The following is a 41035-nucleotide window of genomic DNA, read 5'->3' as shown; positions in this document are numbered from 1 at the left end:
CCCCCATCCCTAGCCCTTCCCCACCGCAAGCGGGGGGAAGGGGACAGGTCTGCGTTCCCGAAAGACCAGATCCTCAAGACCGCTTGATCCCCGCCAGCCGGATCATGCCGTCCGGATTGGTGACGAAGCCGCTGAGGTTGGAGCGCAGCGCGAAGAAGACGGTCTGGTTGTAGAGATAAACGATCGGCAGCTCGTCCTGCAGGAACTTCTGTGCGGCGTCGTAGCGCTTCTTGCGCTCGGCGACGTCATAGATTGTCCGCGCCTCGTCGAGCAGCTTGTCGACTTCGGCATTGGAATAGCGCCCGTCGTTCTGGTTGCCGCGGGTGGTGACGAACTGGTGCAGGTTGCCGTCCGGATCGATGCGGCCCGACCAGCCGATGCGGCTCATCTGGAACTTGCCCTGCTGTTGATCGCGAAGCTGGCTGGCGAATTCCGTCGAGCGGATCTGAATGTCGATGCCGGCTTCCGCCGCCATGGCCTGAATGACCTGGCCGAGCTGGGCGTCGACCGGGTTGTTGGTGACGAAGAGCTCGACCGAGACCTTGCTATGGCCGGCCTCCTTGAGCAGCGCCTTGGCCTTGGCGACATCGCGCGCCGGCACCGGGAAATCGGCGCTGACATAAGGATTGCCGGGGTTGAAGGGCTGGACGATGGGCTCATAGAGCCCTTCGAACACGACCTGGCTCAGCACCTTGCGGTCGATCGAGAGCGAGAGCGCCTGGCGGACCCGCTTGTCCTGCCCCATCGGCTGCTTGGCGGCGTCGCCATGGGCTGTGTTGATGGTGATGCCCTGATAGCCGAGATTGGCGATGCTGGTGACGGTGAGCGCCTTGTCGGACCGGGCTGACTTCACGTCGGTCGGCGCCAGACGCTCCAGCATGTCGAGCTCGCCCGAGCGCAGATTGGCGAGGCGCACCGTCGTGTCGGGAATCGCGCGGTAGATCACGCGGTCGAAATGGTAGTTCTGCGCTTCCCAATGCTCCTTGAAGCGCTCCAGAACGATCCGGTCGTTCTGCACCCGCTCGACGAATTTATAGGGTCCCGAACAGACCGGCTTCGAGCCGATGTCGCCTGCGAGGCTCTTGGGCGCCAGCATCATGCCGGCGCGGTCGGTGAGCTGTGCGAGCAGCGTCGCATCCGGGCGCTTCAGCTTGAGCACGAGCGTCGAGGCGTCGGGTGTCTCGACGCTGTCGACCGAAGCGAGTTCGGACTTGCGCAGCGAGTCGGGCAGGGTGCGTGCGCGCTCGATGTTGGCCTTGGCGGCCTCGGCATTGAAGGCGTCGCCGTCATGAAACTTCGCGTCGGTGCGCAGCTTCATCGTCAGTGTCAGGCCGTCAGGCGAAAACGACCATTCTGTCGCGAGGCGCGGCACCAGCTTGAGGTCGGGCGTGATGTCGAGCAGCTTGTCGCAGAGCCCCTTGAACACGATCCGGCCGACAAAGGTGCGCGCCTTGTGCGGGTCGAGCACGTCGGGATCTTCCTGCAGGCCGATGCGCAGGGTCGAGGGCGCCTGCGCGACGGCGGGCAGGGCCGCGAACGTCAGAGCGGTGGCGCAGGCCAGGGCGGTGAGCAGCTTCATCGGATGTCCCCTGTTGTCGTTTGCCGTCATGATCGCCGAAGATCGTTCCGGTTGGTACCAGCCTGATGCAAATTTGCAGCGGCGTCGATGCCGCACCGTCGCATGCGCGTCCGGATTGCATGCTGTTACGGCGGCGGCCTGCATGCAATTTGGCGGCCAGCTTCGGTCGTCAGAGCTCGCATGCGTGCTCCCCGCACGCTCCGGATCGCCTTGACGGCGGCGGGCCGCTACAAGACCACCCAACGAGACCGGCACGAAGCCGAACGGAGGAACGACGATGCTGCTGGGTGTGATCGCCGACGACATGACGGGCGCGACGGATGTGGCACTGATGCTCAATCGCAGCGGCATGCGCACGGTGCAGACGATCGGCGTTCCGCGGCCGGGCCAAGCCCTGCCGGAGGCGGATGCCGTCGTCGTCGCGCTGAAGTCGCGCACCAACCCCGTCGCCGAGGCTGTCGCGGACTCGCTCGCCGCCTGTGAGGCGCTGCTCGCTGCGGGGGCGAAGCAGATCCTGTTCAAATACTGCTCGACCTTCGATTCGACGCCCGCTGGCAACATCGGCCCTGTCGCCGACGCGCTGGCGCAGCGGCTCGGCGCCGGTCTCGCCATCGTCTGCCCCGCCTTTCCCGCCAATGGCCGCTCGATCTACCAAGGCTATCTCTTCGTCGGCGCGGTGCCGCTTCACGAAAGCTCGATGAAGGACCACCCGCTGACGCCGATGCGCGATTCGAGCCTGATCCGCTTGATGAGCGCACAGACCACGGGCGCCGTCGGGCTGGTCGACTATGCGACCGTGCTGGCCGGAGCCGGGGCGGTGAAGGCCCGCTTCACTGCGCTGGCCGACCAGGGTGTGCGCTATGTCGTGACCGATGCGCTCACCAACGCCGATCTGATGGTCCTCGGCGAGGCGGTTGCCGATCACAAGCTGCTCACCGGCGGCTCCGGCATCGCGATGGGCCTGCCGCAGAATTTCCGCCGCGCCGGCCTGTTGCCGGAGCGCGAGATCGCGGCGAGCCTGGCCGCGCCCAAGGGCCGCCCCGGCATCATCTCCGGCAGCTGCTCGACGGCGACGCGCGGCCAGATCGCCAAGGCGATCGAGGCCGGCTTTCCGGCCCTGAAGGTCGATCCGATGGCGCTGGTGTCGGGCGAGCAGGACGCCGGCAAGCTCGCCGCCTGGGCGCTGGCGCAGGCGCCGGAGACCCCCTTCCTGCTATATTCGAGCGACGATCCGGCCGAGGTCGCGGCGATCCAGGATAAGCTCGGGCGCGAGCGGGCTGGCGAGACCGTCGAGCACGCCTTCGCGCAGACGGCGGCGCTGCTGGCGGAGGGCGGTGTCTCGCGCCTGCTGGTCGCGGGTGGCGAAACCTCGGGCGCGGTCGTCCAAGGGCTCGGCATCGGCCTGCTCGAGATCGGCCCGGAGATCGACCCCGGCGTGCCCTGGACCCGCGTGGCGCAGGGCCGCGACATGGTGATCGCGCTGAAATCCGGCAATTTCGGCGCTCCCGACTTCTTCCTAAAAGCGTGGGCTCTGCTCCGCTGAACTGAAGGGGAGAGAGTGGGCTTGCACCCTCCGCCGGGCCGGGCATGATGGCGCCAGGAGGTCCACAGCGACATGGCGTTTCTCGGCGAATTGCTGACCAATGTGGCCGATCGCGGCCGGGCACTGATCGGCTTCGAGCGCTTCATGGCGCAGCGCAACCGCCCGATCGACCGCCTCTGCGAGGATCTGCTCTCGGGCCGGGGGGAGGCCTCGGGCATGGCTTTGGCGCAGGGTGTGCTCGATGCCTGGGAACGGCTCGACAAGCCTGGGCGGCGCGCCTTCTTCGCCATGCTGCAGGAACGCTTCGGGCCGGATCACGAGCGGCTCGACCGGGCGATCGAAGCTTACCGGAAAGCGCCCGGAGCGGGCACGATCTCGGCGCTCCATGTCGCCTCCGAGCCACGCCGCCAGGAGTTGCTGCGGCGGCTGAATCTCGCGCCCGGCGGCACCCATGTGCTGGTGCGGATGCGCGAGGCGCTGTTCGAGGCGATGGAGAGCGACCGCGACCTGATGACCGTCGATGCCGATTTCCGGCATCTCTTCGGCTCCTGGTTCAACCGCGGCTTCCTGGTGCTGCGTCGGATCGACTGGCGCTCGCCGGCCAATGTGCTGGAAAAGATCATCCGCTATGAGGCCGTCCACGAGATCCAGGGTTGGGACGATCTGCGTCGCCGGCTGGAGCCGGGGGACCGGCGCTGCTTTGCCTTCTTCCATCCGCAGCTCACCGACGAGCCGCTGATCTTCGTCGAAGTGGCGCTGACGCGCGCGATCCCGCGCAGCATCGGCGAGGTTTTGAGCGGCGAGCGCGAGGTGCTGCCGGCGGCCGAGGCGACGACGGCGGTGTTCTATTCGATTTCCAACTGTCAGGAGGGCTTGCGTGGCATCTCCTTCGGCAATTTCCTGATCAAGCAGGTTGCCGAAGATCTGAAGCGCGAACTGCCGGGTCTGGACACCTTCGTCACCCTGTCGCCGGTGCCAGGCTTCGCCCGCTGGCTCGAAGGCCTCGTCGCCGCGCCGGGCGACCTCGCCCTCACCAATGAGGAGCGCTCGGAACTCGCCCGCCCGGCCGGGGAGACGATCTCGCTCGACGAAGCGACACGTGCCCGCCGTGACAAGCTGCTCGGCCAGATGATGGCGCATTACATGCTGCGGGCACGGACGCCCGCCGGTCGCGTCATCGATCCCGTGGCTCGTTTCCATCTCGGCAACGGCGCGCGGCTGGAACGCATCAATGTCGGCGGCAATCTCTCCGCGCGCGGCCTGCGCGAGTCGCATGGCGTGATGGTGAACTACCGCTACGATCTCAACGACATCGAGACCAACCACGAAGCGTATGCCACCCGTGACACGGTGGTCGCCTCCTCCGCCGTGCGCAAGATGCTCCGGCCGGCCGCGAGTTGACCTGCGATCCGCCTGACGCCAATGGAAATGCGCTCCGCCCCGGCGGGGCGCCGCTCGCGCTGTCTATGCCTGAAAGGACCTGATCATGGGCAACCACCTGTTCGACCTGGTCAGGTCGCGCATTCCCGCGCCGGATGCTCCCTTTTCCCTCCTCGACGACGGTCGGCGCTATTCCTATGGCGACATGGTCGACGTCTCGGCCCGCTTCGCCAATGCGCTCGTCGCGCTCGGCGTCCAGCCGGGTGACCGGGTGGCGGTGCAGGTCGAAAAGAGCGTCGAGGCGCTGATGCTCTATCTCGGTGCCGTGCGGGCCGGGGCGATCTTCCTGCCGCTCAATACAGCCTATACCCCGGCTGAGATCGAGTACTTCCTCGGCGACGCGCAGCCCGCCGTCTTCGTCTGCGATCCCGCCAAGGCCGACCCCCTGAAGCCCTATGCCGACAAGGCCGGCGCGAAGCTCGAGACGCTGGGCGTCTGGCGCTCGGCCGACGTCTCCGCCGGCTCGCTCTCCGACAAGGCGCTCGCCGCTTCGACCGCGTTTGCCGACGTCGCGCGCGGGCCCGATGACTTGGCCGCGATCCTCTACACCTCGGGCACGACCGGGCGCTCCAAGGGCGCGATGCTCAGCCACGACAACCTCGCTTCGAATGCACTGGCGCTGGTCGACTACTGGCGCTTCACCAAGGACGACGTGCTGCTCCACGCGCTGCCGATCTTCCACACGCATGGCCTCTTCGTCGCGACCAACTGCGTGCTCTTCTCCGGCGCCTCGATGATCCTGCTGCCGAAATTCGATCCCGACCAGGTCTTCAAGCACCTGCCCCAGGCGACCTGCATGATGGGCGTGCCGACCTTCTATGTCCGGTTGCTGCAGGACGCCCGCCTGACGAAGGAGGCGACCAAACATATGCGCCTCTTCGTCTCCGGCTCGGCGCCGCTGCTGGCCGAGACGCATCGCGAATGGCGCGAGCGGACCGGCCACGCGATCCTCGAGCGCTACGGCATGACCGAGACCAACATGAACACCTCCAACCCCTACGAGGGCGAGCGGGTGGCCGGCACCGTCGGCTTTCCGCTGCCGGGCGTCTCCGCCCGCGTCGTCGATCCCGAGACGGGCAGGGGGCTGGCCGCTGACGAGATCGGCATGATCGAGGTCAAGGGCCCCAACGTCTTCAAGGGCTACTGGCGCAATCCGGAGAAGACCGCGGCCGAGTTCAAGCCGGACGGCTTCTTCATCACCGGCGACCTCGGCAAGATCGATGCGGCCGGCTATGTGCACATCGTCGGGCGCGGCAAGGACCTCATCATCACCGGCGGCTACAACGTCTACCCCAAGGAGGTCGAGACCGAGATCGACGAGATGCCGGGCGTGATCGAGAGTGCCGTGATCGGCTGCCCGCATCCGGATTTCGGCGAAGGCGTCACCGCCGTCGTGGTGGTGAAGCCCGGCGCGACCATCACCGCCGCCTCGATCGCGCAGACGCTCGAACAGCGCCTCGCCAAGTTCAAGCTGCCCAAGCAAGTCTTCATCGTCGACGACCTGCCGCGCAACACCATGGGCAAGGTCCAGAAGAACCTGCTGCGCGAGCAGTACAAGGACATCTACGCCCCGAAGGCCTAGGCGGGGGCTTAAAGCAATCCGCCCTCTGTGATTCCACTTGCTGCGAAATACGGCATTGCCGTAGTATCGGCAGATGCAGGCCGTGTTGCTGACCTCGGTTTTCGAACGGCAGGCCAAGGCGGCTGGTCTCGGCGACGACGAGATTCAGGACATCGCGGTCGCCGTTGCGAGCAATCCTCTCGGCGGTGACCTGATGGTGGGGACCGGCGGCGCGCGCAAGCTGCGTCATGCCGGCCGGGGTGAAGGAAAAAGCGGCGGCTACCGCACGATCCACTACTTCGGCGGCGACGATGTTCCGATCTTCCTTCTGGCTCTGATCGACAAAGGCAAGCGGGCCAATCTGAGCCAGGCCGAGCGCAATGACCTCGCCAGGACGCTGCCGAAAATCGCGGATGCCTACCGGCAGGCGACCAATTCAGGAGATCGTTGAGATGCCGACATTCGGGCAGGATCTGGTCGCGAGCGCGACCGAAGCGGTGGCGATCGCACGAGGCGAAAAGGAACCCGCCAAGACGATCGCCGTGGAGGTCGTCGATGTCGCGGCCATTCGCAAGAAATTGGGCCTTTCTCAGGAGGCCTTTGCCCGCAAGTTCGGCCTGAGCCCGGCGACCTTGCGCGACTGGGAGCAGGGACGCCGCAGCCTGGACAGGACGGCCCGGGCGCTGCTCAAAGTCATCGACCACGCTCCCGACACCGTCGAGCGAGCGCAGAAGGTCGCTTGATACCGGCCGGCCCTCGGCGGCCAAAGGCGAGTTCTCGGGGGCTAACCGGCCCCCTTGTGCAGCCGCTCCAGCGGAAACCGCGCCACATCGGCCAACAGCTCGACGAACCCCTTCGCCTGGAAGGCGGCCGTCGCCTTGCCCTTCTCGGCGGTGGCGAGCGAGGCGTCGCCCGCGGCGCCGGACGGGTGGACGTCCTGCGCCATCCAGGCCATCGCGTGCAGCCCGGTCGGCCGCAGCCAGCTATAGCCCTCGGCCGCCATCTCGACCGTCAGAGGGTTGAAGGCCGCGGCGTGGCTCATATCGACGAGATCAGGCCGGAAATGCAGCATCAGCGAGGTCTCGATGTCGCCGGCATGGATGCCGTGATTGGCGTCGAGATCGGCATAAAGGCCGGGCGGCAGGCCGAAGGCGCGCCAGGCGGTCGTCACCGCGAGCATGCCGTGGCGCACCCGCAGCTCCCGCGCGACCACCTTCATCGGGTCGATGTTGCCGCCATGCGAGGTCAGGATCACCAGCTTGCGCAGCCCTGCGCGCCGGACGCTCTCGCCGATCTCGATCCAGCTCTGCGTCGCGCTCTCCCAGGAGAGCGTCAGCGTGCCCGGCGAATGCAGGTGTTCGTTCGACTTGCAGATCGCCAGCGTCGGCAGCACGAGCACCTCGAGCCCGGCCGGCACCAGCGGCATCGCTTCCGCGAGCATCGCGTTCATGATCGTGGTGTCGACCGACACCGGCAGATGCGGGCCATGCTGCTCGATCGCCGCCAGCGGCAGCACGGCGACGGTGCCCTCCGCCTTAAGCCCGGCAAAGTCAGTGGTCTTCAGATCGCCCCAGAAGCGCGCGCCCATCCTGTTTCCGTCTCCCCTCGTGTGTCACCAAAGTCTAGCCTGCTCCGCCGGAAAAGGCAGGCGCGATCGCCTGTGGGCAAGCGCCAGCGGCGGCACCATGACGCGGTGTCGCGGTTCCTGCCGAGAGCTTGCCATGGCATACAGTTTGCTGGCGCGCAGCCGAGGCGTTCAGCCGAGGATTTTCAGGGGAGGTCACAGGGATGACGATGACGAAGTACCGCCTGACGCGCCGTGGTGCGCTCGGTCTCATCGGTGGATCGGCGCTGGTCGCCGTGCCCGGAGCGCGGGTGAGCGCGCAGACGCTCGACAAGGTGTCCTACCAGACCAACTGGCGCGCCCAGGCCGAGCATGGCGGCTTCTACCTCGCCGCCGCCAACGGCATCTACAAGAAGTACGGCATCGACGCCGAGATCCGCCCCGGCGGCCCGCAGCAGAACCCCTCGCAGCTCCTGCTCGGCGGCCGTGTCGACATGATCATGTCGAACTCCTTCGAGGCGATCCGCTATGCCCAGGAGAACATCCCCTTCCTCTGCATCGCCTCGATCTTCCAGAAGGATCCACAGGTCATCATCTCGCATCCGGGCGTCGGCAACGACTCGCTCGCCGCGCTGAAAGGCAAGCCGATCCTGGTCGGCGCCGCCGGCCGTACCAGCTACTGGCCCTTCCTGAAGGCGAAGTTCGGCTACACCGACGAGCAGATCCGGCCCTACACCTTCAACATGGCGCCGTTTCTGGCCGACAAGACCATCTCGCAGCAGGGCTTCCTGTCGTCGGAACCCTTCGCCATCCAGAAGCAGGGCGGCGTCACACCGATCGTGCATCTCATCGCCGATGCCGGCTTCGAGAATTACAACACGACGATCAACATCTCCCGCAAAATGGTCGACGAGAAGAAGGACCTGGTCCAGCGCTTCGTCACCGCCTCGCTGGAAGGCTGGGCCGCCTATATGAAGGGGCAGGATGTCGCCGCCGCGAACGCGCAGATCCTGAAGGACAACCCCGACATGGATCAGGAGAAGATCGACTACGCGGTCAAGGTGATGAACGAGAAGGGCATCGTGCTCTCGGGCGATGCGCTGACGCTCGGCATCGGCGCCATGACCGATGCGCGCTGGGCGAGCTTCTACAAGACCATGACCGATGCGGGTGTGTTTCCGGCCGGCATCGACCTGAAGAAGGCTTACAGCCTGGAGTTCATCAACAAGGGCGTCGGCAAGGCGTGATGACACGTCATGCTCGGGCTTGACCCGAGCATCTCCTGACCGAGATTCTCGGGTCTGCGCTTCGCTGGCCCGAGAATGACGGCTCACATTGCAGAAGCGGATCATCAGGCTTTGGACACGGCCTCTCTGAGCACTCCCCATGCCGTTCGCCCCGAGGGTCGCAAGCCCCTGGTCTGCGTGCGCCACGTTTCCAAGCAGTTCGGCAACGGCACGCTCGCCGTGCGCGACGTCAATCTGAGCCTGGGGGAGGGCGAGTTCGTCAGCCTGCTCGGCCCCTCCGGCTGCGGGAAATCGACGCTGCTGCGGATGATCGCCGGCCTCGGCGCGCCCTCCAGCGGGACGATCGAGTGGCCGACCACGGTGCATGACGCGTCGGGCGAGCCGCAGCGCGATCTCGGCTTCGTCTTCCAGGACCCGACGCTGATGCCCTGGGCGACGGCGCTAGCCAACGTCATGATGCCGCTGACCCTGAAGGGCGTGCGCACCAGCGAGGCGCGTGAGCGGGCAGCCGCGATGCTGGCGCTCGTCGGCCTCTCCGGCTTCGAGAAGTCCTACCCTCGCGAGCTCTCCGGCGGCATGAAGATGCGCGTCTCGATCGCGCGCGGGCTGGTGCTGCGGCCGAAGATCCTGCTGATGGATGAGCCTTTCGCCGCCCTCGACGAGATCACCCGCCACCGCCTCAACGACGATCTGCTCGAGCTGTGGTGGAAGGAGAAGTTCACCGCGGTCTTCGTCACCCATTCGGTGTTCGAATCGGTCTACCTCTCGAAGCGGATCGTGGTGATGGCGGCGCGGCCCGGCCGCGTCATGGCCGATCTCGACGTCGACGCGCCCTATCCGCGCGACGACCTCTTCCGCACCTCGCCGGAATACGCCCATCTCTGCCGAGTGGTCTCGGGCAAGCTCAAGGAGGCGATCGGCTCATGAGCATGCCATCGATCGACGCCCCGGCCCCCGCTCATGGCGGCACCGACGCCGAGGCGCGGCCGGTCTTCGTGACCGAACAGCGGATACTCGGCCTGCCGGCCAGCGCCTGGCCACGCATCCTCGCGCCGATCGCGATCGGCGTGTTCTCGCTGGCGCTTTGGGAATTCGCGGTCCGCTGGAACGGCATCCCGTCCTATATCCTGCCCGGGCCGCTCCTGATCGGCCAGACGCTGGTCGCCGACTGGGCGACGCTGTCGGGCTCGCTCTGGATCACGCTGAAGATCACCTTCATGGCGCTGGCCGCAGCGGTCATTGTCGGCGTCACGCTCGCCGTGCTGTTCACCCAGTCGAAATGGCTGGAGATGTCGCTCCTGCCCTACGCGGTGATCCTGCAGGTGACGCCGATCGTGGCGATCGCGCCGCTGATCATCATCTGGGCCGGGGACATCAATCTCGCGCTGCTGATCTGCGCCTGGATCGTCGCCTTCTTCCCGATCCTGTCGAACACCATCCTCGGACTGAATTCGGCCGACCACAACCTCGTCAACCTGTTCCAGCTCTATGGCGCGACGCGCTGGCAGACGATGCGCTATCTGAAGCTGCCGGCCGCCTTGCCCTATTTCCTGGCGGGGCTGAAGATTTCCGGCGGGCTCGCGCTGATCGGCGCGGTGGTGGCCGAGTTCGTCGCCGGCACCGGCGGCAACGCCTCGGGACTGGCCTATCGCATCCTCGAGGCCGGTTATCAGCTCAAGATCCCGCGTGTCTTTGCCGCCTTGCTGATGATCTCGCTGTCGGGCATCGCGATCTTCCTTTGCACCAGCTGGATTTCGCACATGCTGCTGCGGCGCTGGCACGAGAGCGCCCTGAAGCGGGAGAACTGAGATGAGCGCACTGCCCGAACGCCAACCGAGGTCCGAGCGGGTCTCGCGCTACGACATCGCCGCGCTGAAGGAGGATCTCGCCGGCATCGCGCTGATCGACGAGGCGCAGGTCGTCCGCAAGCGCTCGCGCGACTTCTTCTGGTATTCGCCGATCCTGAACCAGCAGCTGGCGGACAAGTCCGCCGACATCATCGCCATGCCCCGAGACGAGGCTGAGGTGGTGCGGATCGCGGCCGCTTGCGCGCGTCGACGCATTCCGCTGACCGTGCGCGCCGCCGGAACCGGCAATTACGGCCAGGCCGTGCCGCTCGAGGGCGGCGTGCTGCTCGACATTACTGGCCTCACCGGCATCGAATGGCAGAAGCCCGGCATCGCCCGCATCGCCGCCGGCGCCCGCATGCTGGATGTCGACATCGCGCTGCGCGAGACCGGCTTCGAGCAGCGCATGCACCCCTCGACCAAGCGCAGCGCGACCGTTGGCGGTTTCGTCGCGGGCGGTTCGGGCGGCGTCGGCTCGGTGACCTATGGCGGGCTGCGTGAACCCGGCAACATCCTTGCCGCGCGGGTCGTCACGGTGGAAGAAGAGCCGCGCATCCTGGAGTTGCGCGACGACGCGGCCCAGAAGGTCAACCGCGCCTACGGCACGACCGGCATCATCACGGCGCTGGAAATGCCGCTGGCACCGGCCTGGCCCTGGATCGACGTCATCGTCGCCTTCGACAGCTACATGGACGCCTTCGAAACGGGCTACGAGGTCGCGCTCGCGGACGGCATCGTCAAGAAGCTGGTGACGCCGATCTCGTCGGTGATCACGCCCTATTTCGGGGCGCTCAAGGCCCATTGCCCGGAGGGCAAGAGCATCCTGATCTGCATGATCGCTGAAGGCTCGCTCGGGCCGTTCAAGGCCATCGTCGGCAAGCGCGGTACCGTGACCTATGAGAGCCCCTCGGAAGAGGGGCCGGGCACCGTGCCGCTCTATGAATACACCTGGAACCACACGACGCTGCAGTGGCTGAAGAGCGACCGCTCCATCACCTATCTGCAGTGCCTCTTCCCGCATGACCGGCTGGTCGAGAGCGCGCGCGAAACGATCGCGGCCTTCGGCGACGAGCTGCTGCCGCATCACGAGTTCATCCGCTTCGGTGGAAAGGTGACGGCGAGCGCGCTGCCGATCCTGCGCTACTCGACACCGGAGCGGCTGAACGAGGTCATCGCCCAGCACGAGGCGGCGGGCGTCTTCATCGCCAACCCGCATGTCGTTTCTCTGGAGGACGGCAGCCGCCACAAGCGGGCGGAGGCCGACCAGTTGGGCTTCAAGCGCGAGGTCGATCCGCAGGGTCTGCTGAACCCGGGCAAGATGGCGAGTTTCGTCCCGGTCGGTCAGCCGAAATAGGCGAGCTTCCGCGAGGCGGGCATCGCGTCGATCTCCCGTAGCGCGGCCTCTGCCCCAAGCAACGGCAGTCCGGAGGCGGCGGCCATCGGCGCCGGGCCGGAAGCTCCGTCGCGCCAGGGCGAAACGTCGTCGCCGGCGCCGTGATCAGGCGTCAGGGCGGCCTCCGGCTCCTCGAAAACCACGTCGTCGTCCAGCATCATCATCGAGCCGATGGTCGGCTCGCTGCCGAGCAGGTTCGTGGCGTTCGCGCCACTGCTGACGGGAGCCGGCGGGAGATCGTCGATCTCGATAATCTCGATGTCGTCCGGCGCGGGGTAGGGGACGGTCTCGCGCAAGCCGAAATCGATGGGTGTCGGCATCGGCGCCACAAAGGGCTCGACCATCCCGGAAGTGGGCGCAGCTCCTGCGACGGCCCGCAGGCTGCTGTCCAGCATCGCAATCGTATCGGCGATCTTGTCGATCTGCTGCACCGTCCCGTCGACGATCCCCGTCGCGGCCGAGATTTCGGCGGCGCGATGGTCGAGCCGGTCGCAGAGTTCTTCGCTGGCGCCGGCTTCGCGCAAATGCCAGGCCACTTCCTGGATGCTCTCGGTCGCCTGAACGATCGTGCCGGCCGCGGCCTCGATCCGCGCCGCGAGGCCCGAAGCCCGCTCTTCGGCACGCCCGCTGATGCGCTCCAGATCGATCCGCAGATCCGCGATGAGAGCCGCCGCCTCGCCGATCTCCGGCTCCGTGGCTGGGGTGGCGGTTGAGGGCTCGGCGAGACCGGAGCCGACGACGCGCTCGATCCGCTGCAGGGCGCCGAGCAGTTGCAGCGTATCGGCCTGCCGGTTGCGCCGGGCGAATTCCGCCATGAACCAGCGGCCGCGGGCGGTTTCCATCACCGCAGCCTCGATCGCCTCGTAATCCGTTTCGCTCAACGGGGTCAGCGAACGTACTTCGCTCATGGCCGATCTGCTCTTGGAGGACTGCGCGAATCGGAAGGGCAGGTCCTGATGCACCGTCACGATTCCTGACATCCGAGGACTTAACGAATGGTTCCCATGCGGCAGGTGCGGGCGCCGGTCGGCGCGCGCGGCATCGCCCAGGCCACTGAAACAGGCGGTTCTCTGTATGGTTGTTGCATCCGCGCCATTGCCAAGCGTCACCGCCGCGGCGATACAGGCGCTGAGGGGTGGACCGGTGCCTGCAACAGGCGTCGCGGATTGATGACGGTATCGTCGATCGCGGGCCAGGACATCACGCGGAACATGGCAGTCCCCGATACGGCTGAACCTCAGGCGGTCTTCCGCGACGACTCCGGAACGCTCGCCGTAGCTCTGGCCGGGTCCTGGAGCGCCGACCGGGCGCCGCGCGTCGAAAGTCTCGCGGCCGAGATCGGCGAGCGCGTCGCCAAGGCGAACAGGGCGAGACTGGACCTCTCCTCGGTCGAGCGGCTGGATACGCTCGGTGCCTATGTCCTGAACCGGGTCAAGCATGAGCGCGAGAGCGGCGGCGCCTCCGTCGAGATCGTCAGCCGGCGGCCGGAACATGGTGTCCTGCTCTCCGAGGTCACAGTCCATGACCGGAAGGCAGACCATGCCGGCCCGCCGTTCCGCGTCGTCGACGTCCTCGTGCGCATCGGTGCCGCGGTCATCCGTTTCGGCCGCGACATGGTAGCCGGCTCGATGTTCCTCGGAGAGGTGGTCGTCGGCTCGGCGAGCGTGGTCGTCGGCCCGCGCAAGTTCCGCGGCCCCTCCATGGTCAACCAGATCGAGCTGATCGCCTTCAACGGCGCGCCGATCATCATGCTGATTTCGTTCCTGGTCGGCTGCATCGTCGCTCAGCAGGGCATTTTTCAGCTCCAGCAGTTCGGCGCCACCGCCTTCGTGGTGAACCTGACCGGCATCCTGATCCTGCGCGAACTGGCGGTGCTGCTGACCTCGATCATGATCGCCGGGCGTTCCGGCTCCGCGATCACGGCCGAGATCGGCTCGATGAAGATGCGCGAGGAGATCGATGCGCTGCGGGTGATGGGGCTCGATCCGATCGAGGTGCTCGTCGTGCCGCGCATCCTCGCGCTGATCGTGTCGCTGCCGATCCTGACCTTCATCTCGGCCATGTCCGGCCTGACCGGCGCCGCCCTGGTCTCCTGGCTCTACGGCGGCATCGGCATCGACACCTTCCTGGCGCGGCTGCAGTCGGTCATCACCTGGAAGCATTTCGCGGTCGGGCTGGTGAAGGCGCCCTTCATGGCCTTCGTCATCGGGCTGATCGCCTCGATGGAGGGGCTGGCCGTGAAGGGCTCGGCGGAGTCGCTCGGCCGTCAGGTCACGGCTTCGGTGGTCAAGGCGATCTTCATGGTCATCGTCGTGGACGCGCTTTTCGCCATGTTTTTTTCATCCATCGCGTTTTGAGGACCGTATCCCGGAAATGAGCGAACAGGGGATACAGGAGCCGCCGGTTGGCGGGCGCGAACGGTCCGAGCGGGGATCGGAGGGGACCGCGCCCGAGGACGAGGTCGTGATCCGCGTGCGCGACCTCAAGGTCGCCTTTGGCGAGAAGGTGATCATGGACGGGCTGGATCTCGACGTGATGCGCGGTGAGATCCTGGGATTCGTCGGCGGGTCGGGTCAGGGCAAATCGGTTCTGACGCGCACCATCCTCGGGCTCGTTCAGAAGGCGCGCGGCACGATCGAGGTCTTCGGCGAAGACGTCGACACGCTCAGCACCGTCCAGCGCCGCGCCCTGGAACGCCGCTTCGGTGTGATGTTCCAGCAGGGAGCCCTGTTCTCGGCCCTGACGGTCAAGCAGAACATCCAGGTGCCGATGCGCGAATATCTGCAGCTTTCGCCGGGTCTGCTCGACGACCTGGCGATGGTGAAGCTCGATCTCGTCGGATTGCCGCCGGACGCCGCCGACAAATCGCCCTCGGAACTCTCTGGCGGCATGATCAAACGCGCGGCTCTGGCGCGTGCCCTCGCGCTCGATCCCGACATCGTCTTCCTCGACGAGCCCACATCGGGCCTAGACCCGATCGGCGCCGCGGAATTCGACGATCTCATCGTCACGCTGAAGCAGACTTTGGGGCTGACCGTGTTCATGGTAACCCACGATCTGGACAGCCTTTATTCCGCCTGCGACCGCATCGGCGCCCTGGCGGACAAGCGCGTCATCGCCGTCGGCCCGCTGGCCACGATGCTGGCATCCGACCATCCATGGCTCAAAGCCTATTTCGGCGGCGAGCGGGCACGAGCCCGCATGCCGGCGAAGCACCGGGAAACGACAGTCTAGCTCATGGAATCGCGCGCCAATTACGCTCTTGTCGGATTGTTCACGCTGGCGGTCCTCGCCGCGTTGTTCGGCTTCGTCTACTGGTTCAACAGCGGCAACGCCGGGGGGCGGCAGGATGTTCGCGTCATCTTCAGCGGCACCGTGACGGGGCTGGGCCGCGGTTCCAGCGTGCTGTTCAACGGCCTGCGCGTCGGCGAGGTGACCAAGATCGAACTGCAGCCGGATGATCCCAGCCGCATCAATGCGGTGATTTCCGTCGATGCCACCACACCCCTGCGGGTCGATACGCGCGCCAGGCTCGAGACGGTCGGCCTCGCGACCGGCATCGTCGCGGTCCAGCTCGTCGGCGGCGATCCGAAATCGCTGCCGCTCAAGCCGCCGGAGGGGCAGACCCTGCCGGTGATCGTGGCCGAGCGCTCCGAGCTGCAGGACATCGTCGAAACGGTCCGCAACATCGCCGCCAAGGCGGATGCGACTCTGAGCGGCCTCAACAATCTCGTGAAGGACAATGCCGGCTCGATCGGCAACACGGTCCGCAATGTCGAGAAGTTCTCCGCGGCGCTCGGCGACAACGCCGATGGCGTCGACAAGCTGATGAAGAGCTTCGGCAGCATCGCCGAGACGATCGCGCCGCTGTCGGAGAAACTCGGCGTACTCAGCCAGGAACTGACGGACATCGTCCGCTCGGTCGACCAGAAGAAGGTCGCCTCCATCGTCGAGAACGTCGACAAATTCACGGCGGCGCTCGGCGGCTCCAGCGGCGATGTCGGCAAGGCTGTCAAGGACGTGGCCTCCATCACCGAGAAGCTGAACAAGGCGGCGGATCAGGTCGAGGGCGTGCTGGTGAGCGCGCAGGCTTTCCTCAACACCGCCGCCGGCAAGGACGGGCGCAGCGCCTTCACCGAGGTCAGCGACGCCGCCAAGTCGATCCGTGTGCTCGCCGACAACCTCGACAAGCGCACCGCCGAGATCACCAGCGGCATCAGCCGTTTCACCGGGCCGGGCCTGCGCGACATCGAGGCGCTGGCCAGCGACGGCCGGCGCACCCTGACGGACCTGAATCGCACCCTGCGGAGTTTGGAGCGTAACCCGCAGCAGTTCATCTTCGGCGGCAAGCCTCCGCTCCCTCAATATGGTGGATCCCGCTAAACCCATGTCGATCCCGATCTCGTTCTCGAATCTCCGCAGGCCGCGTGCGCTGGCGCTCTCCCTCGCGACCGCGCTGCTCCTGGCCGGCTGCGGCGGGGGCAGCGTTCCCACCACGTTCGACCTTTCAGCCCCGCAGAATGTCGGCCGCGTCGGCGGCTCGCGCGCCACACTGATGGTGCAGGAGCCGACGACCGTTCAGGCGCTCGATTCCGACCGGGTCATCGTGCGCGATTCCGCAGGAGCCCTGTCCTTCGTCGGCGGCGCGCAATGGGCCGACCGCGTGCCCAAGCTGGTGCAGGTGCGCCTGATCCAGACCTTTGAGAACGCCGGCCGCGTCGGCTCCGTCGCCCGCCCCGGCGACCGTGTCACGCCGGAGACCCAGCTTCTCACCGACATCCGCAGCTTCAACATCGACGCGGCCAGTGGCAGCGCGGTCGTCGAGATCACGGCGAAGCTCGTCGGAGATCGCACCGGCGACATCCGCCGGGCGAGGCTGTTCACGGCTCGCGTGCCGGCGGGAGCGGTCGACGGCCCCGGCGCCGCCCAGGCGCTCGACCGGGCACTGTCGCAGGTGCTCGTCGAGATCGTGCGCTGGGCGCGCTGACAAGCGCCCCAACCGCTCTCGCGAGCTGACGCTCGGCGAGCCTGCTGCCCGTAAAGCAGCGGCTTTTCGGCACCGTTCCCCCGACACTCATGCAAAAGGCCGCCCCGAGGGGGCGGCCTTTTCAATGTCCAGCCAGGAAGGCGCTCCTACTCGAAGCGGCCGCTCGCATGGGCGAGCATCGTGTAGACCTTGCCGGTCTCCGAGGTCAGATAGGTCTTGGCCACCATCGAGTCGCGGTCGTCCTTGGCGGCTTCCGCCAGCAAGCGCTCGAACTCGTCGATATAGCGGTCGACGGTCTCCTTGAACTCAGCATCGCGACGGTACTTGCGACGGATCTCGTCGAAGGTCTGCTGACCCTGCAGCGTGTAAAGGCGCCGCGTGAAGACGTTACGCTCGCCGCGCTTGTAGCGGTCCCAGAGCTCCACGGCCGCGTCGTGGTCGATCATGCGGGCGATGTCGACCGAAAGCGAGTCGAGCCGCTCGATCGAATGCGCCGTCGGCTTTGGCGTCTCTGGCGCCTTCTCCTCACGCGAGGCGCGGTTCAGCAGGTCCGAAAGCCAGCCGCCCTTAGCAGGCGCCGCCGGCTCTGCTGCGGCCGGGCGACGCGGCGCCTCTGCAGCGGGAGCAGGAGCCGGCGTCGGCGCCGCAGCCGGGCGCGGCGGCAGGCTCGGGCGCAGCTCGGCGCGCGGCGTCGCGGGCTCCTCTGGCTCGGGTGCGGCGTCGAGCGATGGCCGCAGCAGCGGCTCCGCGGCCGGCAGCCGGGCCTGCGTCGTCACCGTGGCATAGGCCGGCTCCTGGCGGGGCAGGGTGGCCGCGGGCGCGGACCGCCGGCTCTGGCCGGCATCGACCGGCAGGGCGACGTCGCTGCGGCGGCCGGAGCGGGTGACGATCTCGGTCAGCTCGTTGAGCGCCTTGATCTGCTCCGCCACGACGCGACGCATCGCGGAGGTCGATTCCTGCGTCTCGCGCGGCAGGTCGAGCACGCCACGCTTCAGCTCGGCGCGCGTCTCCTCCAGCTCGCGCTGGATCTCGGCCGCGACGCCGCGCATGTCCTGCGCCGCGCCCTGGAAGCGCTCGGTCACCTTGGCGAGTTCGCTGCCGACTTCGGCCGAAACCTGCTGGTAGGCCTGGCGCAGCGCTTGGGCAGTGCGCTCGCGCTCCTGGCTCGTCGTCGTCCGGATCAGGTCGAACTGCTCCGTGATGGCGGTCGTCGTCGCATCGGCCGAATCCGTCAGCACGGAACCGATCTGGCGGGCGCGCGCTTCGGCGGTGCTCAGCGATTCGTCCATCAGCGCCGCGAAGGAGCGCGTGATCGACTCGACGTCATCCGTGCGGGTGGTGATCAGCCCATGGATCTCCTCCAGCGCCTGCTTGCGTTCGGTGAGCGCCTTGCCGACGCGGGCTTCGACTTGCTCGAGGCGGCTCGCGACCGCGTTGAGCGCCGTGGTGCTGGCCTCGGTGACCTCGCCCAGGGCGTGCCCCTTGTCGTCGAGCTGGCCGACGAGAACGGCGGTCTCCCGCAGAGCGCCTTCCGAAAAGGCCTTCAGCTCGGCGATCTGCTGCGAGATCTGCTGCGAGGCCTTACCGGTCTCGTCCATCACGGTGGCGATGACGCTCTGCAGGTCGCCGACGCGGGCCGACAGGCCGCCTTCGACGGCAGCGAGGTTCTTGTTAGCCCCGTTGACGATCTGCTGCATCAGCTTGTTCGCCTCGCCGAGGCGGCCGAGCATGCCGCCGAGCTCGCCGCGAAGCTGCTCGTTGGTGGCGACAAGCGCCTCGACCGACTGGCGCGTGCCGTTCTCGAGCGTATCGCGCAATGCGCTCGACGAGCTGTCCAGCGCGGTCGTGATCGCGGCTCCGCGCTCGCGCAGACCCTCGATGATCGAGGAGCCGCGCGTCTCGATGGCGCGCACGACTGTCTCGCCGATATTGGCGACCTCGTTGGCAATCGACTCGCCGCGCTGCCCGAGCGCCGCGACCATGCCGCCCCCCTTGTCGTCGAACAGTTCGCGCAGTTCCTCCGCCCGTGCTCCGAGAGCCGAAGAGATGGCGTCGGACTTGTTCTGCAGCGTCTCGGCGATCTGCTGGCCCCGCGTGTCGAGCGTGCCCGAGACGGTGTCGAGCCGGTTGACGACGCGCTCCTCGAAGCGCGCGACGCTGCGGTCCAGCGTGTCGGCGATCTGGAGCGCGCGGCCGCCCAGCGTGGCGTTGATGGTGTCGGCCTTGTCGCTGAGCGTGCGGGTGAGCGACTCGCTCTTGGAGGTGACGACCTCGCCGATCTCGTCCGCCTTGGCGGCGAGCGCGCGGGTGACCTCGCGGCCGCCCTCGGCCAGCACCCGGGCAATGTCGACCGTGCGCTCGACCAGAGCCTCGTTGAGCGCCGTGGCGCGCGAGCCGAGATTGCCGTCGATGCGGGCGATCAGGCTGTCGAGCGACGAGGCGATCTCGGCGCTCTTGGCGCCGGAGCGCTCCTCGAAGAGCTTGATCTGGCTCTCCATCGCGTCGGTGGCCTCGCGCGTCCGCTCCGCCAGGATCGCGGCAGCCTCCGCCGCGCGCGTGCCGACACGGTCGGCCAGTGCCAGTCCGTCCTCGCCGATGAGCTTCTCGACGCTGGCGATCCCGGTCGTGACCGCGAGCGTCAGCGCCTGGGCGTCATGCGACAGACGGCCGCCCAGTTCGCCGCCCTTGTGGACGATGACGTCCTCGAAGGCCGCCAGACGCGAGCCCAACGCGGTCTCGACCTCCCGGCCCTGATTCTCGAAGAGCTGTGCGAACGCGCTGAGGCGCTGCCCCATCGTCGTCTCGATCGCGCGGCCCTGCTCGTCGAACAGACGCGTCAGCGCGTCATGGCGACCGGCCAGGGCCTCGGTGAGCGCCTGGGCGCGGCTCTCGACCGAGCGCAGCATCGACTCGGCATTGGCGGATAGCGCCTCGTTGACGCGGCCGCCCTGCTGGGTGAGCGCCAGCACGATTTCCCGGCCGGTGCCCGCGAGCAGCGTGCGCGCTTCCTCGGCATGAACCGTGAAGGTCTCGCGCAATCCGCGGGTGGCCTCGCTGACCCGCTCGGCCACGTCGCGACCGTCGACATTGATGGTGTCCGACAAGGAGCGTGTCGCATCGGAGAGGCGACGGGCCAGCTCCTCGCTCTGCTCGCCGAGCAGGGTGTGGACCTCGCGGCCGGCGCCGGCCAATTCGCGCAGCAAGGTCTCGCGCTGGTCGCCGAGCAGCGTGCCGACTTCCTGGCCCGTTTCGGAGAGACGCTGGATGAAGCCGCTCTGCTGCTGCTCCAGGGCGGCCTGGGCCGCCTCGGCGGCGCCGGCCAGGCGGGCGGCGAGGGCGTTGCCGCGCTCGTCCAGGCGCTTGTCGAGGCTGTCGCCGGTTTCGGCGAGGCGGGTGATCAGGGCGCTGCTGCGCTCGGCCAGGACGCTGTGGACCGAGCGGCCGACATCGGCGACCCGCGTGACCAGGGCCTGGCTCTCATTGCCGAGCAGGTCCTTCACCTCGAGCCCGGCCTGCGACAGCTTCACCGTTAGCGAGGCGGCCTGCTCGTCGAGCAGGGCGCCGACGCGGGCGCCTGTCTCCGTCAGGCTGGCGGCGAGGGCGTCGCTTTGGACGCCGATCAGGCCATGGACCTGTTCGCCGGCTTCGCCGAGACGCAGGACGAGCGACTCGCTCTGCCCGTCGAGGAGCTTGGCGACCTCTGTGCCGGCATCCGTGACGCGGCTGACCAGCGCCTCGCTCTGTCCGGCGAGAAGGCTGGAGACGTTGGCCCCCGTGCCCGAGACGCGGGCCACCAGGGCTTCGCTCTGCTCCTCCAGCAACTTGGCGACATCCGAGCCCGTGCCCGAAACGCGTGCGACGAGCGCCTCGCTCTGGTCCGCCAGCAGCCTCGTGACCTGCTCGCCCGTGCCTGACACCTTGGACGCTAGCGTCTCCGCCTGGCGGTCGAGCATCGACTGCACGGTCTCGCCCGTCTCCGAAAGACGCGACACGAGCAGGCTACCGCGCCCGTCGATCACGCCTTCGAGCCCCTCCGTGACGGAGGCGACGCGAGTCGCCAGTTCCTCGCCGTGACGGGCGACGACATTCCCCAGCGACTGGCCGGCTTCGTCCACACGCAGGATGATGGCGTCGCTGCGCTCGCGCAGGATGTCGTCCACGGTCCGCGCCGTGTCGTTGAGGCGGCTGACCAGCGTTTCGCTTCGTGTGCCGATCAGCGCGTTGACGTTCTCACCGACTTCGGTGAGGCGGGTGGCGATCAGCTCGTTCTGACGGGCGAGCAGACCGTTCACGCCGCGGCCGACTTCGGCCAAGCGGGTGGTGACGCTGTCGCCTTCCTCGGCCAGCGAGGCGCGCAGGGTCTCGCCGGTCTCGGCCAGGCGCTGACGCAGCGTCTCGCTCTGGCTGTCGATCAGCGCCACCATGGTGCGGCTGCTGGTCTCGAAGCGCTCCGCCGCCTCGGTGCCGCGGGCGGCAATGTCCTGCGCCAGGTTTTCGCCGGTGGCACGCAGGGTTTCATTCACGGTCTCGACGCGAGCCGTCAGCGTATCGACGACCTGCGAGCCGGTCTCGGTGATGGCGCGGGTGACGTCGCGGGCGCCCGTCGCGAGGCCCTCGGCCAGCACGGCGCCCGTGCGCTCGAGCGACGTCGCGATATCGCGGGCGCGGCCGTCCAGCAGCGTCGAGAGGCTGTCACTGGCGCCGGAGAGCCGCTCGCTGACCTCGCCGGAGGTCACCTGGAGGCGCTCGACCAGCTCGCTGCCGCGGCCGCTGATTTCGTCGATGACCCGTTCGCCGGCGCGTCCGAGAGCCAGGGTGATCTGGTCGCCCTTCTCGCCGAGCGAGCCGGTCACGCGGTCGCCCGCCTGGGTCACGGCCTCCGCGATGGCGCGGCTGGCGTTATCGAGATCCTTGGACAGGTTTTCATGGGCGCCGCTGATCGCGAACTTCACCCGCTCGGCATTGCCGACGACCGCCTCGCGCTGGGTGACGAGCTCGTCGATCAGGGCGCGCAGACGGATCTCGTTGTCGGCATAGGCGCGCTCGAGCGTGGCGATCTCGCCGCGCACGATCGTCTCCAGCTCGCCGGCCCGCGCCACGGCGCGTTCGATTCCGTCGCCCATCGCGGCGACCTCGCGCCGGATCGTCTGGCTCAGCGAAAGCACCGAATCGGCGCCTACGACCTCTGGCTCGGCCAGCCGCAGCGCGACCTCGGTCATGGCGCGGGAGACCAGGCGCATCTCCTGCGTCCGGCGGTAGAGCGCCGCCAGCACGAAGAAGAAGACGGCGGGCGCGCCGATGGCGAGCGCCAGCAGTGTCCACTCGCCGACCCCGAAGGCGGCGAAACGGTCCTGCAGGCCGCCGTCGACGGCGCCGAAGCGGTTGCGCAACACGAAAGCCGCGCCACCGAGCCAGGTCAGCGTCGCCAGACCGGCGAACCAGTAAGGCTTGGCCGAGGGACGGACGGAGAAGGCCTGAACCAGGGAGCTGGAATCGCGCCGGTCGTCATTGGCGACGCGGCTTGTGTCGGGCGCGATGGCGGGGCGCGGCGGGGGCGCGGCGGCCGGCGCCGCCGCGGGGGGCGCAGCCGGCTGCTCGATGCGCGGCAGGTCAAGCTTCAGATCGTTCTCGGTGGTCGCGGGCAGCTTCGGCTCCGGCGTGGCAGCGCCTTCGGCGTCGGCCTTGGGCTGGTCCAGCCGGAGAGCCTCCTCGATGGCCGACATGGCAGCCTCGGTCGGATCCTGAAGCTTCTTTTGCCGATTCATGCTGTGCCGCCTTCGCCACGCTACTGGGGACAGGAGCCCGATCGTGTCGCCGCACCGGACGGACCGCCTCTGGTCCGGCAGGAAAGCGACACTGCGCCCATCGTTTACCAATTGAAAGGGTAGTTGAGGCTCTAAGCCTTGGGAACCCGCTTAGGGCGCCGATTCACAAACGTCGTTAACGCCTCATTCACCATGAAGGCGCTTGTTGGAAGGGGCGGGCACGCGCCGGCTGCCCCCGCCAGACCATCACTCCAGGGCCCCAGATGCCTCAAACCGCCATCGATCTCGACCACCTCTCCCGCCAGACCGGCGGCGATCAGGATCTCGAACGCGAGCTTCTCGCACTCTTCGCCCAGCAATGCGTGCGGCATCTGCGCGCCATCCACCAGGCCGAGGACAGGACCGCCCGTCTCGACGCCGCGCACACGCTGAAGGGTGCCGCGCGCGCCATCGGTGCCTGGCAGGTTGCGGATGCGGCGGACGCCATCGAGCAGCGGCTCGCCGCGGCCGATCCGCGTCTCGAACAGGCGATGGACACGCTCGCACTGGCCGCCGCCGAGGCGCGCGCCGTCATTGCCCGCTACGACAGCGCGGCCTGAGAGCAGCCCGCACCGATCCGCCGCAGCCCGTTGCGACGGAAAGGGCTTTCCCCGGCGCTTTGAAATGCTCTAAGGCGTGCGCGTCCCTTCGCACGCTGGAGTTCGAGATGCCGCAGGTCACCTTCATCGACGCGCATGGCGAAAGCCGCACGGTCGAGGGCGAAGCCGGGGCCACGGTGATGGAAGTCGCCATCCGCAACGGCGTGCCCGGCATCGAGGCCGAATGCGGCGGCGCCTGCGCCTGCGCGACCTGTCATGTCTATGTCGACGACGCCTGGGCGGCAAAGACCGGCAGCCCCGAGCCCATGGAAGAGGACATGCTGGACTTCGCCTTCGAGGTGAAGCCGACCTCGCGGCTGTCCTGCCAGATCAAGCTGCGCGACGATCTGGACGGCCTCATCGTGCGGACGCCGACGCGCCAAGGCTGAAACGCTCCGCCGCGTCAGCGGCCTTCATCGTCCCAGATCCTGAAACGTCTTGATGCGGCGGCGCGTCTGGCGCAGCCTGCGCGCGGCCGTCCACGTGATCGCCGGACGGCCCTCGGCCTTGTTTGCGCTGGATCATCGTCGCCGGGCCGGGAACTCGTAATGTGCGGGTCACAGCAACGAGGAGCCGCGTCATGTACAAGTCGATTCTGGTCCCCGTCGACATCGCCGAACCGGAGCTGGCAGAGCCGGCCATCGCGGCGGCCGTCGGTCTGGCCAAGGGGGCGGGCGCGTCCGTGCGGCTGGTCTATGTCCGCTCGCTGGTGCCGATTACCTATATGGAATTCGTTCCGGCCGGCTTCGACGCCGAGCAGCAGGAGGACGCCGAGGCCAAGCTCGCGGCGATCGCCGCCAAGATCGATCTGCCCGAGGCGCAGGTCTCGGCCAAGGTCCTGATCGGCTCCGTCCATGGCGAGGTCCTGGCGGAGGCGGAGGCCAGCGGCACCGACCTGATCGTCATCGGTTCGCACGAGCCTGGCATGCTCGCCTATGTCATCGGCTCCAACGCCTCGGCCATCGTGCGGCGGGCCAAATGTTCGGTGCTGGTCGTCCGCTGAGGCGACGTCAGCCCACCCGGCCGGGCACGAGGTCGTCCGGCACCTCGCCGGTCGCGAGGTCGCGCGGCCGGTTGAGCACGACCATCGGCTTCACCTGCCAATAGGAGGCCGCCGCGAGCAGCAGCCCGAGCAGCGCGACCGAATGCTGCCCCTGCAGCAAGCCGCGTGCGATGAAGAAAGCGAGCATCAGCAGCGACGCGCCGCTGACCACGGCGAGCGCCGCCCAGAGCGGCGTAGGCTTGCCGGCGACGAAGCGCGCCTTCGGATTGGCCCGTGCGATGGCCGCCGACAAAGCGCTGACGAAGGCGTGATAGCCGGCATCGTCGCGGTCCAGTTCGGTCAGCGAGCGCCAGGAGAGGTTGCCGAAGGTGATGCTGCGGCCATCGCTGAGCCGCAGCTGTGTCCTGAAGCCTTTCGAGCTGAGATTGCTCGGCGCATAGGTGAAGCGGACCTGCTCGACGGCGGATAGCCGGACGCGATCGACCTTGCGGGTCGAATCGACCACCAGCGTCTCGCCCTCCAGCCGATAGGCGATCTCGAATCCGACTGGGCGCGCGCGCTGGCGCCAGGAGGGGAGCTGGGTGTCGTCGTCTGATGTCGGCGTCATGGCGTGAGCCATAGCGGCTGTGCTCAGGCTTGTCGCGGACTCAAGACCCGCGCATCACCTTTTGGAGTTCTCCAGCTTTTCCGAAAGCCAGATCTTGATGAGCGACTGGTAGGGAACATCGCGCTCGTTGGCCGCGATCTTGATGCTTTCCAGAAGCGCGTTGGGCAACCTGATCGAGATTGATGTCGAGGACGGCGTGAGGTTGGGAAAACGAACGGCGGACGCCTTCGTCCAGTCGACATAATCCGTGGAGTCGTGCGTTTCCCAGAAGGCTCGCTCCTCGGCTTCGCTCTGGAATGACGGTATCGCCTTAAGCGGCTTCGGCATAATGACGACGCTCCTTCCGGTTCATGTCGCGCGCCGAGATCACGCGGATGAGGCTGTTCTCTCGGCGCAGGGTGAACACCACGTAGAGACAACGACCTTCATCGGTTTGGCCCAACGCTCAGAACCTGCGTTCCGATAGGCTGTGTTGCTGATCGTCCATCAGCAGCAGCGGCTGGTTCATGAAGACCTGCTCCGCTTCTGCTTGACCGACATGATGCTTGTCGACGCTCTTGCGCGCATTTCCCTGATCCCAATCGAAGCCGATGACGAGATTGAGATCGATCACGATTGTCTACCCTGATCATATACGCATCAAGGATGGCTGGCCTGATCTGGTGGCCTCTCGGGGAGGCCTCAGCGCGCCAGCACCTTCATCGCCCCGTCGAGCCCGTCGAGCGTCAGCGGGAACATGCGCCCGCCCATCAGCGTGCCGATCTGGCGGATCGACTGGGTGTAGCTCCACAGATGCTGCTGTACCGGGTTCAGCCAGACCGATTTGGGAAAACGAGAGGTCAGGCGCTCCATCCAGACCGCTCCGGCCTCTTCGTTCCAATGCTCGACCGAGCCGCCCGGCATCGCGATCTCATAGGGGCTCATGGAGGCGTCGCCGACGAAGACGAGCCGGTAATCGGCCGGGTAGGTCCGAAGCAGCTCGAAGGTCGGGATCGTCTGGTCGTGCCGGCGGCGATTCTCCCGCCAGACCCGCTCATAGGGGCAGTTGTGGAAGTAGAAATGCTCGAAATGCTTGAACTCGGCCCGCGCCGCCGAGAACAGCTCCTCGGCCAGCTCGATATGCCAGTCCATCGAGCCGCCGACATCGAGAAACAGCAGGACCTTGACGGCGTTGCGCCGCTCCGGCCGCAGCTTCACATCGAGATAGCCGTGCCGGGCCGTCTCGCTGATCGTGGAATCCAGATCGAGTTCCTCGGCCGCGCCTGTCCGGGCGAATTTGCGTAAGCGGCGGAGCGCAATCCGCAGGTTTCGAACGCCGAGCTCGCGTGTGTCGTCGAAATCCTTGAACTCGCGCTTGTCCCAGACCTTCACCGCCCGGAAGTTGCGGTTGCCGTCCTGCCCGATGCGCACGCCTTCGGGATTGTAGCCATAGGCGCCGTAGGGCGAGGTGCCGGCGGTGCCGATCCATTTCGAGCCGCCCTGATGGCGGCTCTTCTGCTCTTCCAGGCGCTGCTTCAGCGTCTCGAACAGCTTGTCCCAGCCGAGGGCTTCGATCTGTGCCTTTTCGGCGTCTGTCAGATATTTCTCGGCGAGCTTGCGCAGCCATTCGTCGGGAATGGCCTGCTCTTCGACCGCTTGGCCCAGCGTCTCCAGGCCCTTGAAGACCTCGCCGAAGACTCGGTCGAAACGGTCGAGATGGCGCTCGTCCTTGATCAGGCAGCAGCGTGCGAGGTGGTAGAAATCTTCGACGCGATGCTCCGCGAGATCAGCCTCCACGCCCTCCAGAAGGGCGAGATACTCCCGCAGCGTGACGGGGACCTTGGCGGCCCGCAGATCGGTGAAGAGGCGCAGGAACATGGCGCTACTCTGGCGCCGGAGGCGCTGCCGTCAAGCGCGGACCGCCGCACCTCCCGCGCAGAGCGGGAAGTGCGGCAGAACCGGCCGCTCACGCCACGGCGTCGGCGAGGTCCTTGGTGACCTTGAACTTCACCACGGTCTTGGCCGGGACCTTGATGGTCGCGCCGGTCGAGGGGTTGCGGGCCTCGCGGGCCTCGCGCTTGGCCGCCGAAAACTTGCCGACGCCGCCGAGCGTGATGTCGTCACCGGACTTGAGCGTCTTCGCGACGACGGCGCCCAGCGCGGTCAGGATGGCGGAGACGTCGGTCTTCGACTTGCCGGTCTCGTCCGCGATCGCGGCGATCAGTTCATTCTTGGTCATTAGAAGCTCCTTCGGAGTGGTGTCACGTCCCGCGGCACGTCGATAACGATCGAATCGAAGCGCGCGATGGCCACGGACCGCGCGGTGCGATTGCGGCAGTTGCCATGGTCGACGTCGAAAGGCGATGGCCGCAGCGCAAGATACGCACAGGAATCGCGTTCGTTCCGCGAGGGAAGGCCCGCTTGCAACCGCTGGACGTCCCTCACGGTCGCGATTGACAAGCCGAAGCCGGATATTTCAAGCTTGAAATAATAAGGCCCGGGGGATCGGCATGAAGGTCATCATCGTCGGAGGCGGCATTGGCGGTCTCACGCTCGCCCTGATGCTGCACGCGCGCGGCGTCAGCGCCACCGTCTACGAGCAGGCGGGCGAAATCCGAGAGGTCGGCGTCGGCATCAACACGCTGCCTCATGCGATCCGCGAATTGGCCGAACTCGGCCTGCTGCCGGCGCTCGACGCCGTCGCGATCCGCACCCGCGAACTCGTCTACATGAACCGCTTCGGCCAGACCGTCTGGCGCGAGCCGCGCGGCCTGCATGCCGGTGCGCCGGTGCCGCAATTCTCGATCCATCGCGGCCGGCTTCAGGGCGTCATCCGCGATGCCGTGGTGGCGCGTCTGGGGGAGGGCGCGGTCAGGACCGGCCGGCGGCTGCAGGGCTTCGTGCAGGACGAGGGTGGCGTCACCGCCCACTTCACCGACGCCAGGCGCGGCGAGGCTGGCGAGACGGCGCGAGGCGACATCCTGGTCGCGGCCGACGGCATCCATTCGGCGGTGCGGGCGCATTACTTCCCGAACCAGGGCGCACCGCGCTGGAACGGCGTACAGATGTGGCGCGGCGCCTGCGACTGGCCCGTCTTCCTCGATGGCGAGAGCATGATCGTCGCCGGCGGCATGGCGGGGAAGCTCGTGCTTTACCCCATCGCAAAAGGCACGACGCCGCAGACTCGGCTGACCAACTGGGTCGTCAACATCCGCACCGGAGATCCGGCCAAGCCGCCGCCCAAGGAGGCCTGGTCCAAACCCGGGCGGCTCGAGGATGTGCTGCCCTTCGCGCGGCGCTTCACCGTACCCGGTGTCGACATCCTCGCCCTCATCCAAGCCACGCCGGGTTTCTGGGACTATCCGATGTGCGACCGGGATCCGCTGCCGCGCTGGACCCACGGCCGCGTGACCCTGCTCGGCGATGCCGCCCATCCGATGTATCCGGTGGGTTCGAACGGGGCCTCCCAGGCGATCCTCGACGCCCGCTGTCTCGCCGACCGGCTGGTGAGTTCCGAGCATCCGCGTCATGCGCTCGCGGCTTATGAGGCGCAGCGCTTGCCGGCGACGGCCGAAATCGTGGCGTTGAACCGCAAGGGCGGCCCGGAGCGCGTCATCGACGCCGTCGAGCAGCTCGCGCCGAACGGCTTCGACGATGTCGAACGCGTGCTCAGCTACGCCAAGCGCGAGGCGATCGTGAAATCCTATGCCGGCACGGCGGGTTTCTCGCAGGAGCAACTCGCTCGCAGGGCCTGACGCGCTCAGCCGGCTTCAGTCAGTTGCTCGATGCGGCTTTTCATGCGGGCGTTGTCGCGCTCGGCCATGCGCAGGCGCATCGCGACGTCAGCGTCGGAGGAGCCTCCGGGCTGCGAAGCCTCTTCGGCCTCGAAGGACACGCCGATGCGCGTGCCGCTGCGCCAGCGCATATGGGCCTGGTAGCAACGCTGGCGCTGGGCGATCGCGAGCTCGAAGTCCGGGGGCAGCAGCACCGTCTCCGGCACGACGATGAGGGCGCCGCCCTCCGAGATGTTGCGCACGACGCAGTCCAGGGTGCTGCGCTGCTGGTTGTAGCGGGCCTGCGCCCCCAGCAGCGAGCGAAGGCGCGGGGTCTGGCGTCGCTCCGTCGTCATGGCTCGAGTCCGGCCGTCTTCACCGGGCGGCCCCATGCCGCCTCACGAAAACCATGCCAGAGTCCGCGCTGCGCCGCAGCAACCGGTTCGGTCAGTGTTTAACGATCGGTCGCCCGAATCCGCGAAAGAACAGGGTTCAGCCCGTGTCGCCGCGGCCCGCACGCCGAGCTCGCGCCTCGGCCAGCGAGACCACAGGCGAGGGGGCGGATTCCTCGGGCGTCAGGAAGGCGACGCCGACATCGTCGCCGCGCCGCCAGCACTGCCGGACGCGGCGGCTGTGCCCTTCCGGAATGGTGAGTTCGAAGGTCTGCGGCAGCTCGATCCAGTCCGCCATGCGCACCATCGCGCCGGTCCGCGACCGGTTGCGAACGGTGCAGGCGAGGACGGACTGCTCGCCGTTGAACATGACGCGAGCCGGCTGGTGGAGGCGGCTGCGCGTCTCGAGGCGGCGGTCGGCGATCATCGGCAGGCTCCCGCGACAGGCCTCCGGGGCGGAGGCTGTATCGGGGGGAGTCTGCCGGAAACCGGGCGCCGGCGCAGCTTTTACCGCAGCTTAACCTTACCTCGACGGCGTCAGGCACCGTCCGGCGGCGGCGGCAGGAAATCGACTTCGTGCTTGGCCGAGAGCGCCACGACATCGGCCGGGTTCTGCTCGGCCATCGAGTGGATGCCCCAGAACAGATCGTAGAGACGCGCCGTCGGCGCCACCCAGAACAGGCACTTCACAGGCGCATCGCTCTTGTTGAACAGGCCATGTGGGACGTTACGCGGCAGCCGGATCAGGTCGCCCGGCAGGGCATGGCTCTCGGCCCCGTCGAGGACGAGGTCGAGCCGTCCCTCGAGCATGTAGATGAATTCGTCCTGCGTGGTGTGGATATGCGGGGGCACGAAGGTGCCGGGCGGGAAGGTGGCGTGCCAGGAGAAGGACTCCTCGCTCAGCGACTTCGGCACATAGGTCTGGCCGAGGATGTTCCAGGAGATCGAATCGAGCCCCTCATTGGCCCGGGTGACGCCGGCGGTCAGTGGCTTCATGGCAGATGTCCTCGCTCGTCAGAAATGCAGGAAGCGGTCCTTGACCGCGCTGTCGCTGCGCAGGTCGTCGCTGCTGCCGCGCCAGACGACGCGGCCCTTCTCCAGCACGACATGGCGGTCGGCGATCTTGGCCAGCGCATCGACATTCTTGTCGATCACCAGGATCGACTCGCCCTCGGCCTTCAGCGCCGCAAGGCAGGCCCAGATCTCCTGGCGGATGATCGGCGCCAAGCCCTCCGTCGCCTCGTCGAGGATGATCAGCCGGGGATTGGTCATCAGCGCCCGGCCGATCGCCAGCATCTGCTGTTCGCCGCCCGAAAGCTGGTTGCCGCGGTTGGCGCGGCGCTCCTTCAGGCGCGGGAAGAAAGCGTAGATCCGCTCGATGTCCCAGCGGGGCTTGCCGAAGCGGCTGGCGGCCGTGGCGATGAGGTTCTCCTCGACAGAAAGCGTCGGGAAGATCATCCGCCCCTCGGGGACCAAGCCGATGCCGGCTTGCGCGATCCGGAACGCGGGGGCACCGGTGAGATCCCGCCCCGCGACGCTGACGCGGCCGGATTTCGGCGGGATCAGCCCCATGATCGCGCGGATCGTCGTGGTCTTGCCCATGCCGTTGCGGCCGAGCAGCGTTACGACCTCGCCTTCGCCGATCGAAAGATCGACCCCGAACAGGATCTGCGCCTCGCCATAGCCGGCATCGAGGCCCTCGACGACGAGCATCCTACCCCTCCTCGCCGAGATAGGCCTCGCGGACCGCCGGGTCGGCCCGCACGTTGGCGGGATGGCCCGAGGCGATCACGCGGCCATAGACCAGCACGCTGACGCTGTCGGCCAGGGCGAAAACCGCCTCCATGTCATGCTCGACCAGCAGCATGGCGTAGCGGCCCTTCAGGCTCGCCAGCAGCGCGATCAGCCGCTCGCCCTCCTCACGGCCGACGCCGGCGAGCGGCTCGTCTAGCAGGATCGCGGCGGGCTCCAATGTCAGCGCCATCGCGATTTCGAGAGCCCGCTTCTCGCCATGCGACAACTGACCGGCGAGCACATGGGCACGCTCCGTCAGGCCGACGGCTTCGATCGCCGCCCAAGCCGGGGCGTTCAGGGTCTCGTCCCGGGCCGCGTTTCGGAACAGCGCCAACGGATGCGCGGCGCGCGCCTGGACGCCGAGTGCGACGTTCTCGAGCACCGAGAGCGACGGGATTGTCGAGGTGATCTGAAAGGTTCGGGCGAGGCCGGCGCGCGCCCGTCTTTCCGGTGAGAAGCCGGTGATGTCCTGCCCCCGGAAGCGGATGCTGCCGGTGTCGGGCCGCAGCATGCCGGAGATCTGGTGGACCAGCGTGGTCTTGCCGGCGCCGTTGGGGCCGATCAGGGCGTGGAGTTCGCCCGGTGCGACCGACAGGCTGACGCCGTCCGTGACCTTCAGCGCGCCGAAGGCCTTCTGGATGCCGGAGAGGACGAGCACGGGCTCAGTCATCGCGGCCGATCCCGAGCTTGCGCATCAGCCCGACCAGCCCGCCGCGCGTGAACAGCACGAAGAGCACGATCATCGGCCCGAAGATGACCTTCCAGTGCTCGGTCCAGCCGGCGAGGATGTCCTCGGCGAAGAGGAAGGCCAGCGCCCCGATGATGGCGCCGTGCAGCGAGCCGACGCCACCGAGCACGACCATGAAGATCAGCTCGCCGGAACGCGGCCAGGACATGAAAGCCGGGCTGACGAACTCGGTCTGGTTGGCGAGCAGGAAGCCGGACAGGCCCGCGATCAGCCCGCTGATCACATAGGCGGCGAGGCGCACCTGCGAGACCTGGAACCCGGTAACGGAGACTCGCGTGCCGTTCTCGCGCGCAGCCCTCAGCACGCGGCCGAAGCGCGAGGCGACGATCACGCGGACGAGGAGGTAGCAGGCGAGCAGCACGCCCAGCACGACATAAAAGAAGCCGGTCCGGTTGCCGAAGGCGTTGAACCCCAGCACCGTGCTGCGCTGGTAGAGCGTCAGCCCGTCGTCGCCGCCATAGGCGGAGAGCGCCTGCGCCAGGAAGTAGACCATCTGCCCGAAGGCCAGCGTGATCATGATGAAGGTGACGCCGCGCGTGCGCAGCGAGACATAGCCCGTCACGAGGGCGAACACGCCGCACACCGCGAGCACGACGGGAAGGATCAGCAGCGTCTCCGCCAGACCTTCCGTGATCATGATGCCGGTCGCATAGGCGCCGATCCCCACGAAGGCGGCGTGCCCGAAGGAGACCAGACCGCCGACGCCGAGGATGAGGTCGAGCGACAGCGCCGCGATGGCGAAGATCATGGCCCGCGTCACCAGCGTCAGCCAGTGCGAGGGCAGGCCGAGCGAGACCGCGACCGGCAGCAGCGCCAGCAGCCCGAACAGCAGGATGGGAACGAGCGGGAGGCGCCGGGCGGGCAGGGGGATCGCGCGCCCGGTCGAGCCGGCCCGGGTCGTGGCGGTTTCGCTCATGCCCGGCCCTTCGAGGGCAGGAGCCCCTCCGGCCGGACGAACAGCACGATCGCCATCACGAGATAGATCAGCATCGAGGACAGCGCGGCGCCCGCCGCCCGGGCCGAGGGGGCGCTCATGAACAGCCGCAGCAGGTCGTTCATGAAGGACCGGCCGAGGGTGTCGACGAGGCCGACGATCAGCGCTCCCACGAAGGCGCCCCGGATCGACCCGATGCCGCCGACGACGATGACGACGAAGGCGAGGATCAGAATGTTGTCGCCCATGCCCGGCTCGACCGAGAGGATCGGTGCCGCCATCACCCCGGCGAAGGCGGCCAGCATGGTACCGAAGGCGAAGACGATCATGAAGAGCTTGTTGATGTCGACGCCCAGTGCCGAGACCATGGGGGCGTTCGAGGCGCCGGCCCGCAGCAGCATGCCCGTGCGCGTCTTCTCGACGACGAACCAGAGTAGAGCCCCGACGGCAAGCCCCGCCCCGATCAGCGCGAAGCGATAGGTCGGGTAGAGGATGCCGTCGAGCAGCGCGACGTTGCCAGACAGGAAGGCCGGGACCGGCACCGAGAGCGGCGCAGCGCCCCAGAGCATCTTCACGCCCTGGTTCAGCAGCAGGATGAGCCCGAAGGTCGCCAGCACCTGGTCGAGATGGTCGCGCGCGTAGAGATGTCGAAAGACCAGGAACTCCAGCGCCAGCCCGATCACGAGGGCGCTGGCTAGCGCCAACACGAGCCCCAGCACGAAGCTGCCGGTGATGCCGACGAAGGTCACCGCGAGATAGGCGCCGAGCATGTACTGCACGCCATGCGCCAGGTTGATGAAGTCCATCACGCCGAAGACGAGCGTCAGTCCGGCGGCCACCAGGAACAGCAGGATGCCGAGCTGGAGGCCGTTCAGGATCTGGACGATAAGGAGGCCTGTGGTCATGTCATGTCGCCCGTCATGCTCGGGCGTGACCCGAGCATCTCAGGAAAGAGATTCTCGGGTCTGCGCTGCGCTTCGCCCGAGAATGACGAAGAGGCTTACTTCAGCGGGCATTCCTTGGCGTGCGGGTCGGCATAGTCCGTGAAGACCTTCGAGACGATCTCGGTCTGGAACTTGCCGTCGGGGCGCTTGGCGGCCTTGACGAGATAGAAATCCTGGATCGGGTAGCCGTTGGTGTTGAACTTGAACTTGCCGCGCAGCGAGGTGAAATCGGCCTTCTTAAGGGCCGCGCGCAGCTTGTCCTTATCAGCCGTGCCGCCGGCCGCCTTGACGGCCGAGTCGATCAGCATCGCGGCGTCATAGGCCTGCTGGGCATAGGAGCCGGGCACGATCTTGTAGGCCGCCTCATAGGCGCTGACGAATGTCTTGGTCTGCGGATTGTCCATGTTCGGCGCCCAGGTCATGCCGCCGAACAGGCCGACCGCGGCATCCTGCTGCGCCGGCAGCGTCGATTCATCGACCGTGAAGGCCGAGAGGAAGGGAATCTTGCCTTGCAGGCCCGCCTGCGACCACTGCTTGACGAAGTTGACGCCGAGCCCGCCCGGCAGGAAGGCGAAGACGACGTCGGGCTTGGTCGAGGCGATCTTGGCGAGGTCCGAGGCGAAGTCCATCGAGGTCAGCGGCGCATAGACCTCGTCGACGATCTCGCCCTTGAAGTAGCGCTTGAAGCCCGCGAGCGAGTCCTTACCGGCCTGGTAGTTCGGCGCGATGATGTAGGCGCGCTTGTAGCCCTGGTCTTGGGCATGCTTGCCGAGAACCTCGTGCACCTGGTCGTTCTGGTAGGAGGTGACGAAGAAGTTCTGGTGGCAGCCCTTGCCGGCCATGGTCGAGGGGCCGGCGTTCGGCGAGATCAGGAAGGCGCCCGAGTCGAGCACTGGCTTGGCGATCGCGCCGAGGATATTGGAGAACACCGGGCCGACCACGAAATCCGCCTTCGCGCTTTCGACATAGGCCTTGACCTTGCCGACCGCGACGTCCGGCTTGAGTTCGTCGTCGATCACGGTGATCTGCACCGGCACGCCGCCGAGCTTGCCGCCGTTCTGGTCGACCGCGAGCTGGAAGCCGTCGCGGACCTGCTGGCCGAGTGCCGCCGCCGGGCCGGTCAGCACGCTGACGACGCCGATCTTGAGCGGCTCCTGCGCCTGGGCCGAGGCGATGCCGAGCGCGAGCAGACCGGCACCGAGCGAAAGCGAAAGCTTGAGTGTCATGTCGGATGTCCTCCCGGGACGAACGAGAAAGCCGGAGTGCGACAGGGGTCCCCTCGACCTCCTTGACCGCGCGATGAAGGCATATTGTTTCAAGCTTAAAATATCTGCAAGGGGTTCTTGCCGGAGAATCTTTGACGGCCCGGTGAACCTCCAAGTCATCCCGGACAAGCGGCGATCTCGCGCCGATCCGGGATCCATCGTAGAGCGCAGTTCCCTGTGATCGATCCCGGAGCTCCGCTTCGCTACGTCCGGGATGACGCCGTGGATGGCGTCACCGTCACGGCGATCTCACGCCTGAACGCCGTCCACATACCAGTCCATCTTGGACAGCATCTCGTCGGACGCCTTCTCGCCGGCCTTGAGTCGCACCGTACCCTTCTGGTCCTTCAGTTCCCCGGTAAAGGGGTGGAGCGTGCCGGCGACGATGCCCTTGGTGACCTCGTCGGCGGCGGCACGAGCGGCCGGCGTCACGGCGTCGTTGTACGGCGCGATCTTGACCATGCCGTCCTTGATGCCGCCCCAGACGTCGCCGCTCTTCCACGTGCCGTCCATCACCTCCTTGACGCGCTTGATGTAGTAGCCCGACCAGTCGTCGACGATCGCGGTCAGATGTGCCTTCGGGGCGAAAGCCTTCATGTCGGAGGCCTGGCCGAAGGCGAAGACGCCGCGCTGCTCGGCCGCCTGCAGGGCTGCCGCCGAGTCGGTGTGCTGGGTGATGATGTCGCAGCCCTGGTCGATCAGCGCCTTGGCGGCGTCGGCCTCCTTGGCGGGGTCGTACCAGGTCGACGCCCAGATCACCTTGGTCCGGAAATTCGGGTTCACCTTCCGCGCCGCGAGCGTGAAGGCGTTGATGCCCATCACCACCTCGGGGATCGGGAAGGAGGCGATGTAGCCGGCCTGGCCGGACTTCGACATGTGCCCGGCGATCGTGCCGATCACGGCGCGCCCCTCATAGAAGCGGGCATTGTAGGTCGCGACGTTTTCGGCGCGCTGATAGCCCGTGGCGTGTTCGAATTTCAGCTTCGGGAACTGCTTCGCGACCTGGATCGTCGGGTTCATGAAGCCGAATGACGTCGTGAAGATCAGCTGGTTGCCGGCCTGGGCCAACTGGCGGATCGCCCGGGCGGCGTCGGGGCCCTCCGCCACCTTTTCGATGAAGCTCGTCTTGATCTTCGCGCCGTATTCCTTCTCCAGCGCGAGCCGGCCCTGGTCATGCGTCCAGGTCCAGCCATGGTCGCCGATCGGGCCGACATAGATGAAGCCGACGCCGAGCGGCGCCTGGGCCCGCGCGCCCGTGCCGAGCAGCGGCAGGGCGGCGGCGCTGGCGCCGGCACCGAAATTGAACCGGCGGCGGGTGATGATCGAGGTCATGAAGGGGTTCTCCGGTTGCGGGGCGGCGTCAGGACGCCGAGAAAGGCTTGCCGAGACAGGCCGGCGCGTTGAGCCGGCCCGATCTGCGGCCTAGCGACATCATGGTCAGAACCGCGATAGTCGCAAGATAGGGCGTCATCGCAAGAAGCTCGGGCGCGAGCCAGGTGATGCCGGCCGCCTTCGCCTGCAGCTCGAGCGTCATCACCGCGCCGAAGAGATAGGCGCCGAGCAGCAGGCGTCCCGGCCGCCAGGCGGCGAAGACGACGAGGGCGAGTGCGATCCAGCCCCGACCGGCGGTGAGCCCGTCGGCCCACATCGGCGTCAGCGCCAGCGAGAAATAGGCCCCGCCCAGCCCCGCCAACGCGCCACCGAAGGCGATCGCGGCATAGCGGATGGCGATGACGGGGTAGCCGATGGCATGGGCCGAAGCGTCGTTCTCGCCGACCGCGCGCAGGATCAGGCCCGGCCGCGTCCGGCGCAGGAACAGGCTGACGCCGAGCACGAGCGCGAGCGAGAGATAGACGACGATGTCGTGGCCGAAGATGGCGCGCAGCCAGGGATGCTCGGAGAGCGCGGCCGGAAACACCGGGCCGAGCCGTGTGATCGTGCGGCCGACGAAACCCGCCCCGATCAGCGAGGAGGCGCCGATGCCGAAGATCGTCAGCGCCAGCCCCGTCGCGACCTGATTGGCCGTCAGCGACAGCGTCAGCACGGCGAAGACCATTGCCGTCGCCACGCCCGCCGCCATTGCCGCGACGAGACCCAGCATCGTGCTGCCGGTGCTGAAGGCGACCGCGAAGCCCGCGACCGCGCCGCACAGCATCATGCCCTCGACGCCGAGATTGAGCACGCCGGCTTTCTCCGTGACGAGTTCCCCCAGCGCCGCCAGCAGGATCGGCGTGGAGGCCGCGACGAGGGTCATCAGGATCGAGACGAGGATGGCGGTGGTCATGGCGCCCCCTCCGTCATTCTCGGGCGCAGCGCAGGCGCGTACCCGGAACCCACGACCGGGTGAGCCATGGGGTCCTGCGTCATGCTCGCCCTTGTGGCGAGAATCCACGTCTTGAACACTGAGCCAGCCCGAGGAAGGCGTGGATGGTCGGCACAAGGCCGACCATGACGGGTCTTCCGTCTCACCCCGTCGTGGGTTCCGGGTTCGCTGCTGCGCAGCGCCCCGGAATGACAGGTGCAGGTTGTCGAGCGCCCTCTCATGCCGCCCGCACCTTCCAGCCGATGCGGTACTTCACCAGCACGTCGGTCGCCAGCAGCACGAACAGCAGCAGGGCTTGGAACATGCCCGTCGCCGCCTGCGGCAGGCGGACCGTCGTCTGGGCGATCTCGCCGCCGACATAGGTCGCCGCGAGCACGATGCCGCCGAAGACGATGCCGAGCGGGTTCAGCCGTCCCAGGAACGCGACGATGATCGCGGTGAAGCCGTAGCCGGTCGGGAATTGTGGCGTCAGCTGTCCGAAGGGGCCGGCTGCCTCGAACAGCCCGGCGAGGCCGGCGAGCCCGCCACCCGCCAGCAGCGTCGCCCAGGTCACCCGGTCGGCGCTGAAGCCGCCATGGCGCGCCGCGGCGGGCGCCAGCCCGACGACCTTCACCGCGTAACCGGCGGTCGTCTTTTCCATCAACAGCCAGGCAATCAGCGCGATCAGAAGCGCCGCCGGAATGCCGAGATGGACGAGCGAGCCTTCCAACACGGTCGGCAGGGTCTGGTCGGCGCTGAACATCCGTGTCTGCGGAAAATTGAAGCCGTCAGGGTCCTTCCAGGGCCCGCGCACCAGGTAATAGAGGCTCTGCACCGCGACATAGGTCAGCATCAGGCTGGTCAGGATCTCGCTGACCTGCAGCCGCACGCGCAGGACGGCTGGCACCGCCGCCCAGGCCATGCCGCCCAGCACGCCCGCAACGGCCATGGCGGGCAGGATCCACCAGCCGGTCATTTCATGCGTCGCCAGCGCCACGCCGGTGCCGGCGATCGCGCCCATGATGTACTGGCCCTCGGCGCCGATATTCCAGACATTGGCGCGGAAGCCGATGGCGAGCCCGAGCGCGATCATCACCAGAGGCGCCGCCTTGACGCCGAGATCGGGCCAGCGCTGCGGCTCCACGAAGGGCGTCACGAAGATGCTTTCGACGGCGTGGAAGCCGTCATAGCCCATCGCCGTGAACACGATCATGCCGAGCAGCATCGTCAGCCCGATCGCGATCAGCGGGCTGAGCCAGAGCATCAGCGTGCTCGGTTCGCGGCGGCGGCGCCATTCAAGCATGGGCCGGCTCTCCCGGCGGCGCGGCTGCGCCATGCACGCCGCCCATCATCAGGCCGATTTCGTCGATGCCGAGGCTGGCGACGGCGCGCGGCGTTGACAGCCGGCCCTCGTTGATGACGCAGAGCCTGTCGGCCAGTTCGAGCAGCTCGTCGAGATCCTGCGAGATCACCACCACCGCCGAGCCCTTCTCGGCGAGATCGACGAGTTCCTGCCGGATCGCCGCCGCGGCCCCCGCATCCACGCCCCAGGTCGGTTGGCTGACGACGAGCACGGCGGGAGATTGGCCAATCTCGCGGCCCATGATGAACTTCTGCAGATTGCCGCCCGAGAGCGAGCGGGCGAGCGCCGCGGTCCCGGTGGTGCGGACGTCGAAGCGCTTGATCACGGAATCGGCGAAGCGCTGGACATCGCCCGTGCTGATCAGACCGAGCGGCGTCAGCGGCAGGCGGTGGCGTGCGGTCAGGATCGCGTTGTCGGCGAGAGAAAAATCCGGCACCGCGGCATGGCCGTTGCGTTCTTCCGGCACGCAGCAGAGCCCGAGCGCCCGGCGCGCCCCCGCACCCAGCCGCCCGACCGGTTTGCCGTCGAGTGTGACCGCATCGGCCGTGTTCGCAGGCCGCTCGCCCGACAGGGCGGTCAGCAGCTCCGACTGGCCGTTGCCCGCAACGCCGGCGATTCCGAGGATTTCGCCGGCCCGCGCCTCGAAGGCGACCGCACGCAGGTCGGTGCCGAAGGGCGGCTCGCCCGGCAGCGTCAGCCCGGAGACCGACAGCCGCACCGACCCGGCGCCGGCGCTCCCGCCATGCTCGATCTGGCGGAGTTCCGCGCCGATCATCAGCTCGGCCATGCGCTTCGTGCTCTCAACGCGCGGGTCACAGGTCGCGACGACCCGGCCAGCCCGCAGGATCGTGGCGGCCTCGCACAGAGCCTTGATCTCGTGGAGCTTGTGCGAAATGTAGAGGATCGCGCAGCCCTGCGAGGCGATCTGGCGCAGCGTGCCGAAGAGCTTGTCCACCTCCTGCGGCGTCAGCACCGAGGTCGGCTCGTCCATGATCAGCAGCCGGGGATTTTGCAGCAGGCAGCGGACGATCTCGATGCGCTGGCGCTCGCCGACCGACAGCGTATGCACCTCGCGCTCGGGATCGAGCGGCAGCGAGTAGCTCTCCAGGATCGCCGCGACGCGGCCCTTGAGCTCGTCCTTGTCGCAGGCTTCGTCGAGGCCGAGCGCGATGTTCTCGATCACCGTCATCGCGTCGAAGAGCGAGAAGTGCTGGAAGACCATGCCGATTCCCAGCCGCCGCGCGATCTTGGGCGAGAGAATGGCGACCGGCGCGCCATCCCAGGCGATGGTCCCGGTGTCCGCCTGCTGCACGCCGTAGATGATCTTGACCAGCGTCGACTTGCCGGCGCCGTTCTCGCCGAGCAGGGCGTGGATCTCGCCCGGGCGGACGCTGAGGCTGATGTCCTCGTTCGCCTTCACGCCGGGGAAGCTCTTGGAGATGCCCGCAAGGGCGAGCCGAGGGCGAACCGTCTGTTCAGGCGGTTGCGTCATGGCCGGCTCGTTCCTCCGCTCCGGCTCCGCGGGAAGCCTCTGGTTTCCGAAGCAAACTCCGCACCAGTTCGGCGGCCGTCAAGGCCGCGATGACCTCGGGGCGCTTGTCATCCACATCGGCGCCGCCGATCGGGCAGGCGAGGCGCGACAGCGCCTCGCGTCGCCCCCCGGTGCGGAGGAAGCCGGCCTCGAAGCGCGCGCGTTTGGTCGCCGAGCCGATCATGCCGACATAAGCCGCATCGCCCCGCTGCAGCGCGGCTTCCGTCAGCCGGTAGTCGAGCGCGTGGCTGTGCGTGAGCACGACATGGGCGGCGCCGGCCGGCGCCGTCGCAAGGGCCGCGACGGGATCGGCCATGCGGATGCAGGTCACCGCCGCCGGCAGCCCGTCCATCACGCCGTCGCGGTCGTCGATCAGCATGACCCTGAAAGGGAGAAGGGCCAGCGCCTCGACCAGGGCCCGCCCGGTATGCCCGGCGCCGAAGACCAGCACGGCCGGGCGCGCCTCGGCATCGGCCCGCTCCCGCGCCACCTGCATCGCGAGGTCGGTCGAGGTCGCGCGCCGCAGCGAAACCTGCACCCGCCCGCCACAGCACTGGCCCATCTGCGGGCCGAGCGGAATGTCGAGGCTGCGTTCGCGCTCGCCGCTCGAGAGCATCTCGCGCGCCATGTCGATGCAATGAAACTCGAGCTGCCCGCCGCCGATCGTCCCGGCGGTGGCGTTGAGGCTGACGGCCATGGCCGCACCGGCTTCGCGGGGGGTGGACCCGGCCGCGTGGGTCAGGGTGACCAGGATGGCGCCTGGGCGACGATGCTGCGCGAGAAAGGCGGAGAGGCTCATTCCCTCCCCCCGCTTGCGGTGGGGAGGGTTAGGGTGG

At 67.6% G+C, this 41035-nt stretch carries 40 protein-coding genes; 17 read left to right on the top strand and 23 right to left on the bottom strand.

Features of this window, described 5'->3' with window-relative positions; all coding sequences use genetic code 11:
• Positions 1-73: 73 nt before the first annotated feature.
• The gene (locus AX750_RS01635; protein WP_066719431.1) at positions 74-1579 is read right to left on the bottom strand and encodes an ABC transporter substrate-binding protein; all 1506 of its coding nucleotides are present in this window, start codon (positions 1577-1579) and stop codon (positions 74-76) included.
• A gap of 277 nt (positions 1580-1856) precedes the next feature.
• Between AX750_RS01635 and otnK the strand changes: the two genes are divergently transcribed.
• The 5 genes from otnK (at position 1857) to nadS (ending at position 6866) form a co-directional block, all read left to right on the top strand.
• Positions 1857-3122, top strand: a complete 1266-nt coding sequence (gene otnK / locus AX750_RS01630) for a 3-oxo-tetronate kinase (RefSeq protein WP_066719428.1) — start codon at positions 1857-1859, stop codon at positions 3120-3122.
• Between the two features lie 72 nt (positions 3123-3194).
• Entirely contained in the window at positions 3195-4523 is a 1329-nt protein-coding gene (locus AX750_RS01625; protein WP_066719426.1) for a malonyl-CoA decarboxylase, read from the top strand.
• 85 nt (positions 4524-4608) lie between these two features.
• Positions 4609-6144, top strand: coding sequence for a malonyl-CoA synthase (locus tag AX750_RS01620; protein ID WP_082735076.1), 1536 nt, complete (start codon positions 4609-4611; stop codon positions 6142-6144).
• Between the two features lie 73 nt (positions 6145-6217).
• Positions 6218-6574 (top strand): type II toxin-antitoxin system RelE/ParE family toxin, encoded by a 357-nt coding sequence (locus tag AX750_RS01615; protein WP_066719423.1) that lies wholly within the window; start codon positions 6218-6220, stop codon positions 6572-6574.
• A 1-nt stretch (position 6575) separates the two neighbouring features.
• Entirely contained in the window at positions 6576-6866 is a 291-nt protein-coding gene (nadS, locus tag AX750_RS01610) for a NadS family protein (protein ID WP_066719421.1), read from the top strand.
• Positions 6867-6907: 41 nt separating this feature from the next.
• Here the strand turns inward: nadS and AX750_RS01605 are convergent, their stop codons facing one another.
• Positions 6908-7711 (bottom strand): creatininase family protein, encoded by an 804-nt coding sequence (locus AX750_RS01605; RefSeq protein ID WP_066719418.1) that lies wholly within the window; start codon positions 7709-7711, stop codon positions 6908-6910.
• Between the two features lie 200 nt (positions 7712-7911).
• Between AX750_RS01605 and AX750_RS01600 the strand changes: the two genes are divergently transcribed.
• From AX750_RS01600 to AX750_RS01585, 4 genes are all read left to right on the top strand, one after another.
• Positions 7912-8934 carry an ABC transporter substrate-binding protein gene (locus tag AX750_RS01600; RefSeq protein WP_245282278.1) on the top strand — a complete coding sequence of 341 codons (1023 nt, stop codon included), beginning with the start codon at positions 7912-7914 and terminating at the stop codon, positions 8932-8934.
• Between the two features lie 111 nt (positions 8935-9045).
• Positions 9046-9861, top strand: coding sequence for an ABC transporter ATP-binding protein (locus AX750_RS01595; RefSeq protein WP_236840521.1), 816 nt, complete (start codon positions 9046-9048; stop codon positions 9859-9861).
• Positions 9858-10742 (top strand): ABC transporter permease, encoded by an 885-nt coding sequence (locus AX750_RS01590; RefSeq protein WP_245282277.1) that lies wholly within the window; start codon positions 9858-9860, stop codon positions 10740-10742. Before AX750_RS01595 ends, AX750_RS01590 begins: the two co-directional genes overlap by 4 nt.
• Position 10743: 1 nt before the next feature.
• Positions 10744-12135, top strand: a complete 1392-nt coding sequence (locus AX750_RS01585; RefSeq protein WP_066719416.1) for an FAD-binding oxidoreductase — start codon at positions 10744-10746, stop codon at positions 12133-12135.
• On the opposite strand, the gene AX750_RS01580 is transcribed toward AX750_RS01585, so the two are convergent.
• Positions 12123-13082, bottom strand: a complete 960-nt coding sequence (locus tag AX750_RS01580; RefSeq protein WP_156446497.1) for a hypothetical protein — start codon at positions 13080-13082, stop codon at positions 12123-12125. The two genes, AX750_RS01585 and AX750_RS01580, sit on opposite strands and share 13 nt — an antisense overlap.
• Before the next feature lie 303 nt (positions 13083-13385).
• On the opposite strand from AX750_RS01580, the gene AX750_RS01575 reads away from it, so the two are divergent.
• From AX750_RS01575 to AX750_RS01560, 4 genes are all read left to right on the top strand, one after another.
• Positions 13386-14531, top strand: coding sequence for an ABC transporter permease (locus AX750_RS01575; RefSeq protein WP_066719437.1), 1146 nt, complete (start codon positions 13386-13388; stop codon positions 14529-14531).
• A gap of 154 nt (positions 14532-14685) precedes the next feature.
• Positions 14686-15408: an ATP-binding cassette domain-containing protein gene (locus AX750_RS01570; protein WP_245282279.1), complete on the top strand. Its 723-nt coding sequence runs from the start codon at positions 14686-14688 to the stop codon at positions 15406-15408.
• A gap of 3 nt (positions 15409-15411) precedes the next feature.
• On the top strand, positions 15412-16557 hold the full coding sequence (locus AX750_RS01565) for an MlaD family protein (RefSeq protein WP_066719412.1): 1146 nt from the start codon (positions 15412-15414) through the stop codon (positions 16555-16557).
• A gap of 4 nt (positions 16558-16561) precedes the next feature.
• On the top strand, positions 16562-17161 hold the full coding sequence (locus AX750_RS01560) for an ABC-type transport auxiliary lipoprotein family protein (RefSeq protein WP_066719410.1): 600 nt from the start codon (positions 16562-16564) through the stop codon (positions 17159-17161).
• 146 nt (positions 17162-17307) lie between these two features.
• On the opposite strand, the gene AX750_RS01555 is transcribed toward AX750_RS01560, so the two are convergent.
• Positions 17308-22926 (bottom strand): hypothetical protein, encoded by a 5619-nt coding sequence (locus AX750_RS01555; protein WP_066735503.1) that lies wholly within the window; start codon positions 22924-22926, stop codon positions 17308-17310.
• A 263-nt stretch (positions 22927-23189) separates the two neighbouring features.
• Here AX750_RS01555 and AX750_RS01550 point away from each other — a divergent pair, with 263 nt between their 5' ends.
• From AX750_RS01550 to AX750_RS01540, 3 genes are all read left to right on the top strand, one after another.
• Complete coding sequence (locus AX750_RS01550; RefSeq protein WP_066721339.1) at positions 23190-23525, top strand: Hpt domain-containing protein; 336 nt, start codon at positions 23190-23192, stop codon at positions 23523-23525.
• A gap of 107 nt (positions 23526-23632) precedes the next feature.
• Positions 23633-23953, top strand: coding sequence for a 2Fe-2S iron-sulfur cluster-binding protein (locus tag AX750_RS01545; protein ID WP_066721341.1), 321 nt, complete (start codon positions 23633-23635; stop codon positions 23951-23953).
• A 191-nt stretch (positions 23954-24144) separates the two neighbouring features.
• Entirely contained in the window at positions 24145-24567 is a 423-nt protein-coding gene (locus tag AX750_RS01540; protein ID WP_066721347.1) for a universal stress protein, read from the top strand.
• 7 nt (positions 24568-24574) lie between these two features.
• Here the strand turns inward: AX750_RS01540 and AX750_RS01535 are convergent, their stop codons facing one another.
• The 6 genes from AX750_RS01535 to AX750_RS01515 all read right to left on the bottom strand — a co-directional run bounded on the left by AX750_RS01535 (position 24575) and on the right by AX750_RS01515 (position 27392).
• Positions 24575-25174 (bottom strand): hypothetical protein, encoded by a 600-nt coding sequence (locus AX750_RS01535; RefSeq protein WP_156446549.1) that lies wholly within the window; start codon positions 25172-25174, stop codon positions 24575-24577.
• 54 nt (positions 25175-25228) lie between these two features.
• Positions 25229-25501 (bottom strand): BrnA antitoxin family protein, encoded by a 273-nt coding sequence (locus AX750_RS01530; protein WP_066721350.1) that lies wholly within the window; start codon positions 25499-25501, stop codon positions 25229-25231.
• Positions 25485-25616 (bottom strand): BrnT family toxin, encoded by a 132-nt coding sequence (locus AX750_RS27115; protein ID WP_348626264.1) that lies wholly within the window; start codon positions 25614-25616, stop codon positions 25485-25487. The genes AX750_RS01530 and AX750_RS27115 overlap by 17 nt, the downstream gene beginning before the upstream one ends.
• 3 nt (positions 25617-25619) lie before the next feature.
• Positions 25620-25787, bottom strand: coding sequence for a BrnT family toxin (locus tag AX750_RS27110; RefSeq protein ID WP_348626263.1), 168 nt, complete (start codon positions 25785-25787; stop codon positions 25620-25622).
• Between the two features lie 68 nt (positions 25788-25855).
• Positions 25856-27031, bottom strand: a complete 1176-nt coding sequence (locus AX750_RS01520) for a VWA domain-containing protein (protein ID WP_066721352.1) — start codon at positions 27029-27031, stop codon at positions 25856-25858.
• Positions 27032-27119: 88 nt separating this feature from the next.
• On the bottom strand, positions 27120-27392 hold the full coding sequence (locus AX750_RS01515) for an HU family DNA-binding protein (RefSeq protein WP_066721353.1): 273 nt from the start codon (positions 27390-27392) through the stop codon (positions 27120-27122).
• A 271-nt stretch (positions 27393-27663) separates the two neighbouring features.
• On the opposite strand from AX750_RS01515, the gene AX750_RS01505 reads away from it, so the two are divergent.
• Positions 27664-28908 (top strand): flavin-dependent oxidoreductase, encoded by a 1245-nt coding sequence (locus AX750_RS01505; protein WP_066721356.1) that lies wholly within the window; start codon positions 27664-27666, stop codon positions 28906-28908.
• A gap of 5 nt (positions 28909-28913) precedes the next feature.
• Here the strand turns inward: AX750_RS01505 and AX750_RS01500 are convergent, their stop codons facing one another.
• The 13 genes from AX750_RS01500 to xdhC form a co-directional block, all read right to left on the bottom strand.
• Complete coding sequence (locus AX750_RS01500) at positions 28914-29282, bottom strand: PilZ domain-containing protein (protein WP_066721358.1); 369 nt, start codon at positions 29280-29282, stop codon at positions 28914-28916.
• A gap of 136 nt (positions 29283-29418) precedes the next feature.
• A complete protein-coding gene (locus AX750_RS01495) occupies positions 29419-29745 on the bottom strand; it encodes a PilZ domain-containing protein (protein WP_066721360.1) in 327 nt (108 codons plus the stop codon).
• Positions 29746-29855: 110 nt separating this feature from the next.
• Complete coding sequence (locus AX750_RS01490; protein ID WP_066721362.1) at positions 29856-30314, bottom strand: cupin domain-containing protein; 459 nt, start codon at positions 30312-30314, stop codon at positions 29856-29858.
• Between the two features lie 18 nt (positions 30315-30332).
• On the bottom strand, positions 30333-31031 hold the full coding sequence (locus AX750_RS01485; RefSeq protein ID WP_066721364.1) for an ABC transporter ATP-binding protein: 699 nt from the start codon (positions 31029-31031) through the stop codon (positions 30333-30335).
• Between the two features lies 1 nt (position 31032).
• Complete coding sequence (locus tag AX750_RS01480) at positions 31033-31782, bottom strand: ABC transporter ATP-binding protein (protein WP_066721366.1); 750 nt, start codon at positions 31780-31782, stop codon at positions 31033-31035.
• The gene (locus tag AX750_RS01475) at positions 31775-32776 is read right to left on the bottom strand and encodes a branched-chain amino acid ABC transporter permease (protein ID WP_066721368.1); all 1002 of its coding nucleotides are present in this window, start codon (positions 32774-32776) and stop codon (positions 31775-31777) included. The genes AX750_RS01480 and AX750_RS01475 overlap by 8 nt, the downstream gene beginning before the upstream one ends.
• Entirely contained in the window at positions 32773-33699 is a 927-nt protein-coding gene (locus AX750_RS01470; protein ID WP_066721370.1) for a branched-chain amino acid ABC transporter permease, read from the bottom strand. Before AX750_RS01470 ends, AX750_RS01475 begins: the two co-directional genes overlap by 4 nt.
• A 95-nt stretch (positions 33700-33794) precedes the next feature.
• The gene (locus tag AX750_RS01465) at positions 33795-34964 is read right to left on the bottom strand and encodes an ABC transporter substrate-binding protein (RefSeq protein ID WP_066721372.1); all 1170 of its coding nucleotides are present in this window, start codon (positions 34962-34964) and stop codon (positions 33795-33797) included.
• Between the two features lie 288 nt (positions 34965-35252).
• On the bottom strand, positions 35253-36335 hold the full coding sequence (locus AX750_RS01460) for a BMP family ABC transporter substrate-binding protein (RefSeq protein WP_066721375.1): 1083 nt from the start codon (positions 36333-36335) through the stop codon (positions 35253-35255).
• Positions 36336-36363: 28 nt separating this feature from the next.
• Entirely contained in the window at positions 36364-37287 is a 924-nt protein-coding gene (locus AX750_RS01455; RefSeq protein WP_066721377.1) for an ABC transporter permease, read from the bottom strand.
• A gap of 256 nt (positions 37288-37543) precedes the next feature.
• Positions 37544-38608 (bottom strand): ABC transporter permease, encoded by a 1065-nt coding sequence (locus tag AX750_RS01450; protein ID WP_066721383.1) that lies wholly within the window; start codon positions 38606-38608, stop codon positions 37544-37546.
• Positions 38601-40160 (bottom strand): ABC transporter ATP-binding protein, encoded by a 1560-nt coding sequence (locus AX750_RS01445; protein WP_066721379.1) that lies wholly within the window; start codon positions 40158-40160, stop codon positions 38601-38603. The genes AX750_RS01450 and AX750_RS01445 overlap by 8 nt, the downstream gene beginning before the upstream one ends.
• Positions 40144-40998, bottom strand: a complete 855-nt coding sequence (gene xdhC, locus AX750_RS01440) for a xanthine dehydrogenase accessory protein XdhC (protein ID WP_082737548.1) — start codon at positions 40996-40998, stop codon at positions 40144-40146. Before xdhC ends, AX750_RS01445 begins: the two co-directional genes overlap by 17 nt.
• Positions 40999-41035: the final 37 nt, after the last annotated feature.

Origin of the sequence: Methylobacterium sp. CCH7-A2 (genome assembly GCF_001557075.1) — a bacterium.
GTDB classification, from domain to species: Bacteria; Pseudomonadota; Alphaproteobacteria; order Rhizobiales; family Beijerinckiaceae; genus Allobosea; species Allobosea massiliensis.
Note: the sequence above shows the minus strand (reverse complement) of the source record. Positions and strands in the feature narration are given on the sequence as shown.

What these genes read in the sequence shown, in the direction of transcription:
- AX750_RS01635 (WP_066719431.1), bottom strand. Translation starts at nt 1,579, where the DNA reads ATGAAGCTGCTCACCGCCCTGGCCTGCGCCACCGCTCTGACGTTCGCG.
- otnK (WP_066719428.1), top strand. Translation starts at nt 1,857, where the DNA reads ATGCTGCTGGGTGTGATCGCCGACGACATGACGGGCGCGACGGATGTG.
- AX750_RS01625 (WP_066719426.1), top strand. Translation starts at nt 3,195, where the DNA reads ATGGCGTTTCTCGGCGAATTGCTGACCAATGTGGCCGATCGCGGCCGG.
- AX750_RS01620 (WP_082735076.1), top strand. Translation starts at nt 4,609, where the DNA reads ATGGGCAACCACCTGTTCGACCTGGTCAGGTCGCGCATTCCCGCGCCG.
- AX750_RS01615 (WP_066719423.1), top strand. Translation starts at nt 6,218, where the DNA reads ATGCAGGCCGTGTTGCTGACCTCGGTTTTCGAACGGCAGGCCAAGGCG.
- nadS (WP_066719421.1), top strand. Translation starts at nt 6,576, where the DNA reads ATGCCGACATTCGGGCAGGATCTGGTCGCGAGCGCGACCGAAGCGGTG.
- AX750_RS01605 (WP_066719418.1), bottom strand. Translation starts at nt 7,711, where the DNA reads ATGGGCGCGCGCTTCTGGGGCGATCTGAAGACCACTGACTTTGCCGGG.
- AX750_RS01600 (WP_245282278.1), top strand. Translation starts at nt 7,912, where the DNA reads ATGACGATGACGAAGTACCGCCTGACGCGCCGTGGTGCGCTCGGTCTC.
- AX750_RS01590 (WP_245282277.1), top strand. Translation starts at nt 9,858, where the DNA reads ATGAGCATGCCATCGATCGACGCCCCGGCCCCCGCTCATGGCGGCACC.
- AX750_RS01585 (WP_066719416.1), top strand. Translation starts at nt 10,744, where the DNA reads ATGAGCGCACTGCCCGAACGCCAACCGAGGTCCGAGCGGGTCTCGCGC.
- AX750_RS01580 (WP_156446497.1), bottom strand. Translation starts at nt 13,082, where the DNA reads ATGAGCGAAGTACGTTCGCTGACCCCGTTGAGCGAAACGGATTACGAG.
- AX750_RS01575 (WP_066719437.1), top strand. Translation starts at nt 13,386, where the DNA reads ATGGCAGTCCCCGATACGGCTGAACCTCAGGCGGTCTTCCGCGACGAC.
- AX750_RS01570 (WP_245282279.1), top strand. Translation starts at nt 14,686, where the DNA reads ATGGACGGGCTGGATCTCGACGTGATGCGCGGTGAGATCCTGGGATTC.
- AX750_RS01565 (WP_066719412.1), top strand. Translation starts at nt 15,412, where the DNA reads ATGGAATCGCGCGCCAATTACGCTCTTGTCGGATTGTTCACGCTGGCG.
- AX750_RS01560 (WP_066719410.1), top strand. Translation starts at nt 16,562, where the DNA reads ATGTCGATCCCGATCTCGTTCTCGAATCTCCGCAGGCCGCGTGCGCTG.
- AX750_RS01555 (WP_066735503.1), bottom strand. Translation starts at nt 22,926, where the DNA reads ATGAATCGGCAAAAGAAGCTTCAGGATCCGACCGAGGCTGCCATGTCG.
- AX750_RS01550 (WP_066721339.1), top strand. Translation starts at nt 23,190, where the DNA reads ATGCCTCAAACCGCCATCGATCTCGACCACCTCTCCCGCCAGACCGGC.
- AX750_RS01545 (WP_066721341.1), top strand. Translation starts at nt 23,633, where the DNA reads ATGCCGCAGGTCACCTTCATCGACGCGCATGGCGAAAGCCGCACGGTC.
- AX750_RS01540 (WP_066721347.1), top strand. Translation starts at nt 24,145, where the DNA reads ATGTACAAGTCGATTCTGGTCCCCGTCGACATCGCCGAACCGGAGCTG.
- AX750_RS01535 (WP_156446549.1), bottom strand. Translation starts at nt 25,174, where the DNA reads ATGACGCCGACATCAGACGACGACACCCAGCTCCCCTCCTGGCGCCAG.
- AX750_RS01530 (WP_066721350.1), bottom strand. Translation starts at nt 25,501, where the DNA reads ATGCCGAAGCCGCTTAAGGCGATACCGTCATTCCAGAGCGAAGCCGAG.
- AX750_RS01520 (WP_066721352.1), bottom strand. Translation starts at nt 27,031, where the DNA reads ATGTTCCTGCGCCTCTTCACCGATCTGCGGGCCGCCAAGGTCCCCGTC.
- AX750_RS01515 (WP_066721353.1), bottom strand. Translation starts at nt 27,392, where the DNA reads ATGACCAAGAATGAACTGATCGCCGCGATCGCGGACGAGACCGGCAAG.
- AX750_RS01505 (WP_066721356.1), top strand. Translation starts at nt 27,664, where the DNA reads ATGAAGGTCATCATCGTCGGAGGCGGCATTGGCGGTCTCACGCTCGCC.
- AX750_RS01500 (WP_066721358.1), bottom strand. Translation starts at nt 29,282, where the DNA reads ATGACGACGGAGCGACGCCAGACCCCGCGCCTTCGCTCGCTGCTGGGG.
- AX750_RS01495 (WP_066721360.1), bottom strand. Translation starts at nt 29,745, where the DNA reads ATGATCGCCGACCGCCGCCTCGAGACGCGCAGCCGCCTCCACCAGCCG.
- AX750_RS01490 (WP_066721362.1), bottom strand. Translation starts at nt 30,314, where the DNA reads ATGAAGCCACTGACCGCCGGCGTCACCCGGGCCAATGAGGGGCTCGAT.
- AX750_RS01485 (WP_066721364.1), bottom strand. Translation starts at nt 31,031, where the DNA reads ATGCTCGTCGTCGAGGGCCTCGATGCCGGCTATGGCGAGGCGCAGATC.
- AX750_RS01480 (WP_066721366.1), bottom strand. Translation starts at nt 31,782, where the DNA reads ATGACTGAGCCCGTGCTCGTCCTCTCCGGCATCCAGAAGGCCTTCGGC.
- AX750_RS01475 (WP_066721368.1), bottom strand. Translation starts at nt 32,776, where the DNA reads ATGAGCGAAACCGCCACGACCCGGGCCGGCTCGACCGGGCGCGCGATC.
- AX750_RS01470 (WP_066721370.1), bottom strand. Translation starts at nt 33,699, where the DNA reads ATGACCACAGGCCTCCTTATCGTCCAGATCCTGAACGGCCTCCAGCTC.
- AX750_RS01465 (WP_066721372.1), bottom strand. Translation starts at nt 34,964, where the DNA reads ATGACACTCAAGCTTTCGCTTTCGCTCGGTGCCGGTCTGCTCGCGCTC.
- AX750_RS01460 (WP_066721375.1), bottom strand. Translation starts at nt 36,335, where the DNA reads ATGACCTCGATCATCACCCGCCGCCGGTTCAATTTCGGTGCCGGCGCC.
- AX750_RS01455 (WP_066721377.1), bottom strand. Translation starts at nt 37,287, where the DNA reads ATGACCACCGCCATCCTCGTCTCGATCCTGATGACCCTCGTCGCGGCC.
- AX750_RS01450 (WP_066721383.1), bottom strand. Translation starts at nt 38,608, where the DNA reads ATGCTTGAATGGCGCCGCCGCCGCGAACCGAGCACGCTGATGCTCTGG.
- AX750_RS01445 (WP_066721379.1), bottom strand. Translation starts at nt 40,160, where the DNA reads ATGACGCAACCGCCTGAACAGACGGTTCGCCCTCGGCTCGCCCTTGCG.
- xdhC (WP_082737548.1), bottom strand. Translation starts at nt 40,998, where the DNA reads ATGAGCCTCTCCGCCTTTCTCGCGCAGCATCGTCGCCCAGGCGCCATC.